At 46.9% G+C, this 57,671-nt stretch carries 48 protein-coding genes and 1 riboswitch (2 of these 49 cut by a window edge); of the genes, 33 read left to right on the top strand and 15 right to left on the bottom strand.

What is annotated here, in order from left to right; genetic code table 11:
* The 3 genes from ASG93_RS09935 to ASG93_RS09925 all read left to right on the top strand — a co-directional run.
* Positions 1–2,107 carry the 3' portion of a trypsin-like peptidase domain-containing protein gene (locus ASG93_RS09935; protein ID WP_056831361.1) on the top strand. Its footprint begins 404 nt before the window's first position, so 2,107 of the gene's 2,511 nt are visible here — the last part of the coding sequence; the start codon falls outside the window, past its left edge; it ends in the stop codon at positions 2,105–2,107.
* Positions 2,108–2,204: 97 nt separating this feature from the next.
* Positions 2,205–2,672, top strand: a complete 468-nt coding sequence (locus ASG93_RS09930) for a VanZ family protein (protein ID WP_063891831.1) — start codon at positions 2,205–2,207, stop codon at positions 2,670–2,672.
* A 59-nt stretch (positions 2,673–2,731) separates the two neighbouring features.
* A complete protein-coding gene (locus tag ASG93_RS09925; RefSeq protein WP_047684987.1) occupies positions 2,732–2,986 on the top strand; it encodes a hypothetical protein in 255 nt (84 codons plus the stop codon).
* A 52-nt stretch (positions 2,987–3,038) separates the two neighbouring features.
* Here the strand turns inward: ASG93_RS09925 and ASG93_RS09920 are convergent, their stop codons facing one another.
* A complete protein-coding gene (locus ASG93_RS09920; RefSeq protein ID WP_056831359.1) occupies positions 3,039–3,812 on the bottom strand; it encodes a pirin family protein in 774 nt (257 codons plus the stop codon).
* Positions 3,813–3,975: 163 nt separating this feature from the next.
* Between ASG93_RS09920 and ASG93_RS09915 the strand changes: the two genes are divergently transcribed.
* The 3 genes from ASG93_RS09915 (at position 3,976) to ASG93_RS09905 (ending at position 5,893) form a co-directional block, all read left to right on the top strand.
* Positions 3,976–4,392, top strand: a complete 417-nt coding sequence (locus ASG93_RS09915; protein WP_056831357.1) for a BlaI/MecI/CopY family transcriptional regulator — start codon at positions 3,976–3,978, stop codon at positions 4,390–4,392.
* A gap of 2 nt (positions 4,393–4,394) precedes the next feature.
* The gene (locus tag ASG93_RS09910; protein WP_056831355.1) at positions 4,395–5,234 is read left to right on the top strand and encodes a M56 family metallopeptidase; all 840 of its coding nucleotides are present in this window, start codon (positions 4,395–4,397) and stop codon (positions 5,232–5,234) included.
* Positions 5,235–5,404: 170 nt separating this feature from the next.
* Complete coding sequence (locus ASG93_RS09905; protein ID WP_056831353.1) at positions 5,405–5,893, top strand: DUF2231 domain-containing protein; 489 nt, start codon at positions 5,405–5,407, stop codon at positions 5,891–5,893.
* Between the two features lie 461 nt (positions 5,894–6,354).
* Here ASG93_RS09905 and ASG93_RS34970 read toward each other — a convergent pair whose 3' ends face one another.
* Positions 6,355–6,531, bottom strand: a complete 177-nt coding sequence (locus ASG93_RS34970) for a hypothetical protein (protein WP_156410855.1) — start codon at positions 6,529–6,531, stop codon at positions 6,355–6,357.
* 751 nt (positions 6,532–7,282) lie between these two features.
* Here ASG93_RS34970 and ASG93_RS09900 point away from each other — a divergent pair.
* The 4 genes from ASG93_RS09900 (at position 7,283) to ASG93_RS09890 (ending at position 12,155) form a co-directional block, all read left to right on the top strand.
* Complete coding sequence (locus ASG93_RS09900) at positions 7,283–9,028, top strand: ABC transporter ATP-binding protein (RefSeq protein ID WP_056831351.1); 1,746 nt, start codon at positions 7,283–7,285, stop codon at positions 9,026–9,028.
* 37 nt (positions 9,029–9,065) lie between these two features.
* Positions 9,066–11,120 (top strand): ABC transporter ATP-binding protein, encoded by a 2,055-nt coding sequence (locus ASG93_RS09895; RefSeq protein WP_056831349.1) that lies wholly within the window; start codon positions 9,066–9,068, stop codon positions 11,118–11,120.
* 356 nt (positions 11,121–11,476) lie between these two features.
* Positions 11,477–11,563 (top strand): putative holin-like toxin, encoded by an 87-nt coding sequence (locus tag ASG93_RS34965; RefSeq protein ID WP_156389939.1) that lies wholly within the window; start codon positions 11,477–11,479, stop codon positions 11,561–11,563.
* Positions 11,564–11,849: 286 nt separating this feature from the next.
* Positions 11,850–12,155 carry a hypothetical protein gene (locus ASG93_RS09890; protein WP_056831348.1) on the top strand — a complete coding sequence of 102 codons (306 nt, stop codon included), beginning with the start codon at positions 11,850–11,852 and terminating at the stop codon, positions 12,153–12,155.
* Positions 12,156–12,641: 486 nt separating this feature from the next.
* Here the strand turns inward: ASG93_RS09890 and ASG93_RS09885 are convergent, their stop codons facing one another.
* On the bottom strand, positions 12,642–13,265 hold the full coding sequence (locus ASG93_RS09885) for an NAD(P)-dependent oxidoreductase (protein WP_056831346.1): 624 nt from the start codon (positions 13,263–13,265) through the stop codon (positions 12,642–12,644).
* 218 nt (positions 13,266–13,483) lie between these two features.
* Between ASG93_RS09885 and rluF the strand changes: the two genes are divergently transcribed.
* From rluF to ASG93_RS09845, 8 genes are all read left to right on the top strand, one after another.
* A complete protein-coding gene (rluF, locus tag ASG93_RS09880) occupies positions 13,484–14,194 on the top strand; it encodes a 23S rRNA pseudouridine(2604) synthase RluF (protein WP_056831340.1) in 711 nt (236 codons plus the stop codon).
* 251 nt (positions 14,195–14,445) lie between these two features.
* Positions 14,446–16,806 (top strand): S-layer homology domain-containing protein, encoded by a 2,361-nt coding sequence (locus tag ASG93_RS09875; protein ID WP_056831338.1) that lies wholly within the window; start codon positions 14,446–14,448, stop codon positions 16,804–16,806.
* Between the two features lie 226 nt (positions 16,807–17,032).
* Positions 17,033–18,289, top strand: coding sequence for a threonine ammonia-lyase IlvA (gene ilvA / locus ASG93_RS09870; protein ID WP_056831336.1), 1,257 nt, complete (start codon positions 17,033–17,035; stop codon positions 18,287–18,289).
* Positions 18,290–18,352: 63 nt separating this feature from the next.
* A riboswitch (cyclic di-GMP riboswitch) is annotated at positions 18,353–18,441 on the top strand.
* A gap of 86 nt (positions 18,442–18,527) precedes the next feature.
* The gene (locus ASG93_RS09865; RefSeq protein WP_056831334.1) at positions 18,528–20,066 is read left to right on the top strand and encodes a putative bifunctional diguanylate cyclase/phosphodiesterase; all 1,539 of its coding nucleotides are present in this window, start codon (positions 18,528–18,530) and stop codon (positions 20,064–20,066) included.
* A 256-nt stretch (positions 20,067–20,322) separates the two neighbouring features.
* Entirely contained in the window at positions 20,323–21,390 is a 1,068-nt protein-coding gene (locus ASG93_RS09860; protein WP_056831332.1) for a BMP family lipoprotein, read from the top strand.
* 129 nt (positions 21,391–21,519) lie between these two features.
* Positions 21,520–23,061, top strand: coding sequence for an ABC transporter ATP-binding protein (locus ASG93_RS09855; protein ID WP_056831330.1), 1,542 nt, complete (start codon positions 21,520–21,522; stop codon positions 23,059–23,061).
* Complete coding sequence (locus ASG93_RS09850) at positions 23,054–24,133, top strand: ABC transporter permease (RefSeq protein WP_056831329.1); 1,080 nt, start codon at positions 23,054–23,056, stop codon at positions 24,131–24,133. Before ASG93_RS09855 ends, ASG93_RS09850 begins: the two co-directional genes overlap by 8 nt.
* A gap of 1 nt (position 24,134) precedes the next feature.
* A complete protein-coding gene (locus ASG93_RS09845) occupies positions 24,135–25,118 on the top strand; it encodes an ABC transporter permease (RefSeq protein WP_056831328.1) in 984 nt (327 codons plus the stop codon).
* A 90-nt stretch (positions 25,119–25,208) separates the two neighbouring features.
* Here ASG93_RS09845 and ASG93_RS09840 read toward each other — a convergent pair whose 3' ends face one another.
* Positions 25,209–26,036, bottom strand: coding sequence for a MerR family transcriptional regulator (locus ASG93_RS09840; RefSeq protein WP_063891830.1), 828 nt, complete (start codon positions 26,034–26,036; stop codon positions 25,209–25,211).
* 135 nt (positions 26,037–26,171) lie between these two features.
* Here ASG93_RS09840 and ASG93_RS09835 point away from each other — a divergent pair, with 135 nt between their 5' ends.
* From ASG93_RS09835 to speE, 5 genes are read left to right on the top strand one after another with little or no spacing between them, the layout of a single operon-like run.
* Positions 26,172–27,551 carry an APC family permease gene (locus ASG93_RS09835; protein ID WP_056831327.1) on the top strand — a complete coding sequence of 460 codons (1,380 nt, stop codon included), beginning with the start codon at positions 26,172–26,174 and terminating at the stop codon, positions 27,549–27,551.
* A 38-nt stretch (positions 27,552–27,589) separates the two neighbouring features.
* Entirely contained in the window at positions 27,590–28,435 is an 846-nt protein-coding gene (locus ASG93_RS09830; RefSeq protein WP_056831325.1) for an ATP-binding cassette domain-containing protein, read from the top strand.
* Positions 28,432–29,181, top strand: a complete 750-nt coding sequence (locus ASG93_RS09825; RefSeq protein ID WP_056831316.1) for a hypothetical protein — start codon at positions 28,432–28,434, stop codon at positions 29,179–29,181. The genes ASG93_RS09830 and ASG93_RS09825 overlap by 4 nt, the downstream gene beginning before the upstream one ends.
* Positions 29,182–29,217: 36 nt before the next feature.
* Positions 29,218–30,369, top strand: a complete 1,152-nt coding sequence (gene speB, locus ASG93_RS09820; RefSeq protein ID WP_082614819.1) for an agmatinase — start codon at positions 29,218–29,220, stop codon at positions 30,367–30,369.
* Between the two features lie 29 nt (positions 30,370–30,398).
* Positions 30,399–31,232: a polyamine aminopropyltransferase gene (gene speE, locus ASG93_RS09815; RefSeq protein ID WP_056831314.1), complete on the top strand. Its 834-nt coding sequence runs from the start codon at positions 30,399–30,401 to the stop codon at positions 31,230–31,232.
* A 245-nt stretch (positions 31,233–31,477) separates the two neighbouring features.
* Here the strand turns inward: speE and ASG93_RS09810 are convergent, their stop codons facing one another.
* Together ASG93_RS09810 and ASG93_RS09805 are read right to left on the bottom strand one after the other, a co-directional pair.
* Complete coding sequence (locus ASG93_RS09810; protein ID WP_056831312.1) at positions 31,478–32,242, bottom strand: SDR family oxidoreductase; 765 nt, start codon at positions 32,240–32,242, stop codon at positions 31,478–31,480.
* Between the two features lie 448 nt (positions 32,243–32,690).
* On the bottom strand, positions 32,691–33,548 hold the full coding sequence (locus tag ASG93_RS09805; protein ID WP_082614829.1) for an AraC family transcriptional regulator: 858 nt from the start codon (positions 33,546–33,548) through the stop codon (positions 32,691–32,693).
* 231 nt (positions 33,549–33,779) lie between these two features.
* On the opposite strand from ASG93_RS09805, the gene ASG93_RS09800 reads away from it, so the two are divergent.
* The 7 genes from ASG93_RS09800 (at position 33,780) to ASG93_RS09770 (ending at position 41,204) form a co-directional block, all read left to right on the top strand.
* Positions 33,780–34,961, top strand: coding sequence for a galactokinase (locus ASG93_RS09800; RefSeq protein ID WP_056831310.1), 1,182 nt, complete (start codon positions 33,780–33,782; stop codon positions 34,959–34,961).
* 1 nt (position 34,962) lies between these two features.
* The gene (galE, locus tag ASG93_RS09795; protein ID WP_056831308.1) at positions 34,963–35,949 is read left to right on the top strand and encodes a UDP-glucose 4-epimerase GalE; all 987 of its coding nucleotides are present in this window, start codon (positions 34,963–34,965) and stop codon (positions 35,947–35,949) included.
* Between the two features lie 115 nt (positions 35,950–36,064).
* Entirely contained in the window at positions 36,065–37,645 is a 1,581-nt protein-coding gene (locus tag ASG93_RS09790; protein WP_056831306.1) for a UDP-glucose--hexose-1-phosphate uridylyltransferase, read from the top strand.
* Positions 37,646–37,899: 254 nt separating this feature from the next.
* A complete protein-coding gene (locus tag ASG93_RS09785) occupies positions 37,900–38,889 on the top strand; it encodes an acryloyl-CoA reductase (protein WP_056831304.1) in 990 nt (329 codons plus the stop codon).
* A 21-nt stretch (positions 38,890–38,910) separates the two neighbouring features.
* Positions 38,911–39,768: a carbon-nitrogen hydrolase family protein gene (locus ASG93_RS09780; RefSeq protein ID WP_056831302.1), complete on the top strand. Its 858-nt coding sequence runs from the start codon at positions 38,911–38,913 to the stop codon at positions 39,766–39,768.
* A 32-nt stretch (positions 39,769–39,800) separates the two neighbouring features.
* Entirely contained in the window at positions 39,801–40,511 is a 711-nt protein-coding gene (locus ASG93_RS09775; protein WP_056831300.1) for a GNAT family N-acetyltransferase, read from the top strand.
* Positions 40,512–40,532: 21 nt separating this feature from the next.
* Positions 40,533–41,204 carry a hypothetical protein gene (locus tag ASG93_RS09770; protein WP_056831298.1) on the top strand — a complete coding sequence of 224 codons (672 nt, stop codon included), beginning with the start codon at positions 40,533–40,535 and terminating at the stop codon, positions 41,202–41,204.
* A 188-nt stretch (positions 41,205–41,392) separates the two neighbouring features.
* On the opposite strand, the gene ASG93_RS09765 is transcribed toward ASG93_RS09770, so the two are convergent.
* Positions 41,393–41,842: an SRPBCC domain-containing protein gene (locus tag ASG93_RS09765; protein ID WP_056831296.1), complete on the bottom strand. Its 450-nt coding sequence runs from the start codon at positions 41,840–41,842 to the stop codon at positions 41,393–41,395.
* Between the two features lie 89 nt (positions 41,843–41,931).
* Here ASG93_RS09765 and ASG93_RS09760 point away from each other — a divergent pair, with 89 nt between their 5' ends.
* A complete protein-coding gene (locus ASG93_RS09760; protein ID WP_235550799.1) occupies positions 41,932–42,735 on the top strand; it encodes a helix-turn-helix domain-containing protein in 804 nt (267 codons plus the stop codon).
* A gap of 63 nt (positions 42,736–42,798) precedes the next feature.
* Here ASG93_RS09760 and ASG93_RS09755 read toward each other — a convergent pair whose 3' ends face one another.
* The 4 genes from ASG93_RS09755 to sigY form a co-directional block, all read right to left on the bottom strand.
* Complete coding sequence (locus ASG93_RS09755; protein ID WP_056831292.1) at positions 42,799–44,553, bottom strand: methyl-accepting chemotaxis protein; 1,755 nt, start codon at positions 44,551–44,553, stop codon at positions 42,799–42,801.
* A gap of 120 nt (positions 44,554–44,673) precedes the next feature.
* On the bottom strand, positions 44,674–44,901 hold the full coding sequence (locus ASG93_RS09750) for a hypothetical protein (protein WP_056831290.1): 228 nt from the start codon (positions 44,899–44,901) through the stop codon (positions 44,674–44,676).
* Entirely contained in the window at positions 44,888–45,307 is a 420-nt protein-coding gene (locus ASG93_RS09745; protein WP_056831288.1) for a YxlC family protein, read from the bottom strand. The genes ASG93_RS09750 and ASG93_RS09745 overlap by 14 nt, the downstream gene beginning before the upstream one ends.
* Complete coding sequence (sigY, locus tag ASG93_RS09740; protein ID WP_235550798.1) at positions 45,308–45,829, bottom strand: RNA polymerase sigma factor SigY; 522 nt, start codon at positions 45,827–45,829, stop codon at positions 45,308–45,310. It abuts the gene before it with no gap.
* Between the two features lie 169 nt (positions 45,830–45,998).
* Here sigY and ASG93_RS09735 point away from each other — a divergent pair, with 169 nt between their 5' ends.
* Complete coding sequence (locus tag ASG93_RS09735) at positions 45,999–46,883, top strand: GNAT family N-acetyltransferase (protein WP_235550797.1); 885 nt, start codon at positions 45,999–46,001, stop codon at positions 46,881–46,883.
* 413 nt (positions 46,884–47,296) lie between these two features.
* Here the strand turns inward: ASG93_RS09735 and pyrH are convergent, their stop codons facing one another.
* The 3 genes from pyrH to ASG93_RS09720 all read right to left on the bottom strand — a co-directional run bounded on the left by pyrH (position 47,297) and on the right by ASG93_RS09720 (position 52,587).
* Positions 47,297–48,031 (bottom strand): UMP kinase, encoded by a 735-nt coding sequence (gene pyrH / locus ASG93_RS09730; RefSeq protein WP_056831284.1) that lies wholly within the window; start codon positions 48,029–48,031, stop codon positions 47,297–47,299.
* Positions 48,032–48,203: 172 nt separating this feature from the next.
* On the bottom strand, positions 48,204–49,529 hold the full coding sequence (locus ASG93_RS09725) for an MFS transporter (RefSeq protein WP_268796002.1): 1,326 nt from the start codon (positions 49,527–49,529) through the stop codon (positions 48,204–48,206).
* 175 nt (positions 49,530–49,704) lie between these two features.
* A complete protein-coding gene (locus ASG93_RS09720) occupies positions 49,705–52,587 on the bottom strand; it encodes an ATP-binding protein (RefSeq protein ID WP_056831280.1) in 2,883 nt (960 codons plus the stop codon).
* Positions 52,588–52,802: 215 nt separating this feature from the next.
* On the opposite strand from ASG93_RS09720, the gene ASG93_RS09715 reads away from it, so the two are divergent.
* Positions 52,803–53,990 carry an EAL domain-containing protein gene (locus ASG93_RS09715; protein WP_056831278.1) on the top strand — a complete coding sequence of 396 codons (1,188 nt, stop codon included), beginning with the start codon at positions 52,803–52,805 and terminating at the stop codon, positions 53,988–53,990.
* A 1,415-nt stretch (positions 53,991–55,405) separates the two neighbouring features.
* Here the strand turns inward: ASG93_RS09715 and ASG93_RS09700 are convergent.
* Positions 55,406–57,671, bottom strand: partial view of a DEAD/DEAH box helicase gene (locus ASG93_RS09700; protein ID WP_056831275.1) — the 3' portion only. The gene runs 602 nt beyond the window's last position; 2,266 of the gene's 2,868 nt are visible here — the last part of the coding sequence; its start codon lies beyond the right edge, outside the window — the gene reads right to left on this strand; it ends in the stop codon at positions 55,406–55,408.

Genomic DNA, 57,671 nt, shown 5'->3' with positions numbered 1-57,671 from the left:
GAAATTCGCCTCTTCCTCCGATATTAAAGTGGGCGAAACCGTTGCGGCAATCGGGACTCCGATTTCTTTTGCCCTAAGAAATTCCGTCACTGTTGGGATTGTCAGCGGGCTTGACCGCTCTGTGAACTCGCAATATCAGCTTATTCAAACGGATGCGGCCATTAATCCTGGTAACAGCGGGGGCGCTTTGATCAACATGAACGGCGAAGTCATTGGTATTAATACGATGAAATATGCGGATATCGGCGTCGAAAATCTTGGGTTCGCGATTCCAGTGGATACCGTCAAATATGTATTAAAGCATTTTCAGCTTTATGGCAAAGTAAAACGCCCTTATCTCGGTCTGGAGCTGGAAGAAAGTTGGGAAGCGGTTGTTGGTTTACCGAGTTCTACGGGCTTAAGAGTTGCATACGTAGATCCCGATTCACCAGCGGCAGGGGCTGGCATTCAGCAAGATGATCTACTCGTATCGATCGGTGCAAGTAAAGTGAAGACGCTGGTGGATTACAATGAGGCGATTAAGAAGTATTTGCCGAGTGACACGATTGATATAACCATTCAATCTAATAATGCTACCAAATCGAAGTCGGTTACACTCGGAGAAACGCAGCAACAGGCAACGAAAAGTACGCAGGACGCTGAGGGTTCTTACTTGGATGCGGACCGCGGCAAAACGAAAATCGGCGACAGCCACTACGGATGGTCCATGAAATACCCCGCGGGCTTAGTGAAAGGTCATCAGTCCGATGATGGCGACTCCGTCAGTTTCGTGGATGCCAAGGGGGATTTCTCCCTAATGATTAAAGTAGAAAGCAATGTAAGCGACGAGTTGTCACCTTCAGCGCTTCTGAACAGTTTGGCAGGCAATGATGAGAACGATTATTCCGGCGCGGATTCGACCATTTTGGAACGTCAGTATGTGAAGCGTGAAGGTAATCCCTATGCTAAAATTGTTGGTCGTTCTGGGAATGAAGGCTATATCCAGACGCGTGGATACCTTCACGATGGCAGTTTATATACCGTGCATTTATTCGTATCGAAAGAGCATTACAATAACAATTTTAAGCAAAATAGCTACAACGATCTGTTGGATAGCTTTAAGCTTTCCTTTAATGATAAGGATGAGTCGCTTAAAGACATTTCAGTCTACTCTGGTGGCAATACATCTTACACGAACGAGTATGGCTTATCCTTTGATCTGCCCTCCAATTGGCAGCAAAGCGGGTATGAGAGCAGTTCCACCTTCTTTAATGATGACTATTCCCAGACGCTTCATGTCGGCGTAACCTCAGTCTCATCCGGTGATACACTAGGAGCGTGGGTGGATCGTCAGCGTAAGCAGTTTGAAGATTCCTATGTACCCAAATACCGCAATATGGAAGAAGCTGAAGAGCTAACTTTAGCCGGATCACCTGCTCTGAAGGTAACTTATGCAAGTACGTTAGGCAGTAAGTGGAACGCAGGCTTCTCCCTCTTTTTTATGAAGGATAAGTATAAATACGAGGTGGATGTGAACTATCCGAAAGAGGAAGACGGGGCAGCGATTGAAGATCTTCTAAAAACATTAACTGCTACGATCAAGGTGGACAAAGACAGCATGGATCAAGAGCTTGGCTTCATTCAGGATCTGGATGAACTCATGGATCCCAATCATACAGTTGCTTACAAAAACGAGAAATTCAAATACGCGCTGCAAATTCCAGAGATCTGGACCGGCAGCAAGGCGTACGATAATAAAGATCAAGTGAATAAGACGTTCCTTTTCACAGGCGGGTACTTGAGCGTTGGAGCAGAAACGAAAACGACTTACGAAGAGATGGTTAAAAAGGAAGATGCCGCTCAGAAGAAGAGTCATGATAACGATAATGATTATACGTTCACAGATGCGGAAATCTCGCTTTTTGGTGATGTGAAAGCCAAGAAGTATGAGGTCAGCTATGCAAGCGCCAAGATTCCGTACAAGGAAACGATCTACATTTTCAATCGAAATAATATTTCTTACACAGCTACCCTACGTATGGATGACGCTGTCCGCACTGAAGCCAATCTGGCTCGACTCAATAAAGCTTTTGAGTCGTTCAAATTTTTGGACGGCGTGAAAAAATAAAGCTGAACTAATTGAGGAACCTCTCATCGGTCATCAGGGCTGAAGGGAGGTTTCTTGTTTTAAACCTTTGATGACTTCACTAAAGGGGATACGAATCATGAAAATTAAGGTTGTTCGATCGCTCATCTGGCTGCTGTTCATAGGCTTTACGAGTTGTTTGTTGTATTGGATGTTTCTAGGCTTCGGGCGGCATATGCACACTACAGGTCAACTTGCTTACAACGTCGTTCCTTTTCGAACGATTGGTATGTATGTGCTGCATGCCGATTCGTTTTCTAGCCGGACTTGGATCATTAATTTGTTTGGCAACATTGGTGTTTTCACTCCTTATGGTTTTTTGTTGCCTTATTTATTTCGCTCCGCAATGCGTTACGGTACATTCCTTCTGTACTTCGGATGTCCTCTTATAGGCTTGGAATTGCTGCAAATGCTGCTGCGAGTAGGCAGCTGCGATGTCGATGACGTGATACTGAATGTGCTTGGCGCTAGTATATCCTTTGTTCTTTTCGCGGCTGTTGGACGAAGCCTTGCAGGTAGAGAATCAAATAGAAGGTATAAAATGTGAGCAAATGCCTCAACATAGCGGGTGTAACGAATTAACCCCAGAGGAGGAGTTTAATCACCATGACACAGCCTGATTCAAGTCTACAATCACAGAATCCGATATCCTCAGCGCAAAACTCGGTAGAAAATGTCCATGCAGCCGTTTCTCGTGCGATGTCTCATCCAACACCTCAGACGAAGGAAGAGGCTCAGAATTCAATTACTCATGCGGAAAGAGCGCTGGAGCAGGCATCGAATCATTCTGATTCGCCAGCTTTGCAGCAAGCTGTTCAATCATTGAACGATGAGAAAGCTAGGCTCCAGAATATCCAATAATGCCAAAAGCCCCGTTTCCTGCAAAGGATCGGGGCTTTTGCGTTTCTACTGCTTAATTTTTATGATATAACGGATAGCCGGGATCCTCCGGCACCTCAATAGCAATGATGCGCAGGCCTTGATCGCTATCAGCTTTCAGATGAAGAACTTCACCTTCCTCGGAAGCTTGGACGATTGCGAAGTCTTTGTGGGACCATGTTTGAAGCTCCTCCGCGGCGATCTCACTTGTACCTTGCCCTCGAATAACGAGAAAGGCTAGCGGGCGGCTTGGTGTAAGTGTATAGCTGAACTCAGAATCAGGCTCAAGGCTCCAATCGTACATGTTAACGTCCGTATCCAGCTTAATGGGAGAATCCCCGCCGATTACGGTTTTCAGCTTTGCTCCACCGTTATGGCGGGTTGGGAATTTCTCATGCTCGTATTGATGGTAAGCGGCAGGCTTTTTCACGGTCTGACTAAGGTGCGGCTCGAACCAGATTTGCATCCCCTCGCTGCCCGCTCTGCGGAACGCCTCCGCGTGATAGACACCGGAACCGGCTTGAATGACTTGCGCACCGCCATTTGTCACTGTTTCCAAGGAACCTAGGGAATCTTGGTGCTCTACGAGACCATCGATGACGTAAGTGACAATTTCGAACGCTTTATGAGGATGCATACCGATCTCAGACACCTCGGAAGCTTTGCCCCATGCCCAGTAGAATAAGGAACCGACGCGGTCAACGGCCGTTTTCTCACCCGGAAAGCTGATGGCTCGTTGTTCCAGGAATTTGCCTCCGTCAAATGCGCCAACGCCCTGTTGCTCAGCTGGAAATACTTGGATGTTCATTGTAACAGCTCCTTTGCTATAAAATATTTAATTACTTACTATATGTAAGTATTATAAATCTTTTTTATCCGGCTGTCAAAACCTTATAGCTTACCAAACTTGGGTAGATCTTGACTTCGCATCTACCCCGAACTACAATTTCTATGTAAGGAGTGTGCCTATAATGAAAATGCAAAACTTTAAATATAAAGGAAGCGGACTTAATCGCTTTTTCGGCCCCTTAGAAGCAAAAATTATGGAAATTCTCTGGACCAACTCCCTTGAAATGACGATTAAAGATGTCCAACAGAAGTTAGATCAAGCTAAAATCATTAATTTTAATACCGTCATGACTGTTATGAATCGCTTGGTAGACAAAGGAATTTTGCAAAAAAAATCCGTTGTAAGATCGTTTAAGTACAAACCTGTTGTTTCAAGAGATGAGTTCATGGAAGCCCAATCCAAAGAGCTTACTTTTGATCTTATCGAAGAATTCGGTTCTTTGGCGGTCACCCATATGGTGGATGCGCTTGATAAAGTAGACCCCGATCTGCTCGACCAGCTGGAGCAAAAAATTAAAGACATCAAAAAGGATCGATAACGATGATGGAAAAACGGTTTAAATGGTTGTATACTGCGTCACTCGCCATATCGGGGGCAATTTTAGGACAAATGTTACTCTATGTACTCCAGTTTATTTTTAAATGGAAATCGTTGTATAATATATTTGATTTATGTGTCATTTTATTCAAAGATCTTCATGTACCTGCACCCATTGCGTGGCATGTAGTGAACGCTCTTATTCTCTATTCGTTTGGTGCAATTCTGTGGATATCGGTTCGGCATTTCCTTGGCTCCTTCAAAGCGATGAAGCTCGTTGAGATGTATCAAGACCCTCATCTATCAGAGCAATACCGCGAACAATTTCAGCTTAGTGAAGATCAGTTCCAGATCATTTCTTACAAAGCTCCCATCGCGATGACGATAGGGCTGTGGAAGCCGCGGATGATCCTATCATCCGGACTTATGGACATGCTGGAACCTAACGAGCTGCTCGCTGTTATCGAGCATGAGAAGTGCCATATGAGGCACAGAGATCCACTCGCGATCTTCCTGCTTTCGATGATATCCAAATCGATGTGGTACATTCCAATATTCGCTTGGATGGCTGATAAATACCCCATCATGATTGAACTTAGGGCAGACAAATATGCCATTACACAAATGAAACAGTCCACACATTTAGGCAGTGCTCTCCTCAAACTACTCAAACAAGCACCAACACCACATGTATCCTTATCTCACGCCTCATTCGCCGAAACATCAATGAATGTACGCATCATGCATATTCTCGATCCACAGATGAAAATCTCGTTTAAATGGCCCCTTGCGCGGCTGATCATTTCGCTCTTAACAATTATTTTACTTGTGGGACTTATCTAAGATTGGATACCCTGAAACGAATGGTTCACATTTAGCAGTCGGAGCCCATGTCAGGAAAGTTGACGGGCTTCGACAAAAACTGCAGAAAAGTCTTGACTTTTCGGATATCCAAAACTACACTTTGTAGTGTGGAAAATTATGTAGCTTTTTAAAATGGGGGAGAGAGATTAATGGATTATATTTTGAAAAATTTGCACTACATCGCAACACATGTACCGATCGCGCTTCTTGTTTTTAGCTTTATTTTTGACTTAATCGCCATAATCGCGAAAAAACGTGAATGGCACTCCGCTGGTATGCTTTGCCTAGTTGTGGGCGCGCTCGGGGCTATCGCAAGTGTCCTAACAGGCCCATCCCCATGGCGTAATCCACTAGTGGTTCCGCATGAGTTTTATGCGAAATTAACGATGTCTTTGTCTATCATGTTAGCGGTTGTGCGTGTTGGCTTACTGATCTGGAAAAAGAAAGAAATAGGTCGTAACCCTATCTACTTGATTGGTTCGCTCGCGGCAGTTATCCTCGTTGGCTACACAGGACACCTTGGCGGTCAAATGGTACATAAACCGGTTCCAGCTAAGACGGCTGTTCCCGCTGCATCACCAGGAGCATCTCCAGCAGCATCCACTGCACCAGCAGCTACAGCAGCACCAGCGAAATAATGAAAAAGGGTTATCCAAAGGCTTGCAGCCTTGGATAGCCCTTTTTTGTGACCACATAAGTATAAGTTTTCGGTTTACGAAAATCGCTTTCATATTGGCGATAAAACCTAATACAGGGATCTTTGGTCGTAGACTCTCGGGGGCTCGAATGCAGCTAAAGTGGCGCGAGACGTCTGAAAAAGACCTCTCAGCTGCTGAGAGAAGGCGTGTAAGCAGGTTTTACGTCCTGAGAAGGCAGAAAAGGCTGTCTCGAGGCCCGAATGGAGCGAACAGTAGCGTGAGACGTCTGAATAGGACCTCTCAGCTGCTGAAAGAAGACGAGTAAGTAGCGTGAGACGTCTGAATAGGACCTCTCAGCTGCTGAAAGAAGACGAGTAAGCAGGTTTGCGTCCTGAGAAGGCAGAAAAGGCGGTCTCGRRGCCCGAATGAAGTGAAAGGTTCTTCCCAATTATAGGCCAAAGCTACTTGTCCCGAACCAACTCCAGCTCCTCCAGCGTATAACGATGCTCCCACAAAAATATCATATCGTATTTTGTCGAGTCTCTTTCGACAAAGCGGGCGATGCCTGCGATGACGCCCCCAATAACAACTCCAAAAGCGACAATCCAACCCATCAGAGCAAACACTTGATCGACCATGCACATCCACTCCCCTTAAAGCTTTCCGTAGGAAAGCTATCTTCGTAGATAAGACTTCCATGCCGCGTTGCTGCACCACTGATGAATGAAAATTTTTAATTTTCAGGGCAGAAAGTATAAATTTTATACTTTTGCTTCGCACTCTACCTTGATAAACGCGCTCGTCCCTGAAAGACGACGGAGTCGTTTATCCTTGGTAAGCGTTGGCCCTATGCGCTATGAACCTATATACTATGGATATGCTGCCATATTTTGAAACATGTGTGACAATTCAAAGGGGTTAAAAGGCGAGTAAATTCATCCGAAATAACGAGGTAAGATAGTTTATTTATAGTCTTTTTCTCCGATTGACACAGACTCGTCAAGGATGGTAAGATCACCTCTGTAAGCAAGAACATACAACTTTTGGAAAAGAAATTACGTTCGATGCAAGTTTTCTTACAACAACACTAAAGGAGGGTTTCAAATGATTGATATGGTTATGGATCCAATTACCCATCGCAGATTTACAGATAAAAACCATACAATTTCATATTTGGTAACCCGAATGTTAGCCGGAAGCGCGTGATTTGTGCTTGTTCGGCTACCTGCCGCCTCTTCACATACGCTATTTAAAAGCGCGGGTTACGAAGAAGTTCGTAACGAGCGCTTTTCTGTTTCATAGAAGGCATATCGCTGCGTGCGGTGTGCCTTTTTTGTGTGGATTTAGGTCATTTTGGACAGCGCCATTTGAGAGGAGTGACATCATTACATGTTTACGGTATTAAAAAAGTTAGCTTGGTTTTTCCGCATGAATTGGATTCGTTACACGATCGCCATTGGACTGCTTATTATTGTTGGAATCATTGATGTAATTCCTCCGAAATTGATTGGCTACGCGATTGACGGTATACACATGGGAACTTTGACGGGGAGCAAATTGATCCAATTGCTCGCATTTTGGGGGGCGTTAATTGTAGCTGGGTACGGGTTATCCTACGTCTGGCTGTATCAGCTATTTGGCGGCGCTTTCGTGCTGGAACGTATTCTTAGATCTCGGTTAATGAGACAGCTGCTGCGGATGACGCCTACCTTCTATGAGCGCAACCGCACGGGAGACCTGATGGCGAGAGCAACGAATGACCTGCAAGCGGTGTCGACGACAGCGGGCTTTGGGATTTTGACCTTCGTAGACTCGACGTTATTTATGCTTACCATCTTAAGCATGATGGGATTCTTCATTAGCTGGAAGCTGACTCTCGCTTCGATTATCCCGCTGCCCATTATGGCCGTTGCGATTACGATCTATGGGGGGCGTATCCACGAGAGATTCTTGCTCGCTCAGAATGCCTTTGGAGAAATGAACGATCGGGTGTTGGAGACGATAGCCGGTGTTCGCGTTATCCGCGCTTTTGTACAAGAGAAAGCCAGTGAACAAAGCTTCAAAACAATGACAGACGATGTATATCGCAAAAATATCGCGGTAGCCGTGATCGACGCCCTTTTTGAACCAACGGTCAAAATCCTAGTGGGCATTTCCTATTTAATCGGATTATGTTACGGCGGATATTTGGTGTTTCATAGTGAATTGACGCTCGGAGAGCTCGTGTCCTTCAATACATTCCTTGGCATGCTGATCTGGCCGATGTTCGCCATTGGCGAGTTAATGAACATTATGCAGCGCGGGAACGCCTCCCTCGATCGGGTGAATGAAACGCTTGGTTACAAGCCGGATGTAAAAGAGGATCCAAATGCGACGACGCTGCTGCTGCCGAACTCGATAAATTTTAAAGGAGTAACGTTCCGCTATCCTTCCTCTTCTATTGATAACTTGGTGAATATTAATTTCCACCTGCAGCGTGGGCAGACGCTCGGTATTGTAGGACGTACCGGAAGCGGAAAAACAACGCTGCTTAAACAGCTGCTAAGAGAGTATCCAATAGGTCAAGGTGCGATTGTTATTTCGGAAATGCCGATCGAGAAGTTAACCATCGACACGCTGCATGGCTGGATTGGTTACGTACCGCAAGAGCCGGTTCTTTTCTCCAAAACGGTGAAAGAGAACATCATGCTCGGACGCGGCCAAGGAACGGAGGAGGAGCTGTTACAGGCGCTAGAGCTTGCCGCGTTCCGCAAGGATGTGGAGTTCTTACCAGATGGCCTTCAAACGTTGGTAGGTGAAAAAGGCGTCGCCTTATCCGGCGGTCAGAAGCAGCGCGTTTCGATAGCGCGGGCGCTTTATGTAAACCCCGAAATTCTCATGCTGGATGACGCGCTTTCTGCGGTGGATGCCAAAACAGAGGCTGAAATCATTCGCGGTATCCGGTCGGAACGAGCCGGCAAAACGACACTCATCACGACGCACCGACTCTCTGCTGTTCAGCATGCGGATTGGATTCTTGTGCTAGATGAAGGTTATATCGTGGAAGAAGGCACGCATGAGCAGCTTGTCGCGCTCGGCGGGTGGTATAAAGAGCAGTATGACCGTCAGCAGTTAGAAGAACAGACGAAGGTTTAGTCAATAGATATCCGATGAAAAGAAGGTGAGAACCCTCATGAAACAAACAGGTAAGCGATTATTTCAATACGCGGCGCTATTCAAAAAGCCCCTGCTTATTGCGCTGTTATTCTTATCGGTTGCGGTGGCAACAGAGCTGGCAGGACCTTTTATTGCGAGACAGATGATTGATACACACATTCTCGGTATCGAGAAGCCGTGGTACGAGACAACGTCTGCGACGCAGACGGGCAAGGCTGTCCCCGCGAATGGGATTTTTTATAAGCGAAGCGACAACTTCGCGGTAGGCGAGCCGAAAGGGAAGGAAGTTCGCATTTTGCAGGTGGGCAGCCAGTTCGTATGGGTGGATCAGCCGATCGTCTTTGATGGCGCACGCAAGCTAGCAGACAATGGTAAGCTGACAATTACACAAGGGACGGAAGAAGCGGAGTATGCGGTTAGGAAGCTGAGTATTCAAGAGCTCTATACGTTCTATAAACCGGAATTTAACAGTCTAATGAAGCTTGCAGGGTTTTATTTACTCTTAATCATTATTGGTGCAGGTTTTACCTATGGACAAAAATATTTACTACAATCAGCGGCTAATCGGATTATACAGCGCATGAGAAGTGATGTTTTTGCACAAATTCAGCGACTGCCTATCAACTATTTTGATAATCAGCCTGCGGGTAAAATTGTATCGAGGATTACGAATGATACGGAGTCTGTCAGGGACCTGTATGTACAGGTGCTTGCGAACTTTTTTACAGGTACGATCTATATTGTGGGCATCATCGCGGCTTTATTCGTTCTAGATTACAGATTGGCTTTATTCACACTTCCGGTTATTCCGCTGCTTTATGTTTGGATCATTGTTTACCGTAAATATGCGTCCTTCTATAATCATGAAATTCGGGAGCGGATCGGCTCGATCAATGGGATGATCAATGAGGCGATTCAAGGCATGACGATCATTCAAGCTTTTCGGCGGCAAAAGGAAACGATTCATGAATTCGAACAATTGAACGATGAATATACGAAATATCAGAATAAACTGCTTAGCTTGAACTCGCTGACCTCTCATAACCTGATGAATGTGGTTCGGAACTTATTCTTCTTCGGTCTGATCTGGTATGTCGGGGGCAGTTCAATCAACTCATTGATCACTGTCGGTGTGCTGTACGCTTTCGTCGATTATCTAAATCGGATGTTTCATCCGATGGTCGGGATCGTGAATCAGCTGCCGAATTTGGAGCGTGCTCTAGTATCCGCTGACCGTGTATTCGAGCTGCTGGATGAGCAGGGTATCGACGTGGCCGCTGAGAAAGCGGATCGCTATCTAGGCAATGTGAAGTTCGAACATGTTCGCTTCGCCTACAAAGAAGGGGAGGATGTGCTCAAGGACATCTCCTTCGAGGCCAAACAGGGACAGACGGTGGCGCTTGTCGGCCATACCGGATCGGGCAAAAGCTCGATCTTGAATCTGCTCTTCCGCTTCTACGATGTGAACGAAGGCCGGATCACGGTGGACGGCCGCGATGTGCGGGAGATACCCAAACAGCTGCTGCGTCAGCATATGGGCATCGTGCTGCAAGATCCGTTCCTGTTCACAGGGACGATTGCGTCCAATGTCAGTCTGGACGATCCGTCCATCACCCGTGAACGGGTGGAGGCTGCGCTGCGCGAGGTAGGCGCAGATGAGATGTTCAAGAGCCTGCCGCACGGCATCGATGAGCCCGTGATCGAGAAGGGCAGCACGCTGTCTGCCGGGCAGCGGCAGCTGATCTCTTTTGCCCGGGCGCTGGCGTTCGACCCGGCGATTCTGATCCTCGATGAGGCGACGGCCTCCATCGACACGGAGACCGAGGCCATCATTCAGGCCGCGCTCGAAGTGCTTTCGAAGGGGCGGACCACCTTCATCATTGCCCACCGCCTGTCGACGATTAAGAGCGCCGACCAGATTCTTGTGCTCGACCACGGCGAGATCGTCGAGCGTGGCAACCACGAGGAGCTGATGAGGCTCCTCGGCCGGTACTACCAGATGTACCAGCTGCAGCAGGGACATCCGGAAACAGCCTCGGCCGCTGAGAGCGAAGTGCGCAGCGTATTGTAGGGCAGGTAGCCAGCCGTCGGACTTATTGTCCGGAGGCTGGCTTTGGCTTTTCTGAGTTGATAAGAATGTATAAGTTGTATACTTTTGCTCCGCATAAACCTTGATAAACGCACTCGTCCTGAAGGACGACGGAGTCGTTTATCTTAGGAAACGGTATATGAAATGTTGCTGTCACCGTATCATTGATGCTTCAGATTAGTTTCGTATTTCTAGCATTTGATCAGCAATAGGTTCACTTCCCTTTAGGAAATTGAGGTAAGGAAAAAGCCTACCAAATGGTAGACTTTGTATGATATATTAAGTTGGTACAGGACAACCTCGGGTGAGCATTCTCCTCCAGAAAGGAGGGTGATGCCATGGAAACTTTCCAAACGATTGTAATCATGCTTGCGTTCGGTAGCTTTATACTGGCGCTATTGACATACATCGATAAACGGAAGTAACCCACTCATAGGTTGAAGGCCTAGTGGGTTACTGCTCTGCGTTACTACCCGGAGGGTATTCACACCCAAGTCTGTGCAGGAGATGGTGTTGGCCGCACCGTCTCTTTGTTATTATAATCATACTACGTATGCTTTAGACACGCAATATAAAAGGGAAACAGCCTATTGCAGCATCTGAACCAGAATGAACTCCACTGCGGACAAGGCTCTTTAACCGCACTAAAGACTATCTGTCGGTCCTATGCTACAATAAGTAATATTTCCCTATTTGAAATGGAGGAGCATCATGCGTCCAGAAACGATTCGATTGTTAAACTTGCTTCAGCTTTTGTCCGAAATCGCTATTGCTGTCGGATACTTGCTTGGTCTTATTCCGTTTGTATATTTGTGGTCGTGCTCTTGGGTGATCCCACTCGTGTTTGTCAACCTGGTCTTTGCCATACTTACAAGCAATGGGACCACGACCAAGACGGTCATCAATATTGTTATGGCTTTCTTGAGTTTTATCCCTGTTGCAGGGTACCTTTTCCGTGTGATAGGGATCGTTGTTTCATGGATCAACATCCAGGCATTGGCGAAGGGAAGAAGATGAGGTTACTAGTTGCTCGTATAAAAAAAGACGGGTGGAGGCCAGTTTAGTTGGCTTCCATCCGTCTTTTTTTTACAAAATTTTTGGTAAGGGGAGGGTGAGGTGACGAAGTTAAAAAGGTAAGGCAAGTTGTACTGCGTACAACAATTTCCTTGATTTCTGCTTGGAAATCCTAGATTGTTGTACATTCTACAACAATCTAGTCTGTTTATAGGCTATACAGCTACTTTAGGCTGAAATTGTTGTAGTTTTTGATAGTTTTTGCAACAATCGCGCTGACAACAGTGAATTAGCTTTTATAAAGTTGTACAAAGTACAACAATCACACGGATGGGTTAGCGATTGTTTCAGCATTACGTCTCTTGGGCGTAGATTGCTTTGCCTCAGCCATAAATCACTCTCAACCAAGGACGCGTAAGCCGAGTGTTATATTTTGTTTGCTCTGTTCTGCTCTGTTCTGTTCTGTTCTACTCTACTCTACTCTACTAGCTAATAAGCAATCCCCACACGCACCCCTACATACTCGCCATCGAGAGCGGCTCGGTACGTGAAAGCCGCGGTGTCGCCAACGGAGATGGACATCCCGCCTTCGGGCAAATAGTCCCGCTGGGCGCGGTACTGCCCCAGTGGCTCGCCGTCGGGTAAATAAGTTGGACAGACGACTGTCCAACTTAAGCCCGAGGCGGCGAGCTGCTCCCACGCTTTGCGATGCTCCTCAGCGGCGCGCGTCCTAGAGCGCCGGGAGTCCGGCGCCTCATAGCGCAGCAAGCCGGGATGCTCTCTGCTTTGCAGAATGCCGGCTGTACCGACAGTGACGATTCGGCTCACGCCGTGTGTCTTCATAGCCTCTATGAGTAGAGGCGTGAACTCGGTCAGCACCGTGCCGCCATCGGTGCCGAGGCAGCTTATGACCAGCTCCGCCCCGCGGAGGGCAGCATGTAGATCATCTCTGTTACGAGCGTCGCCTTCCAACAAGGCTAAGCCTTCGGAGTGAATTCCCGTCAGCTTCTCCGGGCTTCGAACGAGCGCTGTGACTTCGTGGCCGTCCGCTAGTGCTTTTTCCAATATTCTTCTTCCTACTCTACCTGTGGCTCCTAGTATGAGAATATGCATGATTGGGGCCTCCCTGTTTCGTTAATGGTTATCATTATTATACCGCTTATCACACTCGTGGAGGAACTTAGTCGAGCTTGTGCTCACATTCTCTTGATACTCTATTTTCTGCAAACATGTCGCCAACATCGATCCCTTTGAACGCTACTTGAACCGAGTGGATGAATCCAGCATAATAGGAGGTACTTGATTACGGCAAAGAAGGGGATTTCCCAAGCATGAGAATTAATAAATTTATTAGCGAAACCGGTGTTTGCTCCAGACGGGAAGCGGACAAGTGGGTAGAGGCGAAGCGCGTTACGATTAATGGTGAGGTTGCTGGACTGGGGAGTGTCGTTGGCCCTGGGGATGAGGTTCGGATCGATGGTCGACCGATTGGCGAGAAGAAGGAACATGTTTATATTGCACTCAACAAGCCTGTAGGGATCACAAGTACAACAGAAGCGCATATCAAAGGCAACATTGTTGATTTCGTCGGGCATTCGGAGCGTATTTTTCCGATCGGCAGACTGGATAAAGATTCTGAAGGGCTCATCCTTTTGACCAATAACGGAGATATTGTGAATCAGATTCTGCGAGCGGAGAACAACCATGATAAAGAATACATCGTGACGGTCAATCGACCGATTACACCGATGTTTTTGCAAGGAATGGCGAGCGGGGTCCGAATTCTGGGCACGATGACGAAGCCTTGTGAGATTTACCAAGTTGGCGACCGCGTTTTCCGAATCATTCTCACGCAAGGGCTTAACCGGCAAATTCGTCGGATGTGCGAAGCGTTCGGGTATCGGGTAGTGCGTTTGCAGAGGGTTCGGATCATGCATATCCATCTGGGCAATTTGAAAGTGGGCAAATGGCGGAATTTGACGCAAGGTGAAATGCAGGATTTAATGCATACACTTAGCAAGGAGAACTCCCAATCAAGATAATATTTGCAATAAAAATTACACATGTATGTTCATTCGATCAAGGGTGCGCAAACATGTGTTTTTTGTTGAGTCGTCTAGAGTTTTAGCTATAAACCGTTTCGATCTAGCGACATTTCGTGTATATAAAAATATGTAGCATTTATTGAGTGTTCTAAAGCAACTTTTTTCCAGTTATATACGTCGAGGATTATTATGGAAGATCTATGTCTCTAAAGCTTTTGAAACGCAAAATGTTGAGGAGGAAGATGACTTTGAAATTAATCAAACAAGCAGGAACGCTGGTACTCGCTTCGACTCTGCTGCTTACTGCTGCGCCAGGGGTTTGGGCGGCTGAAGCTGGTGTAGGAAGCACGTCCATTGCACCCCCTGTATCACCCGGTAAGGATGATAAGCAGCTGGATGCCAAAATTACCAAAGAACAAGCCATTGAACGAGTGAAAACCTACATAACGCTGCCGGAAGGCTATACGTTTCAATCCATTAGTCTGAATGCTTATTACAGTATGAATGGCCGGAATTTCCCGACGTGGAACATTAATTATACCAAAATGGTAAAAGATCGAAATTACGGTTCTTTAAACGTATCGATTAACGGCTTGGACGGAACGCTGACCTCCTTTTCCATGAATGACAATGACCCTGACCACAAACCAAGCTATCCGCCGAAAGTGGATTTCAAAGCTGCCAAGGAAGTCGCTTCTGCCTTTATAAGCAAAGTGAATCCAGATAAGCAGAAGGAGCTAGTATATAATGATACAGAGGAGAATGCATTTCGTACGCCGCTGAATGGTAATTACCAGTACAATATTCGGTTCGATCGATCTGTTGGCGGTGTGCCTTTTGCTCCGAATGGTATCAGTGTGGTCGTCAATGGGGAAGGACAGGTTACGAATTATAACTACAATTGGGATGATAATGTCACGTTTCAGCAGAATGTAACGCCGATTTCCAAGGAGAAAGCTGCGCAAAAGTTCCGTGATAAGGCGAATCTTACTCTGCTTTATCAGATTCCATACGGTGCCAAAGGCAAGAAAATACCGATTATTTCCTACATGCTTGGCGGCTTCTCTCTGAATGCAGAAACCGGCGAGATTTGGAATCCAGTTCAAGGGATGGAAGATGCTGAGGGGAACAAGCCGTTAACCGATAAGCCACTGGCTGCTAAGCCAGCTGCTACTTTGGACCTGACAAAGGAAGAGGCTATTAAGAAGGTGACAACGGCCTTCAATCTTTCCTCCGACTACAAAATCCAAGAAGCATCCTATAATGAATCGACCAACCCTGAAACAGGGGAAACCAATTCGAACTGGAATTTAAGTTGGAATGAGGCGTCTGAGAAGGATTCCAAAGTTAAAATCGTCGGTAAAGGCGCATGGGCTAGCGTGAACAGCAAGACAGGAGAGATTACAAATTACAGCAGCTACATCCCTTACGGTCCTGACGCCGATAAAGATATAGAGGGTAAAATTGCTCTGGAAGATGCGATAACAACCGGTGTTGATTTTGTGAAAAAGCAGCTTCCTGCTTATACCGATCAGTTGTCGCTTCGTGTGCAATCGGCTAAAAATTATTCGGAAGATCAGCTGAAGCATATGCGCAATTGGGATATTAGTTTTAAGCGCGTGATTGATGGCGTAAATGCTGGGAATGAAGAAGTGACGGTAAGCATCGATCGTGTGACTGGTCAAATTACCGGTTATCACTTCTCTATCAGCAATATGCCATACCCACAGCAAAAGCCGCAGGTACTGGCCATCGATAAAGCCAAGGATCTTTGGCTTGCGCAGTTCGACATCAAGTTAAATTATGTGGCCCAAGGCAGCGGGTTCATCGGTGGAATTCCACTAGAGAAATATAGAGTGATGGTGGCAGCTGGGGATGTTCCGCAATCCATGGATCTGAAGACAGACGGGAAACTAGAAGCTAAGCTTGTTTATTCACTCGTTCCCAAATTCAACCGTGAACCTTTCCTCTTGGATGCACAAAACGGTCAATGGCGGAATAGTGAAACGGGTGAAGTAATTTCCTTGGATAAAGTGACAGTAAGCGACATTGACAATCACTGGGCGAAAAATGAGCTTCAGCTTATGCTGGATTATCAAGCGCTGGATGTGAAGGATGGCAAAGTGAATCCGGATCAAACCATTCAACGTGGCGAGTTGGTCAAAATGCTCGTTATTGCCATGAATGGCGGCAACGGTGGTATTTATTACGGGGCAGAACGGAAGGCATCTTTCGCCGATGTGAGCAAATCTTCTCCTTATTTTGCCTATGTCGAAAATGCCGTTGATCGCGGTTTGCTTGATGCAGGTACTGATTTCAACCCGGAAGCTGCGATGAATCGGGAAGAAATGGCACAGCTGATCGTGAAGGCGCTTGGCTATAAAAGCCTGACGAAGTTCGACGGCATCTTCAATAGCAATTTCGCAGATGCTATTAAACTTAAGCATGTTGGTGACGCAGCGATTGTGGTGGGGCTGAATATTATGTCTCTGGACGATGGACAATTCGCACCTCAGCAAGAAGTGACGAAAGCACAGGCGGCTAGCGCCTTCTACCGCTTTTTGCAAAGACGTTCTGAGCTTCAGGAGCAGTCTCGTTACTATTACTAAATATGTGGTTGAGGGGAGTTAAATAACTTCTCTCATAACCAATAAAAGAAGCCTCTAAATCCACAGTTGGTGGGTTTGAGGCTTCTTGTGGTTGAGCGGTCTAAAGATATTATCGTACTCTCTCTGATAGCGCTGCCAATATTATTTTCGTACAGGCGGACAGAGTTGTGCTACAATAATCTTTAAAACTTTAATAGCACAATGTGGAGAAAGGAAGTATGAGAAAATGGTTGTTTCCAGTAAAGTAGGTTTGGAAGATATTATTAGGGCCAATCATGTGCTCAGCAGGGTGATCGAACCATCGCCTTTGCAACGCAATGAGCTGCTCTCTAACTTGTATGAATGCAACGTTTATCTTAAACGTGAAGATATGCAAATTGTTCGTTCTTTCAAAATTCGCGGAGCGTATAATGTGATCCAAAGCTTAACACCGGAGGAACGCGAAGCGGGTGTCGTGTGTGCGAGCGCCGGCAATCATGCGCAGGGCGTGGCATATTCCTGCAAACAGCTTGGTATTGAGGGCAAAATATTCATGCCGACAACAACGCCTAGACAAAAGATTTCCCAAGTTAAGCTATTTGGCGGATCCTTTGTTGAAGTTATTCTCACAGGTGATTCATTCGATGATTCCTCTAACCAAGCCAAGGCCTACTGCACAAAGGAGAATAAGGTGTTCATACATCCTTTCGATGATATTCGTACGATTGCCGGGCAAGGTACGGTTGGCCTTGAGATTATGAATCAAATGCCCGAATCTCCAGACTTTATCTTCGCAACGATTGGCGGAGGCGGTCTTGCAGCGGGAGTTGCGACCTATGTGGACAGTGTTTCTCCACGAACGCGCATCATCGGTGTTGAGCCGGAGGGCGCGGCAAGCATGACGGAAGCGCTGAAGCAGGGGAAGGTCGTGACCTTATCCACGATTGAGAAGTTCGTAGACGGAGCAGCCGTGAAGCGAGTGGGTGAGCTTACCTTTGAGATTTGCAAAGAGAAGCTTGAGGATATCGTCATTGTTCCTTCCGGCAAGGAATGTACAACTATTTTGGAGCTGTACAACAATAACGCGATTGTCATTGAGCCTGCTGGCGCACTCCCGGTCGCAGCACTCGATGCTTATCGGGAGCAGATTCGCGGTAAGAATGTCATCTGTATTATCAGCGGCGGCAACAATGACATTGACCGTATGCAGCAGATTAAAGAAAGATCGCTCGTGTACGAAGGCTTGAAGCACTACTTTATTCTTAATTTCCCGCAGCGTGCGGGTGCCTTGCGCGAATTTCTGGAAGAAGTCTTAGGACCCACAGACGATATTACACGATTTGAGTATACGAAAAAAAATAATAGGGACGATGCTCCGGCGCTGGTCGGCATTGAGCTCAAAAATAAAGATGATTATGAGGGGCTTATTGAGCGCCTATCCCAGAAGGATTATGGCTATATCGAAATAAATAAGGATCCCAAGCTCTTTAACTTGCTTATTTAAGGAAAAATAGCCAAATGTGGAATGGATATGATATAGTTAATTAGTCCCACTTATTGCTCTTAATATCGTAAAAGGCAAACTTATCGAAAGGTAAGGACGCAAAGCTGCAGATCTAAGGTTGCTCTCGCAACAATGATGGCTGGGCTGCCGACAGGTTGCAGTTTACCTAAACAGGTACACCTACGGCTATTCCGATGAGGAATAGCCTTTTTTTAATATCAGATAAGGAGGTTTAAGAATGAGAGGCATACTTTCTAAGTGGATACATCATATGAAAGCACAAACGCTGGCCTATTTGGGCGTACTGGGCTTCTTTTTGTTGACCTTGAATCTACTTGCTGCTTCTTCTTTCTCCTTCTCGCCTTACGTTTACATTAGTATGCTTTTTCAGGCACTAATCTGTCTATTTTTTGCGAAAAGTATCCGTCACTTGCTTCTTACTAGTAAAGAGCAGGAAGAAAAGAGCAAACAACTAGCCTTTCTGGCTTATCATGATACATTGACGGGATTACCCAATCGACGATTGTTTAATGACCGATTGGAGCGTACACTTCTGCACGCGAAGCGTAATGAACAACTGGCGGCTGTTATGTTCTTGGACATGGACAGATTCAAGGATGTCAATGATTCATTAGGCCATGCCAATGGAGACCGTTTAATTCGCCTTGCAGCAGAACGTTTGCTGGGCTGCCTGCGGGGATCGGATACGGTGTACCGCCAGGGTGGCGACGAGTTTACTATTTTACTAGAATCTTTTGCAAAGCCTGATGATGCAAGAGTTGTAGCTTCTCGCATTCAAATGGCTCTGGAAGAGCCTTTTATCCTAGATGGGATGCCTGTAACCATAACGGCTAGTATAGGGATAGCTCTGTATCCGTTAGATGGTCAGCTGCCTGAGCAGCTCATGGCGTTTGCAGATGAAGCGATGTATGCGGCCAAAAACCGGGGACATAACCAGTTCCAATTCTATGCCTCTGACATCGATGCCATGGTGAAGAGTAAAGCTCACATAGAGAAAGAGCTCCGATTGGCCATAGATAACAATCAATTTGAAATCCTCTATCAGCCTCAATATGAAATAACAAACCGGAAATTAATCGGAATGGAAGCGATCATTCATTGGAGTAAGGGAGACAACCTCCTCGCAACTAGTATGGATTGGAAGAAAGCTGCCGAGGAAATGGGTTTCATGATACCCATTGGGAAATGGGCTGTAAGAACGGCGTGCAGACAGATGAGAATCTGGCAGGACGAGGGTTATACACCGTTAAGAATGACCCTAGCAGTAACAGCTTCGCAGTTTAAAGATGAGCATTTTATTGAAGAAATTGCCGTTGTTTTGAAAGATACAGGTATGGATCCGATGTTGGTGGAACTGGACCTTACGGAAAGTATCACATCTTCTAATGTACAAGAGGCTAGCGAGAAATTGATTATGCTGAAGAAATTCGGTGTGCGTATCGTGATGGATGACTTGTGTACAGGCCTATTTACACGAAGCGGGCTCGAAGGGATGCCGTTAGATAGCGTTAAATTGGACAGCACATTAATTCGGGATTTGGTAGATGACGATGAGAATCAGCTGCTGGCTGCTGCCATTATTCGCATGGCTCACCGGCTAGGTCTGAATTTGATTGCAAAGGGTGTTGAAACGGAAGAACAACTAGAGCACTTGAGACTTTTGCAGTGTACGGAAGTGCAAGGAATGCTGTTCAGCAGCCCGTTAGGACCCGAACAATTCATGAGACTTATGAACGATAAAATTAACAAAGGGTAATCTAGATTTTATTGACCAACGGTAGTATAATAAATAATTGGGGCTTGGAACCTATATTGTAGGGGCTTACAAAAAGACCATGTCAACTTGTGTGACATAACGAATTATGGTATTTTGCTGGAGTATCGCTTTGATCTTGAGTTTCAAAATGATACACTCATCTATAGCCAGTCTTACATAATTTAACTAATTTTGGTCAACCTACAAAGTAAGAGTTCATGGTTTTAAATTAAATGATCTTATGGGGGTAATAATGATGAAGAAAATGCTTTCAACAGCTCTTATGGCTGTAACGGTTTCTGCATTAGCTCTTTCCGGCTGTGCCAAAAAAGAAGAAACAAAACCGGCGGCTTCAGGGACTCCAACTACGACTGCTGCAGCTTCAGCGGCGCCAGGCAATGCCAGCGGTAAAGACTTCAAAATCGGAATGGTTACCGATATTGGTGGCGTCAACGATAAATCTTTTAACCAAAGTGCATGGGAAGGTTTGAAGGCGCTTGAGAAACAAACAGGCGTTAAAGTGAAAAACCTTGAAAGTAAAGGCGATGCAGATTATACGCCTAACCTAAACCAATTCGTTAAAGACGGTTACAACCTGACTTGGGGTATCGGCTTCTTGATGGGCGATTCACTAAAAACAGTAGCCACTCAAAACCCAAATGCTAAATTAGCGATCATTGATAATGTCGTTGAAGCTCCAAACGTAGAATCCGTAACATTCTCTGAGCAAGAAGGTTCTTACCTTGTAGGGGTAGTTGCAGGTCTAACAACAAAATCAAACAAAATCGGTTTCGTTGGCGGTATCGACATCCCGGTTATCAAACGTTTTGAAGCTGGTTTCGTTGCTGGCGTTAAAGCGGTTAATCCAAATGCTAAAGTTCAAATTAACTATACAGGCGCTTTTGATAAGCCTGACCTTGGTAAAGCAGCAGCAGCTACGATCTATAACGATGGCGCTGATGTTATTTTCCACGCAGCTGGTTCCACAGGTAATGGTGTATTCAACGAAGCGAAAGACCGCGCTAAAAACGGTAAAAAGGTTTGGGTTATCGGCGTAGATAAAGACCAATCCCTTGAGTTCGGCGATGAAGTTACACTGACTTCCATGTTGAAACGTGTTGACACTGCCGTTGTTCGTGTTTCCAAAGACATTATCGACAACAAATTCCAAGGTGGGAAAGTGGTTACACTTGGTCTGAAAGACGACGGTGTAGGCCTTCCTGAAACTTCCAAGAAAAATGTGACTGCGGAAATTTTGAAAAAAGTGGATGAGTACAAAGCAAAAATTATTAGCGGCGAAATCAAAGTTCCTGAAAAACCTTAATTTTGGTATAAAAGGCGTTAAGGTTACGAACGATAGGTTTGCTTCTGTTCAAACAAGGCTAGTTATAATAACTAGCCTTGTTCTTTAGTTTTAGAGGTAATTAAAAAAATTGATCCTTAGGGTGATCTGATGAGTGAAGTAGTCCCTGTTGTTGAACTTAGCAACATTACGAAGCGATTTCCAGGCATAGTTGCGAATGATGCCATTAGTTTAAAGCTGATGAAGGGCGAAATTCATGCCTTGCTTGGCGAAAATGGCGCGGGTAAATCAACACTAATGAACATTGTGTTCGGACTTTATCAGCCGGATGAAGGTAACATTAAAGTGCAAGGCAAAGAAGTATTTATTGATAGCCCGAATCGTGCTATCGAGCTCGGCATTGGTATGGTGCATCAGCACTTCAAGCTGGTTCAGCCATTTACCGTAACAGAAAACATTATTTTGGGCATGGAGCCCAAAAAAGGATCGAAAATCGATTACAAAACAGCGCAAGACAAAGTACGCAAGTTATCGGAGCAATATGGTTTGCGTGTGGATCCCAAAGCGAGAATTGAAGATATCTCCGTCGGCATGCAGCAGCGTGTGGAAATATTGAAAACGCTGTATCGCGGCGCCGATATTCTTATTTTTGATGAACCTACAGCTGTACTAACGCCGCAAGAGATTAGTGAATTGATGGTCATTATGCGCAATCTCGTTAAAGAGGGCAAATCCATCATTCTCATTACACATAAGCTGAAAGAAATTATGGAGATCGCCGATACCGTGACGATCATTCGTCGGGGGAAAGTGATTGATTCGCTCGAAATTTCGAAGTCGAATCCACAGATTCTAGCGGAGAAGATGGTCGGGCGCGACGTCTCCTTCAAAGTGAACAAGCAGGACGTGAAGCTTGGAGAACCCGTTCTTCAGGTGCAAGAACTAGTTGCGCGTAACCAACAGGGTTTGCCTGCTCTGAAGGGGCTTAACTTTGAGGTGAAAGCCGGAGAAATTCTGGGCATCGCCGGTGTAGATGGCAACGGACAGAGTGAATTAATCGAGGCCTTAACCGGGCTGCGTTCCATTGATAGCGGTCGTGTGCTGCTGATGGGAAGCGACATTACCAACCATACGCCGAGAGAAATCTCCGAGGCTGGCTTGTCGCATATTCCTGAGGACAGGCACAAGCACGGGCTCGTGCTCGATTTTACAATGAGCGAGAACATGGTGCTGGAAACATATTTTCATCCTGCGTATAACAAAGCTGGCTTCTTGAATTATGAAGCTATCGATCGTCATGCGGAAGCGTTGATTAAGCAGTTCGACGTTAGAACGCCAAGTATCTACAATAAAGCGCGTTCTTTGTCGGGTGGTAATCAGCAAAAGGCGATTATTGCCAGGGAAATATATAAAAATCCCAATCTTCTCATTGCCGCGCAACCGACACGGGGATTGGATGTCGGTGCGATCGAGTTCGTGCATCGTCAATTGATCGAGCAGCGGAACAAAGGCAAAGCGGTACTATTGATTTCTTTTGAGCTGGATGAAATTATGAATGTGTCGGATCGCATTGCTGTCATCTATGAAGGGCAGATTGTGGGAGAAGTGCTGCCGCAGGAGACGAACGATCAAGAGATTGGACTTCTCATGGCTGGCAGTAAGCGCACAGAGAAAGGAGCTGCTCATGAATAAGGTTGCTCGCATTTTTACAAGTGAATCAGCGGTGAATCCGATCGTGGCGATTATACTTGGGCTGTTATTCGGAGCACTCGTGATGCTGGCAGGCGGTTATAATCCGATTGCCGCCTATGGGGCGCTATTTTCTCGTATTTTCGGTAATGCGTATGATATAGGTGAAGCCATTCGTGCGATTACCCCGCTTATTTTAACGGGATTATCCGTCGCATTCGCTTTTCGTACAGGCTTGTTTAATATCGGTGCCGAAGGGCAATTCGTTATGGGTATGACGGGGGCTACATTTATTGGTGTCAAAGTGACAGGTCTTCCATGGATCATTCATGCTCCGTTAGCTGTTATCGTTGGTGCACTTATTGCTGGCCTGTGGGGAGCTATTGCTGGCTATTTGAAAGCAAAGCGTGGCGTTAATGAAGTTATTACAACGATTATGTTGAACTGGATCGCTTTGTTCCTGTCGAATTATATCATTAATCAATTTCTTCTAGAGCCGAAGCAACAGCGCTCATATATGATTCAAGAATCAGCATCTCTGAGCATCACATGGCTATCGGCTATGCTTGAGAATGCGAGGATGCACTGGGGTACACTCATTGCGATACTCGCAGCGGTTGTATTCTATATCATCTTATGGAAAACGAAGCAAGGCTACGAGCTGCGAGCAGTTGGTCATAACATCGATGCCGCGAAATATGCCGGAATGAACGTGAACAAGAACATTATCAAAGCGATGTTTATCTCAGGCGTTTTTGCCGGGCTAGCGGGCGTGTTTGAAGTCCTTGGTGTATTCCACTATCAAGTTGTTTCAGCTGGCTTCCCAGGGTACGGGTTTGATGGGATTGCAGTATCCCTGCTAGGTGCTAATAATCCGATAGGGATTGTGCTTGGAGCTGCACTGTTCGGCGGATTGTCCTACGGTTCTGCTGGCATGAGTTTCGGTGCCGATGTGCCGCCTGAGATTATCCGTATTGTCATCGGTTCGGTCATCTTCTTCGTCGCAACCCAAGGTATCGTTAAATGGGTGCTCATCCCGTTCTATAGTAAACGCAAGAAAGAGAGGGCTACGTAACATGGACCTGCTCACCATGCTTAACGCGTTTTTCACGAAATTTAGTGAACTTATCAACACGACGCTCGTCTATTCGACAGCGCTCATCTTTGGAGCCTTGGGTGGGATTTACTCGGAGCGCTCCGGAGTCGTCAATATCGGGATTGAGGGCCTCATGGTTTCCGGGGCATTCGCTTCTGCCGTCGGCGCGTATTATGCAGAAGAGGCGAATATGGGTGTCTGGTCCCCATGGATCGGGTTACTGACTGCCATGTTATTTGCGCTCATTTTCGCTTTGATTCATGCGGTAGCGACGATTTCGTTCAAAGCCAATCAAGTCATCAGCGGTGTTGTGATTAACTTCTTGGCAGCAGGCGTAACGTTATATTTGGTCAAAGTGCTGTTCAATGGTGCTGGTCAAACAGAAACGTTAAATGATGTGTTTTCCAAATGGGAAATTCCGATTTTGTCCAAAATACCGTATATCGGCTATGCTCTCTTCAATGCCTATCCGACAACTTACATTGCCTTGATTCTCGTCGCGGTTACCTACTATGTGCTGTTCAAGACACCATTCGGTTTGCGTCTTCGTTCCGTTGGGGAGCACCCGAGTGCCGCGGATACCGTAGGGGTTAAAGTGAAGCGAATTCGTTACATCGCCGTGTTGATTAGTGGTCTCTTAAGCGGACTTGGCGGGGCGACCATTACGCTCACGACAACAAGTGCCTTTTCACATAACACGATCTCAGGTCAAGGGTTTATTGCAATGGCCGCGATGATTTTCGGTAAATGGCATCCAGTTGGCGCGCTGGGCGCAGCAGTCTTCTTCGGGATGGCGCAGGCGCTCAACAACTTCATGCGGTTGTTCGAATTCTCAAATTATATTCCGCAGGAATTCCTCTACATGCTGCCTTATGTACTGACTATTTTAGTGCTGGCAGGCGCAGTAGGTCGGGCTAAAGCACCCTCAGCTCTTGGTGAACCTTACGATCCGGGTAAGCGTTAAAATAAAACATGCACAGCTTTGGGAGAATTCCCGCGGCGGTGCATGTTTTTTTGTTGTATAGGAACTTATGCAAGATGCTGAATGATTCGCTTATTTTTGAACGGGAACTTGAATTTCAAACATGACTTCATTGGGATTATCCGTAATCGTAATATCGACTTGCATAATTTGGAGACCGTCGCCTGTCATACGATAGCCCGTTTCATGAAGATAATCAGATACTTTATTCAAGCTTTCGCTGCGATTCCTTAATAATTCTCCGTTGTAGCGAATACAGGCAAATAATCCGGCTGGAATGATTCTCAGGCACTGCTTTTGTATGTTTTCCTTTTCTTTTGCCACGACAAATATAACGGAGGGTTCTTCAAACCGTTTAGCCCGAATATCCGTCTCATCGATAATAATACCCAGTCGATTACTGGCAAGAATCGGTGCCTTCTCCGTAAGCATATTTTCTAGTCTGACCACACCGTAGCAAAGCTCCAAATTGTTATTGATTTTTTCGTTCAAAGTAATTATCTTCCTGCTTTTTATTTCGCGAAAGATAACCGAATGAAGTGCTCCTTCTTGCGCAGCCTCTTCAAGGTAAACGATTTTTTCTCTTATGTTTTCTTCCAGCTCGGCTAATTCATTCAATTTCAAAACAAGCTCCGCATGCTTGGCTTTTAGAATATCCGATGATTTCTTTAAGTTTCGTTCATTAAAATACAGCTTGATTTCGTCCAGGCTCATCCCGATCTGGCGCAGCTCTTTGATAGTCCCTAATATTTCATACTGAAAAATGGAATAATATCGATATCCTGTGTGGGGATCCACGAGTTGAGGCTTGAATAAGTCGATGCGATCGTAATGCCGCAAGGTCTCCGTGGTCATCCCGCGCAGCTTGGCCATCTCGCTAATCGTTAATTTTTCTTTCAATTGGGCCACCCCGCCATTTGAAATGCATGCCAAGTGTACTATAACATTTATGTTGACCTTTGTGTAACACAAAGCTTTACAATAAAAACTATAATTGAATAAGGTTGAATTATCAATCTAAAGGGGCTGAGCAGTATGAAGGGGAACATGCTTGTTAGATCGCTCACGTTAGGACAAGTCGTTTTTTTAGGCCTTGCATGGAACAATCCTATGGTATTTTTTGCTACGTACGGCATTGCGACAGACACTTCACAAGGTTTACTTGCTTCTGCTTATGTAATCGCTTTCTTGGCCATTCTCTTTACCGCATTCAGCTATGGAAAGATGGCCAAAGCATTTCCGATTTCAGGTTCAGCTTACACGTATACACAGAAGTCCATGAACCCTGGATTGGGATTTATTGTCGGGTGGACGATATTGCTGGATTATCTGCTGACCCCTTTGATTACTTGCTTGATGTCCACTGTTTTTCTATCTGCTCAATTTCCGGAAGTCCCTGCTTTTGTTTGGATACTGATCTTGAATGTCGGAATGACGGTTATCAGTATTCTAGGCATTAATTTGTCGGCATCTGTCAGTAAAATTTTTGTCGTCGTTCAAATTATTTTTATTGCGGTATTCAGCGTATTAACGATTAAAAGCTTATGGGGAGGTATGGGGACCAGCACTCTCATCTCGGCGGTACCATTTATCAATCCGCAAGTATCCTTGCCTGTCGTACTAGCCGGAGCTTCACTCCTATGCTTTAGTTTTCTCGGTTTTGATTCAGTCACAACATTATCGGAGGAAACGATCAAGCCTGAAAAAAACATTCCTAAAGCGATCATGCTCATCATGCTGATTATTGGTGTCATGTACATTGGTGCAGCTTATCTGTCTGAATTGATCCACCAAGGCATTGTATTTAAAGATACGGACTCTGCGGCCCTTGAATTAGTAAAGGTTGTTGGCGGGAATTTGTTTAGCTCCATATTTATCACGGTCATGATCGTAGCCAATTTTACTTCGGGTGTAGCGGCGGTCAGCAGCGTATCTCGCGTGATGTATGTGATGGGGAGGGATTCCGTGCTGCCCAAAAAAATATTTGCCTATATTCACCCGCGTTATAAAACGCCATTCAACAGCATTATTGTTGTAGGGTTAATCTCTTTGTTAGCGATCGTGATGAGCCTTGATACGGCAATTACCTTCATTAATTTCGGCGCGCTTATTGCTTTTACATTCGTTAATCTGTCTGTTATTGCCCATTACTATGTGAGGCAACGCAGACGTTCTTTCAAAGAAACGACACAATATCTCATTCTGCCGCTGATTGGCGCCGGATTTATTATGTGGTTATGGTCCTATTTGGCTTTGAACGCCTTGATACTCGGCTGCAGTTGGGTTGCATGCGGATTGATCTACCTGATTTTCCTGACAAAATTCTTCCGTAACAAACTTCCCGAATTTAATTTTGATGAAACGGTTATACCCATTGACCATTCGTCAAATAAGGAAAGCGCTATATCTACTTAATAACAAATATTTTAGCGGGATGGTGGTGCTGATTTTACATGTATGCCATGGAGATCAATAATTTGTCTTACGTTTATCCAAACGGGGAAAAAGCATTAACCGAAATATCCGGCGAAATCCCAATCAATAGTAAAGTTATCATTCTGGGAAGCAGCGGGTCGGGTAAATCAACACTTGCTCGTCATCTGAGCGGATTGACCATTCCGCAGATGGGATCAGTCAGCGTATTAGGACAAGAAATAAATTCAAAATCAAAACGCTTCCTCCATCAACGATTAGGATTCGTTCCGCAAGATTTTCAATCTTCCTTTTTCATTCGCACAGTTTGGGAATATGTAACATCGGAGCTGATCAAAAAGTCACTGCCGAAAGCTGATATGATCAAACTTGCAGAGACGGCACTGGGGATTGTTGGCATGTTGGACTATAAAGACCATAGTCTTAGTTACCTGAGTACTACTCATAAAAGAAAGATTGCTTTAGCAAAAGCCTTAGCCAATCAAGTGGAGATTCTGGTCATGGATGAACCGGTCAGCGGATTGGATCCGAGCGGCTATTCGGACATCGTTTCGCTCCTGAATGGCTTACATTTCATGGGGAAAACCATTATTGTGCTGACGCATGATGTTGATTTTGCCGCCTCCTGGAGTGAACGGCTATTCCTATTAAGCGAAGGCAGTTTCATAGCTGCCGGTTCTCCCGCTTTGACGATTGATGAGACGCTTATGCGCAAAGCACGTTTACGGGTGCCGGTGATTTCGCTTCCCTTTTCACGGCTCCCTGAACTCAAACTGGAGAACATTCCGCGAACGGTTGATGAAGCTGTAAGGGTACTCTGGGAAATTGGAGTTAATCAAACTAGTATCAGGGAGGCCTGGAAATGAGCAACGAGGTAATTGGCCTGATCTTCCTGGCCTTGTTATTCGGATTTCGACACGGTATTGATTGGGATCATATAGCCGCTATTACGGATCTGGTCGGGGGAGAGAGGGATAAGAAAAAAGGGCTGATTCTATCCTTTTGGTATGCATTTGGGCACGAAGTCGTGATCGTGGTCCTTGGCGGTATGGCGGTCTTAGTAGGTCTATCGATTCCAGATTGGGTTGATGCCGTGATGGAACGAGTTGTCGGTTTAACGCTTATTCTATTGGCCATATTTATGCTTAGTTTCCTATATCGCAACAGAAAACAAAAAGAATTCATCATGGTCAGCAGATGGAGAATACTGTTTATCGGATTTTATAATGTTTTCGCCAGAATAACCGGCCGATTCCTTGGCAATCATCGCATGTTCGATTCGACGATCCGATTGGATGTTTCTCGTACTGGCGCATTCGCGATAGGGATTGCCCATGGGATCGGTGCGGAAACCCCTACACAGTTATTACTGTTTGCGACAGTTGCCGGCATCGGGTCTCCTTATTATGGTTTCTTAACCGTATTTGCATTCGCAACCGGATTGTTTGTTTCGCATACGTTACTAGCTCTTGTAAGTCTTATGGGATTCAAACGGAGTTTGAAAAACAAATGGGTTTTTCAAGGCGTTGCGATTGCGACATCCGTGTACAGTTTAGGAATAGGAAGTCTCTGTATTCTTGGGAAATCTTCGATTCTCCCATCCATTTTATAAAAAGCATTTTATCTGAACTAACAGGAGGAATTAAGAATGGGTTTCTTTGATAATCATGGATTGAATTACCGACCAAATAAGGGCAATGATAGTGCAAGAGATGAGGATTTATTGGGTGTTATAGCTGCGGAAAAAGAAAAAGACGTGCCTAAAGTTAAGGCGGAAGAAGAAATTAAGCGCGGATTGGAGTTTGGACTAGAAGCTGCCGAATCCATTGGGGATCGGACCATCTCTTGCTTCTCCAGAGGTTCGCTGCCGCCGTATGCAGGCATCAATACATTTCTGAAAGTTCCTTATTTAGAAGATGTTCGCGATGTTGGCAAATACGATGTTGCGTTTATGGGCGTGCCTTTTGATATCGGGACCACTTACCGCTCAGGAACGCGGTTCGGTCCGCAAGCGATTCGCCGCATTTCAAGTCTTTTCACTTCATTTTCTTTCGAACTTGGTGTTGATCTCAAAGAATCCTTAAACATGGTGGACATCGGCGATGTTTTCACTATTGCCAATATCGAAAAAAGCTTCGACCAAATCACTAAAGCGGTTTCTCATGTCATTAGTTCGGGAACGATGCCAATTATCTTCGGCGGGGACCATGCGATTGGTTATCCTTGCTTGCGGGCCGTGGCCGAAAATGTGGAAGGCAAGGTTGGCATTATCCATATGGACCGTCATATCGACATGGGTGAAAAAGATATGGACGAACGGATGCACGGCACACCATGGTTCCATGCAACTAATATCCCGAATGCGCCTGCGTCGAACTTGGTTCAAGTTGGCCAAGGAGGCTGGATTAGTCCTCGCGAAGGATATGCCAATGCTAGAGAGCGAAAAACGAACATTTTAACAATGGCTGATGTTGAAAAAATGGGAATTGAAAAAGCAGCGGAAATCGCTCTGGAAACCGCATGGAAAGGGGCAAAAGCCGTCTATTTAAGCTTTGACATTGACAGCCTCGATCCCGGTTTTGCCCCAGGTACGGGAACGCCGGAACCAGGCGGGTTTTTGCCTCGTGAAGCGTTGAAGTTCTTGCAGCTAATTGCGAAGGAAGGGGTTTGTGCCATGGAAGTTGTGGAAGTCTCCCCGCCTTATGATGTCAGCGATCAAACCTCTTTGATAGCGGCCCGCGCTGTTCTGGATGTACTGGGTACGATGGTTGCCAATGGCAAGATCGGCAGAATGTTTTAATAAGATAAGAAGAATGGAGCATTATGAACATGGAATTATGGTTTAACGAAAAGCAAACAGAGACATTTGGAATTACAGCACGTATTCGCGAGACACTGGTTGTTGAGAAAACGGAATTTCAAGACTTAGCGATTGTTGACACATTCGAATTCGGCCGGATGCTGCTGCTGGATGGCATGGTCATGACGACGATTAAAGATGAATTTACTTACCACGAGATGATGGCGCATCCTGTACTATCTACACATCCCAATCCTAAACGTGTTCTTATCGTCGGAGGCGGAGACGGGGGAGTTGTTCGGGAAACGTTAAAGCATCCCAAGGTGGAAAAGGTTGTACTCGTAGATATTGATGGGAAAGTCATTGAGTATTCCAAAAAGTACCTTCCTGAAATTTCATGCGGCTACAGTAATCCGCGGGTAGAAGTGATTGTAGGCGACGGGTTCATGCACATCCATGAAAATAAAAACCAATACGATGTCGTCATGGTAGATTCGACGGAGCCTGTCGGTCCTGCTGTTCCCCTATTTGAACGAGGTTTCTTTCAAGGGATTTATGAAGCGTTAAAGGAAGATGGCATGTTTGTAGCGCAGACAGATAACCCTTGGTTCAAAGCGGAACTCATTCAAAAAGTGAACAAGGACATCAAACAAATTTTCCCGATTACTCGTCTGTATACTGCCAATGTTCCGACATATCCGAGCGGATTATGGACATTCCAAATGGGATCTAAGAAGTATGACCCACTTACCGTGGAGATAGATGCCGAATTTATCAATGAAATGGATACAAAGTACTACACGGCTTCGATTCATAAGGCTTGCTTTGTATTGCCAAGGTTTGTGGAAGAGTTAGTTAAGTAAATGAGTGATGCTGAATCAACGCTTGAGTTCGATGATCTCGGCGGATAAGGAACATGCTGCTCCTCATGTGAGCAGCATGTTTTTTTCTACGAGTATGCCAGGAATGGGATATCTCGCCTATTTACGGATCCTAGTGGAATGATCGTAGGTGTTTCACAAGCGGATTCCGAATACGAAGTAATGGCATGAAACCAATATGGTTTAAAAAGCTTGGCGCATCCGTCAAGCTTTTTAGCCGTTCCATTTTATAAATGGGATCCGCCGCTTGCATCTATCAACTGCCCCGTTATCCAGCGGCTGTCCGAAGAGGCAAGAAAGGCTGCGATATCGGCCACATCTTCAGGCTGCCCCCATCTGTTAAAAGGGGAGAGGCCGGCGGCGAATTTCTGCCCACCCGGATCCTGCAGTGTTCCGGCATTCATATCGGTATCGATGATTCCCGGCAAGATGGCGTTCACCGTAACGCTGCGATTCCCAAGATGCTGAGCTAAGACGAAGGTGAGTGTGTTGAGCGCACCTTTCGAAATGCTGTAGCCCAGAAGATTAGGGAAAGCTAAACGGGTAACAGCCGAGGAGATATTGATGATGCGGCCCTCGTCTCTCAGACGTGGCAATGCTTGTTGGATAAGGAACAGCGGTGCTTTGACATGGAGGCTCATGATTTCATCAAAAGATTGTTCCGTCGTCTCCTCGATGGTTCCGCTTTGCCCGATTCCAGCGTTATTAACAAGAATATCAAACTGATTACCGCCAGTGTGCTTCTCGAGAGCATCGTCCAAGCCCACATATAAATCACGAACGCCGTTTACGACATTCAAGTCCGCACCGAGTGTAAAGGCGGATCCGCCTTTATGCTGAATCTCGCGAACCACTTCCTCTGCAGCATCATAATTCTTTCCGTAATGTACGGCGACAATGGCGCCATCCTGCGCTAGACGCAGAGCAATCCCTCGTCCAATTCCCCGACTTGCACCTGTTACTAAAGCGATTTTTCCTTTCAGCTTGCTCATATCCTCATCTCCTTCCATGTTTTCATGTTTAGTTTTATCACAGAGTGACATTCGAAATGTTGCTTTCTCATTCCGAATTCCTGCCTTGTGAGAAGGAGATCGACCATCCTTTTGATTTCTTGCTTTCTCATTCGCAAATGCGATAAAAAGGCGCCATTCGAGGTATACTTTTACGAGCGATATGGGGAGATTTAGGTTTGGAGTTGAGGAGTACAGATAATATCAGTACCCCCTTATGAACATGCTGCAGGAATTGCTTGAAGGATTTTATCCAATGCTTACAGAGTGGCGAAACGTTGGCTTGAGCAGGTAGAAGAGGTTTTTAGCAAGAAATTATGATTCTATTGGAATTTTCCAATGGAATCGACTCTCAAACCTTGGAATTCGTATTTTTATTGGAGATAATCCAATTAACTTTGATCCAGCGATACCTTATGGTAGATTAGTATCAAAGCGATTTGATTTGATTGCGATACTCGCTTGGCGAGACGCCGTACCAACGTCGGAATTGCTTAGAGAAGTACAGCGGATCGTAGAACCCGACGGATGATGCAATCTGTTCGATGGTAAGCTCCAACCGTTCTCGAAGCAGCAGACGAGCTTTATCCACACGCAGTTTTAGAAGAAACGTGACGGGTGTTACTTTGGTATGACGCTTGAACATACGCGATAAATACGCGCGGTTATAGCCCAAACTCTCGGCCATCAGCTCAATGGTGATAGGCTCAGCGTATTGGGTGGACAGGTAGTGAATCGCTTGCTGCACGATGCGGTCACTCTCGGCTTCCGTAACCACGCCGGCTAATGTGGAAGCTGATAATGTTTCACAGTATTCACCGAGTAACAAATGCAGGTATCCGATGGATTTCAGCTGTGCGTTCGTCTTTTTGGATCTTAAAGCTTGCTGAATATGGCGAAAAAGGACAGGGATGTGGCGGTTACGCTTGGTATGAATAATGGGCTGCAGGGGATTAACTCCTGTTGAGGCGACTAACGCCGCGGCCTGCATACCTGTAAAAGCGATCCAGCAATAATGCCACGGATCTATCTCGTTGGAGACGTAGCTAATGAGCTGTTCAGGCTCTATGACGAAGCTGTCTCCGGCACCAAGCTCGTGCTCTTCGCCTTGTGAAGAGAATATCCCTTTCCCCGATATCACATAGTGGATCAGATAGTAATCGTATACTTTGGGGCCTAACCGATGCTCAGGCTTCGTCTGGCTCTCACCCGCAAACAGCACGGTTAATTCACTCTCCTGGGAAGGCAGTGGATTCGAAACAACGTAATAGCTCTCTGACTTTGTCATGCCTGCTTTCATCTCCGATCGACGCATCATCATGTACCTTCACTTTATCATAAATCTAACAATAGAAGCGAATGCGGGATCACATTTTTCCATGTGGAAATAACATGCCTCCATAGCCAATCCCACGTTCTTCTCGTATACTGAAGTTACAAAGATACCAAGTATAAACGACTCCATCATCCTCAGATGACGAGCGAAATCACTTCAAAAACCACTAAAGGCGGTGCCAGAATGGCAGATTTGCAAGCTCTAAAAAACACGTTTATTGAAATTTACGGGAATTCTACAACGGCAATTTCAGCTTTTCATGCTCCAGGTCGTGTTAATTTGATCGGTGAGCACACGGATTACAATGGCGGTTATGTTTTCCCGGCAGCGTTAACGTTCGGAACAACTTTGATCATTCGTCCAAGACAAGATCGTGTAATTGGATTTGCATCGACAAACCTGGCACTTCGCAAACAAATTTCCATAGATGACTTGTCCTACCAAGAAGAGGACGACTGGATCAATTATCCGAAAGGGATCTTCGTTCACTTGGCGAAAGAAGGTTTTCCTGTTACGCGGGGCTACGATCTTTTGTTCCACGGTGAAATCCCGAATGGTGCCGGCCTCTCGTCATCGGCTTCCATCGAAGTTGTAACAGCCTTCGGTTTATTAACACTTGAGAAATATCCGATCGATAAGGTGAAAATCGCACTGCTAGCACAAAAAACGGAAAACCAATTCGTTGGTGTTAACTCTGGCATCATGGATCAATTCGCGGTAGCCAATGGCAAGAAAGACCACGCCATCCTGCTCATGTGCGACACGCTTGAGTATCGCCATGTGCCTTTTCAAAGCGGCAGCTATAAGCTGGTTATTGGGAATACGAACAAACGCAGAGGTCTGATTGACTCCGCCTACAATGAGAGAAGAAGCCAATGTGAGCAGGCTGTGACCTATTTGCAAAAGCAGTTTCCTTCGATCACTTTGCTCGGTCAACTGAACCTTGCGCAATTTAATGAATTCAAACATCTAATTCCAGACGAAACTATCCGCCAACGAGCGCAGCATGTTATTGAAGAAATTGACCGTGTTCTGAAATCCATTGAGGTGCTGGAAGCAAACGATCTTGAATCTTTCGGTAAGCTGATGATCGGGTCGCATGAGTCGCTTCGTGATCTTTATGAAGTAACAGGGGTAGAGTTGGATACGATGGTTGCGGCAGCACTGAAGGTTCCGGGTGTGCTTGGGTCACGTATGACAGGCGCAGGCTTCGGCGGATGCACGGTTTCCTTAGTTCATGAGGACAGTGTACAGACGTTTATCGATCAAGTGGGCAAGGAATATACGGAAAAAACAGGCCTGACACCAAGCTTCTATGTTTGTAATATCGGCAATGGTGTCGAGCAAGTCGGGGAGGCATTATAAAATGGCCATTCTAGTAACAGGCGGAGCAGGCTATATCGGATCTCATGCGGTAGCGGAGCTGGTTGCCAAAGGTGAAGAAGTCGTTATCGTTGATAATTTGCAGCAAGGGCACAGAAACGCAGTGCTTGGGGGCAAACTGTACGTAGGGGATTTGCGCGACGGCGAGTTTCTGGATACGGTTTTCACAGAGAACAGTATAGATGCTATTATCCATTTTGCAGCGAATTCGTTAGTTGGCGAGAGCATGACCAATCCTGCGAAATACTATCACAATAACGTGTACGGAACGCTTTGCTTGCTTGAGAAAATGACGCAATACGGCGTAAAGAAAATCGTCTTCTCCTCAACGGCTGCCACGTATGGTGAGCCTGAAAATATTCCAATCCTAGAAAGCGACCGTACCTTGCCGACCAATACGTATGGCGAGACGAAGCTGGCTATGGAAAAAATGATGAAATGGTTCGACATTGCGCATGGCATCAAATATGTGTCCCTTCGCTATTTTAATGCAGCTGGGGCTCATGCCGGTGGCAAAATCGGGGAGGATCATAGCCCAGAGACGCATCTGATTCCTATCATTCTGGGGGTGGCTCTTGGTCAAAGGCCGCATATTTCCATCTTCGGAGAAGACTATGCAACAGAAGATGGTTCATGTGTACGCGACTATATTCATGTTAGCGATTTGGCAAGCGCCCATGTTCTTGCGGTTGAGAAGCTGCGTGGCGGAGCAGAAAGCAATATTTACAACCTAGGCAATGGCACAGGGTTCTCGGTCAAAGAAGTCATCGAAATTGCCCGTAAAGTAACCGGTCATGCGATACCTGCCGTCATCGAACCGCGTAGAGCTGGCGATCCAGCAACGTTAATTGCCTCCTCTGAGCGTGCAAGAGCTGAGCTTGGTTGGAAACCGACACGTGATTCCTTGGAATCCATCATCGAGAGCGCGTGGAACTGGCACCAAAATCATCCGAACGGGTACGAAGAGTAGAGTAGGCAGAACAGTGTAGAACAGTGCAGAACAGTGCAGAACAGCGTAAAAACAGGGTACAACAGTGCAGAACGGATCTGAAAAGAGGCTTGTTTTGTAGAAAGGAACGTGGCACATGGAACGGACAGTTAAAGCGGCGCCGCAATATGCAGCGTTAACCATAGAAAGGCTCCTGCAGTTCGCCAAGCAAAATGGGCTGATTGAACACCTTGATGTCTATACATCACGAAATGCTTTACTTGATTTATTCGGTCTTGCTGAACCTTATCAAGGCGAAGTGCCGACAGAGAAATTAAACAGTCCAGTTGCTCTGCTGGAAGAGCTGCTTGATGCGGCTTTTGAGGCGGGTATCTTGGAAGAGAATACGACAACGTACCGTGATTTGCTGGATGCGCGGATTATGGGGCTTTTGATGCCTCGTCCTTCCGAGGTTGTACATCAATTCTGGAACACAGCCAAAACAACGAGTGTTGAGGCGGCGACGGATTACTTCTACAAGCAATCCATAGATTCCAATTATATTCGAATGGATCGTATTCAGAAAAATGCCTACTGGTTAGCAGAAACAACGTATGGCAATCTCGAAATCACGATCAACCTTTCTAAACCGGAGAAAGATCCGAAGGAAATTGCCCTGCTCAAAACACTGCCGCAAAGCAGCTATCCCTTATGCTTACTGTGCGTAGACAACTTAGGATACGCAGGCCGAGTGAATCACCCGGCGAGGCAAAATCTGCGTGTCATTCCGTTGGAATTAGATGGCGAGAAGTGGTACTTCCAGTATTCGCCGTATGTGTATTACAACGAGCACAGTATCATTTTCCACGAGAAACATATCCCGATGAAAACGACAGCGAGTACGTTCTACCGCTTACTGGACTTCATTGATCAGTTTCCTCATTATTTCATCGGATCGAACGCGGATCTGCCGATCGTCGGTGGTTCTATTCTGAACCACGACCATTTCCAAGGCGGACGCCATAAATTCCCGATGGAAAAAGCGCCAAGTGAGAAAGCATTCTCACATGCTGAGTTTGCCGGCGTGAAGGCCGCCATCGTCAAGTGGCCGATGTCGGTGCTTCGCCTGAGCGGGCACAACAAGCAGCAGCTTTATAAGCTGGCGAGCAAGCTGCTCGAAGACTGGCGCGCCTACAGTGATGCGGAAGCAGACGTCCTCGCCTTCAGCGAGAAGGACGGACAGCGGGTCCCGCATAACACGATCACCCCGATCGCCCGCAACAATGCACGCGGCGAGTACGAGCTTGATCTGGTGCTGCGCAACAACCGCACCAGTGAAGAGCATCCGGATGGGATTTTCCATCCGCACCAGCACTTGCACCACATCAAGAAGGAGAACATCGGCTTGATTGAGGTTATGGGGCTGGCGGTGCTGCCAGGCCGCCTGCAAGAGGAGCTGGCGGATATCGCCAAGCTGCTCACCGGCGAAGCCGCATTCGGCCGCGAGATCCGCGAAGAGGCCGGCCATCCGCTGCATAAGCATGCGGAATGGATCGAAGCGCTGCTCGCGAAGCACGGCGCTGCGCTGCCGCAGGACGCAGCGAGTGCGGTGCTGCAGGCCGAAGTCGGCAGCAAGTTCATGGACGTGCTGCTGGACGCAGGCGTGTTCAAGCGTGATGAAGCCGGGCAAGCGGCTTTTGGACGGTTTTTGGCGGCTGCGGGCTTTGCGCAGCAGTAATTGCAGTTGGAACTCCCCGGTCAAAAGGATCGGGGAGTTATTTTATTTGGGAGATAAGAAAGTATAAGTTTTATACTTTTGCTTCGCATCTACCTTGAAAAACGCGCTCGTCCCTGAAGGACGACGGAGTCGTTTATCCTTGGGAGGATGGAGTGCGTAATCAGCTTTTGAAACCTGAGCGTGATAATAGTAAACTAAAACAGTTGGTAATTATTTGATATGATCTGGTTTTACAATGAGGAGGAGAAAACAGGATGGAAAGCTTTGGGGCTTTGATAGTGGAACGATCAGAGGAGCAGTTTACCGCCAATGTGAAAGATCTGAGGCTGGAGGATTTACCGCCAGGTGAAGTGACGATCCGTGTTTTATTTTCAGGAATAAATTATAAAGATGCGTTGGCTCTTAGTCCGACCGGACGCGTTGTGCGTGCCTATCCGATGGTACCGGGGATTGATTTGGCCGGAACCGTCGTAGCTTCGTCAGATGCTCGGTTTCGCGAAGGCGATGAAGTTTTGGTGACGAGCTACGAGCTGGGTACAGGGCATTACGGCGGATTCAGCGCCTATGCGCGTGTCTCGGCTGACTGGGTCGTGCCTCTCCCGCAGGGATTAACCCATCGCGAGGCGATGATATTGGGTACGGCGGGATTTACCGCTGCGCTCTCCATACAACGCATGGAGGAGAATGGACTAATCAAAGAGCAGGGGCCCGTGCTCGTTCGCGGTGCAACCGGCGGAGTGGGCAGCAGCAGCGTTTCCATGCTGGCAGTGCTTGGTTATGAGGTGGAAGCAAGCACAGGGAAGTCTGCGGATCATCAGTATCTACTCGATCTTGGGGCGAAGCGGGTATTAACTCGAGAGGAGATTGCTCCCCCTGTCAACAAGCCGCTGAATAAGGAATATTGGGCGGGCTCTGTTGATCCTGTTGGGGGCGAATCCCTAGCCCATGTGCTGAGCCAGATCAAGTATGGCGGTTCCGTTGCCCTGAGCGGTTTGACAGGTGGCGGTGAGTTCGCCGCATCGGTGTTTCCTTTTATCCTGCGAGGTGTGAACTTGTTGGGTATTGATTCGGCTGCTTGCCGGATGGAGGTTAGAAAGCCTCTATGGGAGCGTATTGCGAAGGAACTAAAGCCAAAAGGCTTGGAACAGACTGTCTATCAAGAGGTTACGCTCGATGGAGTTGCCGAGGCTGCTAAGCAGGTTTTGGAAGGGAAAGTAAGAGGAAGAGTGCTTGTCCGATTGTAAAAGGGGAAGGAGAGATTGACGTTGAAAATGCGCGTTTCTGCGGTGCAATATCATTTGCATACGATACATAGTTTCGAAGAGTTTGCTGCGCAGGTGGAGCATTATGTGAAGGTGGCTCAGGAGTTTGAGGCAGAATTTGTGCTGTTTCCTGAATTATTTACGACCCAGTTAATGTCCATTGGAGATGCGAACGGTAAGGCGCTGCCTATTGAGGCGTTGCCATCGTATACGGATGCTTATCGAACGCTCTTTCAGGGGTTGGCGAAGCAAACAGGGATGCATTTGATCGGTGGTACTCATATTACTTCTGAGGAGGGCAAGCTGTATAACACGGCTCATTTATTTTATCCGGACGGGCGGATTGGAGAGCAGAAGAAGCTGCATATCACCCCGACCGAAGTGAAGGAATGGAATATGGGTGCTGGGGATTCTTTGCAGGTTTTTGATACGGATAAAGGCCGCATTGCGATTCTGGTCTGTTATGATGTGGAGTTTCCGGAAATCGTCCGGATGGCGAGAGCTCGCGGAGCAGATGTGCTGTTCGCCCCATCGTGTACGGATGATCGACACGGATTCCATCGGGTACGTTATACGTGCCATGCTAGAACGATTGAGAATCAAATCTACGTGGTCACGACGGGGACTGTCGGGGCACTGCCAACGGTTGATTTCATGAGGGGGAATTTCGGACAGGCTGCGGTGATCACGCCGAATGATGTGCCTTTTCCGCCTAAGGGAATTTTGGTAGAAGGCGAGATCAACGGTGACATGGTTGTCACGGCTGATTTGGATCTGGAGCTGCTGAACCTCGTTCGGGAAAAAGGCTCCGTCACTACGTGGCGTGACCGCAGAACAGATTTGTACACCGATTGGTCCTAACGAAGTGAGATCAAGGGGGCTTACAGGGCACTATGGATTTAGAAGCTGCCAAGAAACTTACAGAGCAGGAGAAGTTGTACTTTAAAAAAATATACGTCTTCGACGGGGATAAACCGATCGAGGTTATGATTCGCAATTATGGAAAAGCCGATTTTGACGCTCTCATTCGCGTTCAGCAGGAAAGCTTTCCTCCGCCTTTTCCCTCCGAGCTATGGTGGAATGAGGAGCAGCTAACGGAGCATATCACCCGATTTCCCGAAGGGGCGCTTTGTGTAGAGGTGGCCGGCCGTGTTATTGGGTCCATAACTGGGCTTCGCGTAGAGTATGAGGAGCAGCATGCAGCTGACCATAGTTGGTCATCTTTGACGGACGATGGGTACATCCGAACGCATCGTCCAGATGGCGGCACCCTCTACATTGTGGACATATGCATTATGCCGGCCTACCGTAAATTTGGTCTCGGCAAGTTGATGATGCAGTCTATGTACGAAGTGGTCGTGCACCTCGGTTTAAGAAGGCTGCTTGGAGGCGGGCGGATGCCAGGCTATCACAAACATGCTGCTACCATGAGTACAGATGACTATGTGAGGGCTGTCATGACAGGTGCGCTGAAGGACCCGGTTATTACGTTTTTGCTGCGCTGCGGCCGAACACCTGTGAAGGTTGTCCCCGACTATTTGCAGGATGAGGAATCGCTTAACCATGCGCTTTTGATGGAGTGGCGGAATCCATTTCGAATCTGACGAAGGAGTGAAGATTGTATTATGGAGTATATACGGATTACAAGCATAGATAATCCCTTGTTTCGGAGCATGCATGATCTGATGAAAGAGGTATTTCCGCCAGAAGAGGTGCTCGAATACGCATTGTGGAAAGAACCTCTCGAGGACCCCGGTATTCGGGTATTCGTAGCCGTTCATGAAGGTAAAGTCGTAGGTACAACGGAATATCGTTTCTACGATGACTTCCAAGTAGCGATGACAGACTTCACCATTATTGGTCAAGCAGGGCTTGGTATCGGTCGGTTCCTGGCGCGGAAACGCTGGAAGGACCTGGAAGGATTGGCAGCGGAATCAGGTAAGCCGATGCTCGGGATGTTCGCTGAGATTTATGATCCCTACCGGACCCGAGATCATGCTTTCGGCGGCGTGAGGCCGATGGATCCTTATGTGCGACGCGAGGTATTGTCGCATCTGGGTTATAAGCGGATTGACTTCCCATACGTTCATCCCTCTTGGGAGAACAATGGTGAAGCGGTTGAGGAACTCGATCTCTGTTTCTTGCCGACAGATGAGGATCAAGCGGAGTTGGACGCTGGGATCGTTGTGAAGTTCTTGAAACGCTATTATTCTGTTTTGGCGAATAAGCCAAGGGCGTGGCATGACATGGTGGAGGGACTCGAGGGGAAAGTGACGTTGGCGCTTAAACCTCTTTAGAAGAGGAATGGATAGGAGATTCTAGACTAAAGGCTTCTATATTTATTGGGATTTACTGAAAATGTAAAATGGGGCTGTCCCGTAGGCTAGGACCTCCCCCTATTGGTGGAAGTCCTCATGGATATGTGTAACCATCTTTAAGGTAGATACCCCTCAAGCTCTAAAACCTCATTTGGACAGCCCCATCCCTACCAACCAAAATCCAAAGTCTTGCCAGTCTCCGCCAGTGTCTTGATATTGCTCAGAATCATCCACCAACTAGCCTTGGTAGTCTCGAAGCTTGGGTGGTTGGGTGTCCAATTATCATTGACCAACGTTAGTTTTGTGCAGCTCCCAACCGTCTCAAGTGACAACGTCATTCTAGATTCAAAGTCCGCATGATTCGGGTTGTAAGATGGACCGGCATGTTCGGTGCAACTAATGATCTTCTCCGGCTCGTAAGCTAAAATTTTACCGTATACATGAACGGTTTCCTCACCGTCATTACCAGGCCCCACGTAGGCATAATCGGATCCGATCTCAAAAGTAGACTGAAGCACACTGCCAAAAAGAATCTTACGCGTCCCCTCCGGAGTCACGAGAATATCCCACACTTCCTTAGGTCCTGCTCCAATGTAAAATTCATATTTTAATTCCATATATTTCCACTCCTTCGGTATGTGATATGATTAAGTATAGATGATTCTACAACCTATGTATTGTAAAAACGCGACAAGGAGTGAGCGAAGTGATTCCCAAAGCCTCCAAGCCCAGCCTAGGCATTATGAATCTGCAGCAAGGTGAGCAGAAATTCCAGCTTTCGCGGCATAACCCCTCCGAAGATCTAGCCTATTTCATCCGACATTACTGGATAGTTAGGTGGGATTTAACCGATCAGGAGCCTTATTTGCAGCATGTTATCCCGAATCCCTGCGTTAATCTCCTCGTTGAACCAGGTCGAACGGCCATCTACGGCCCAGGGAAAGAGAAGTATGGGCATTATCTGCAAGGCCAAGGATGCGTGTTCGGCGTCAAATTCAAGCCTGGCGGATTTTACCCTTTTTTGAAACAGCCGATTTCCGGTTTGCTGAACAATCCGATGAGCGTCCAGAGTGTTTTTGACATCGATCCACGTCAACTTGAAACAGATGTTTTTGCTCAAAAGGAAGAACATCTTACGGTTTCACATATCGAGCAGCTGATCCGTCCCAAGCTTCCCGAACAGGATGAACAGGTCGCTTTTATTAATCAGATCATCGATCATATCAATCAGAAGCCTGATCTCACCAAAGTCGATACCCTCTGCGATGACTTCAATGTGAATAAAAGAACGCTGCAGCGCCTGTTCGACCACTACGTCGGAGTTAGCCCCAAATGGGTAATCAAGCTGGCCCGAATCCAGAATGCAGCTGAGACGACGGATCTAAACCAGAGGCATAACTGGTCCAAGCTCTCGATGGATCTCGGTTACCATGACCAGTCGCATTTCATCAAGGACTTCAAGTCCATTATCGGCCAGACTCCTGATGAATATGCTCGCCTGACGGTATGATAAAGAGACCGGCACCTTGCTGCCGGTCTCTTTCATTTGAAGAGTGATACTTAATCCTGCTCCTTACAATTTAAACCGGTGAGCCATGAACTGCATTTCCGATGACATGATTTCCAATGATTCCGAAGAGGATGTCAACTCCTCCATTGCTGCGAGCTGCTCTTCCGTAGACGAGGAAATCAGATGCGCCAAATCATTGGTCTGGTTCGCCATTCGTTCGATCTCCTGCAAAGAAGCGGCGATTTCCTGCGAGCTGGCAGACATCTCTTCGGCAGCTGCCGAAGCTTCCTGCACTTGATTCACAACGCTCCGTGTTGCGTCGAGAATACGAACAAAAGCCTGTCCCGTATGTTGGATCGCGCTCACACCCGCAGAAACCTCTTGTTCGCCTTTTTCCATCGCCTCACCAGCATGCTTCATATCTAGTTGGATGTCTTGGATCAGCTCAGCAATTTCAGCAGCTGATGCCGAAGAACGCTCGGCCAGCTTTTTGACCTCACCCGCTACGACCGCAAATCCTTTACCTTCATCTCCAGCGCGCGCAGCTTCAATGGATGCATTCAAAGCGAGTAGATTGGTTTGAGTGGAGATATCCGTGATTACCTGGACGATGTCCCCAATATGCTGAGAACGTTCCGTAAGCTTCTCAACAATCTTCGCGAGATCGCCCACTGTAAGACTTACAGCATTCATTTGCAAGGTTGACTCCTTAATCAGGCGGTTACCTTGCTCCGCTTCCTGCAGCGTCATCTCTGATGCTTCGTATGCGGCAGACGAGGTGGTCGCGATCCGCTGAATGCCAACAGCCATTTCTTCCATCGCCGTCGAGCTTTCATTGACACTACGGGCCTGCGTTTCGTTGCTTATGACCATATCTTCAATAGAGGTCGAAATTTGATTACTCGCTTTTGTCGTTTCCCCAATGGACTGGTTGAGTTCATGAGAAGAGTCCGTTAACTTATCTGAATTGGTTAAGAGCCCTGAAACAATTTGGCGTAAATGGTCGTGCATCGATTGAAATGAAACCGCGAGTTCACCTATTTCGTCGTTATTGCTTACTTTTATCTGGGCTGAACGAAGATCTCCCATAGCAAACTGTTCCGCCTGCTGGGCAAGCTGTTTAATCGGTCTGGAAATATGGAAGGCAAATAACGTCATCACCACGCCTCCGATTACCCAGCAGCAAATTAACGTAATGAGGATCGTGTTCAAAATATGAACTTGTCCCGCATTGTAGTCCTGCATATAGGAGCCTGCCGAAATGATCCAACCCCAATCCGAATTCGCGGCCTCGGAATATGCAATTTTTCTCCCTTCTTTTGTAGAGTTGGGAAGCGGCCAATTATAGATCGTGAAATCTCCGCCGCTCTTTCCTTTTTGAATCATATCCTTGATGTAAAAAAAGCCGTCTTTCGTCTGTTTATCTATTATGTTTTGGCCCTCCAAAGATGGGTGTGCCAGCAAGTCGCCGTTCGCATTCAGAATGAAGAAGTAACCGTTGGCACCGAGATTAATTTTAGCATTGATCGAACGCTTTCCATCCTTCTTAGCTCCAAGCAATATTTCCTTCACTCTTTCTTGAGCATCTTCTTTCGACATCGTTCCCTGTTTCGAAGCTTTTTCAAAAGCCTCCGTCAGCTCCAAAGCCATCTTGACTGAATTTTTCAAATTGCTTTGAATCAATTTATCAGTTTCTTGGGTTGAAACATTATAGGTAATGGCACCTAACACTAATATGGGTGTTAACAGCAAAAGCAGAGAAACCAACATTAGTTTTTTGCGTATGGTTAATCGCCATATTTTTTTATTTTTCGACATCCTTACCCCTCCTCAGGTCTATGACTATAGTCCTAATTGTAAGATAAGTGTGAATTTTTTGCCATCGGTTTCCTTGCCAATATGATGTAACTTCATGAACTCTTTGTGAAATTTTACCTATTATTTTTTACGTGACCAGATACGGTGTATTTTACGGACAGCGAATAGATAGACGATGAAGGGGGTCGGCACCTGAATGATCCCCCAGATCCCCCAGAACCATGGGTATTTCGCGCTGCGTTTGCGTGCATCCGTGAACAGCCATGTGCTTTGCGCGAGTAGAAGAAGGGGGATAGCGATCCATGCCCAGAGGGGGAGTTGGTCCCATTTTGGATCATTTATTTTCATAGTGGTGTTCCTCCTCTTTGCGAACGAGAAGCCAGACCAAAGGCGCTACAACAGCTAGAGCTTGAAAAGTAATGAAAACAACTGGCTGTGCATGCATCATTGCATATAAGAGCGAGAGCAGCAGCAAGGCGGTTATCCACAATACGAGCAAGTCTCTCCAGAGCTTTGAACGCTGTTTGTTTTGTGTTTCAATAATTTGCTGATCGAACCAAGAGGGGCTAGGTGTGAAAGCTGGGAAGAGTTCATCGAGCCTTTGAAGCCCTTCTTGCAGCTGTTGTGCTGCCATCTCATCCGTACTCTCTAGCCTTCGATAGACGTCACTGCCTTGATCACTCTGGCCCTTATCCTGATTCTTGCTCCCGTCGTTTTTAGAAACTTCTCTTTTCTTCGGGTCTTCCGTTTCCATCTACGTCAGCTCCTTTCGTAATTGTTTCAGTGCGTGATGCACTCTAGATTTGGCTGTGCCCTCTGCAATGGAGAGCATCTGCCCAATTTCCTCATACGTGTAGTTATAGTAATGTTTGAGAATAACCGGGATACGGCTCTCCTGCGGCAGCTCTGCCAGGGCATTCAGCACATCAGGCCATGCCTCATGTTGATGTCCGGCCTGCCACTGCATCTGACGTAAGGATTGCTGCTGCTCTTGCTCCTGCCAACGCTTCTCGCGTTTGCGCCGTCTTCCTTGATCAATGAACAAGTGAGTGGCGATGGTTACGAGCCAAGATGAGAATTTGGACTTCCCGTTGTACAGCTTTATTTTTTCGATACATCGGATCATGGTTTCTTGCGTAATATCCTCAGCCATCGGTGGATTAAGCGTTATTTTCAACAAATACTTGTAAACAAAAGCATAGTGCTGCTGCAGCAGCAAGGACAGAGCGGCGTTGTCCCCGCGTATGGCCTGACGAATTAATTCGTTCTCTTCCAAGTGAGTGAACATCCTCTCTGCCTGAATTCATAGATAGTACGAACAGCTCCACTACATCGTTCATTGTACACGAAAATATATATAAAATTATTTATTAGCTTACCACGCCAATGTTCAGACATGTATAATGACATCAGGTAAGCACATTAGAATGATGGAGGATAACCTATTGAAACAAGGCATATTACCAAGAGCAGGACTGTCACCGCAAGAGCTGGAGGAAGTTCGGATGCTTTGGGAGGTTTGTAATAGCCATGACCATATCGAGATTAAACTGAATTGGAGCACACTGTCGAACCGTCCGTCTGGCGTGACGAATGACTTTTTATTTTACCAAAATGACCGTATTGTCGGATTTTTGGCCATATATAGCTTTATGTCGACGGAAGTAGAAATTAGTGGGATGGTGCATCCAGAGGCGCGGCGCCAAGGTATTTTTAACCAATTGGTTCAAAATGTGATAGCCGAATGTCGGCGCAGGGAAGTTCCGAAGCTGATTTTCATTAATGAGCGCGGGTCGGAGAGCGGCAAAGCTTTCCTGACGAATCTTGGTGCAACATACAATTTTTCTGAATATGTCATGGAGCTTCAAGAGCAAGCGGATGTGACTTCGCAAGATCTAGATGATAGAGTTGCCATTCGTTTGGCGGATGCGCAGGATACGGAGCTGCTGGTTAAGCTCAATATGTCAGGGTTCGGCATGTCGGAGAGCGACACGAGAGAGTATGTTACCCAAACCATTAACGGCGATAAAGAGCGGACCTGGATTGCAGAGCTTGGCGAGCAGAGAGAGCCTATTGGGAAGATTGGAGCCATGGTCGAGGCGGAAGAGAGTGGATTCATCTATGGTTTTTGTGTAGTGCCGGCGTATCGTGGCAAAGGCTATGGGCGGCGCATTTTGAGCCAAACGATAACCGAAATAAAGCAACAGGATCGCGCTAGTTTCATTAAGCTTGAAGTCTCTGTTGAGAACGAGAAAGCGCTAGGCCTATACGAATCATGCGGCTTTCAAACGAAGAATGCGAATGACTATTACGTGCTTTTACTCAGCTAAAAATGTCCCCGAAAAAAGAAAATGATAGAGTGGCAACAATGAACTATGCCAGGGAGAAGCAGCCAAAAGAAGCACCCGATAGAAGAAGGACACTTTGAAAAAAATGACCTTCTTCTATCGGGTCTTTTTGCATTTTTAGTCAATAAATAAGATAGGTTGGGGACTACACATGCGAAATAGTGGGAGTGAGGGGGTGTGAATTCATCTTCTCGGCTGAACCAATTCAGGCCATTTTTCAACAAATAGGCTCAAAATGTTGTACGAAATGCAACTTCAACTCACAAAATAGCCTTTAGGCATGTAAATTGTTGTAGAAACTACAACATTGGTAACAGCTATAGCTGATCTACCTTCACCAAGCTGCCGAACGAATCTAAAATCGAATTCTGGAGCGTGCTTTTCAGTATGCTTTTCTAATGAAAAATAAGCTCGGATGAATCACTGATGATCGTGCCTGTATTCTGGCCTTCACAAATCTCTTTCATAGAGCCCGGCTTATCGAAGTTGAAAACATGCATGGGGATTTGATAATCTCGCGCCAGTATGAAGGCGGACTGATCCATGACCTTGAGATCATTTTGGATAACGTCGTTATAGTGAAGTGATTTGTACTGAAGTGCTTCCTTATGGTGCTTCGGATCTTTGTCGAAAACACCGTCAACCCCCTGCTTCGCGACGAGAATCGCTTCACAGTTGACTTCAATGGCTCTTTGGACCGATGGATAATCGGTGGTGACGAAAGGCTGTCCATTGCCGCCTGCAAAAATAACGATGTACCCTTTTTCCAAGTGATGAATGGCCCTCAGTCGGATGAAAGGCTCCGCTACAGAAGAGAGAGGAATTGCTGTCATGACGCGCACTTCAGCTTTGCTCTTCGCTTTAAGAACACCGCGCAGCATCAAGCTGTTGATGACGGTAGCCAGCGTCCCGATATTATCAGCCTCTGCCTTCTCGATTCCCCAGCTCTCGCCCATATTCCCGCGAAAAATATTGCCTCCGCCTATCACGATGCACACTTCCACACCTAGATTGACAACGGTCATAATCTCATTGGCAATGTGATTAAGCTGCGTCGGATCGAAGCCAAACTCGTTATCTCCAGCTACAGCCCCGCCGCTAAGTTTAATTAAGACCCTCTTGTACCGCATATCCATCTCTCCTCTCAGATGAGAAAATTTGTACCCATAAAAAAACACTAAAGCAATGAATGCTTTAGTGTTCCATGAATGAGAAATAGGAAAAGACCGCGTTTCTAATATCAACTGGACCCTTCATACGCCTCACACCTTCCGTCTATTATTAAAAGTTATTGTACACGAATCAAGAGGAGGAATGCAATTTCTGCGGCACACGCATATGAACGAGCAGACCAATCACGACAAGGACCAAGAGAGAGCCTAAGGCTACGCGGCTTGCTAGGTTGCCAGATGACGCTAGCGCCCAGGTAATCGATCCATAAAGAGCGGGACCAACGATCGAGGACACTTTACCCGAGAAGGCGAACAATCCGAAGAATTGACCGCGTTTCTCTTCCGGCGTTAGCTCGACAATCAGTGTCCGGGATGTGACCCACATAGCACCCATCGATACACCATACAAGCTGCCGGCAACCCAGAATATACTCTGACTAGTCGCAAATGCTGCTAAGGAGATCGCAATAATAAGGATGAAGGCGACGATGGTCACCGCTCTTTGGGGGCCGATACTTCTGGTCACATAGCCGAAAAGGAACGAACCGATGATGCTCGATACCGTTGAAACGAGGTAGAGCAGAATGAATTGCCCCGTGGTGAAGCCCATAACCGTATTCGCATAAATGGCCATCACCGCAATCGCCGTGGCAATCGCATCGTTAAAGAAGAAGTAGGCGATCATGAACAAGAAGGCAGCGCGGAACTTTCTTGCTTCTTTAAACGTATCCCAAATCTCACGGTACCCGCTGAGGAGCGACTTTTTCTCACTGACGGGCTTTTGGGGCTTCTCTTTGTAAAAAAACATAATAGGTAGAGAGAAGATCAGAAACATGAGTGCACTAGGGATAAACGTATTTTCAAAATGATTGCCATTGATCAGTGGGAACACGACAAGTCCAATTAATGTGCCGACATAACCAACCGCTACGCCAACTCCGGAAATGATGGGAATCTCACGAGCATTACCAAGATCCGAAATCATTGAATCGTAGAAGATTAAGCTTGAATTGTAAAAGAATTTGGCGACCATAAAAAAGAAAATTACGCCTAGTAAGGAGGTGTTGAGTCCCATCCACTGCTGGTCTATGTGCCAAAGAGCTGAAGTGCCCATGAGCAGAGTTGCCACGATAGCAATAAGCGTGAAGGGGACGAGGTAAGCCTTCTTTTTGCCCGTCCGGTCAATCCATACCCCGAATAAGGGAGACAACAACACGAGGAAAAAGCTGGATATCGCATTGGAGTAAGTAATGAAAGTACTGGCAATCTGATTCAATTCCTCGCTCTTGCCTAGCGTTTCTTTTAAATAAAATGGATAAAACACAGTCACGATATTGGAGGAAAAAATCGTATTTGCGAAATCGTACATCGCCCAAGCGAATATCGGTAATGAGAACAACAGGGTCCAGACTTTACGTGCTTGCACCTGGTTGGAAGCGGATTCAAGCTTTGCCACTAGGGTCACACCTTTCCTTCGCATCAAATGGTATTTCTCTAGTATATTGGCTACAAGACCGGGAAATCCCTCTGTCTTTACAATAAAAAAACTCTCCCTTTAATTTAAATTAGAAGGAGAGTGAGTAAGCCGCTATGTTGAATGGAATGTCTGATCGAAGGCTCACTAAGATGCGTTATGCATCTGATTGCGGTTTTTTGATTTCGACTTCGATCATATCCATGCTCTCCTTCATTCCAAGCACATCGATGCCGTTGCGCTGTAAGGTGGTCGAGAGCTTCTCTTTATTTTGGGCAGGGAACACGTACGCATTATTTTGCTTATTATCGAGGAGACGTTTTGCCACCTGGACGAGACGTTCCATGGTGAACGGCTTTTTGAGATATTTCTCAATCTCTTTCTCGTGATAATCATGAGGCGGATCAAGCGCAGTTGAAACGATAACAGGGGTCTGATAGTGCACCGGATGACGGTATAAATCAGCGATGAAATCCCAACCTGTCTTGGCGCCTTCCAGATGAATATCGACGATGAACAGAATCGGTCCCTCGCCTTTACAGCGATTAAGCGCGATAATGCCCTCTTCGGCAGAACGAAGCTGCATGGAGGGGAGCCCCAACTTGTTCAGCGCAACTTGAATTAATTTGGCCAGATTATCGTCATCTTCGAAAATAACAATTTGACCATCCATATTTGAAATCTCATATTGATCGAATTCGATTCGGAATGTCGTACCTTGTCTCATTTCGGATGTGTAAGAGATATGTCCGCCATGTCCTTCTACAATCTCTTTCACAATAGCGAGACCTAAGCCCGTACCGCCAATTTGACGTCTGTCCGAGTTATCGACACGAAAGAACTTGGTGAACATTTGGTCACGGGCTTCCTCTGGGATGCCGAGACCGTAATCTTGAATCGCTATGTTGATCTTACCTTGGTCGACAGTAAGGTGGATATCAATGTGATCTGCTTCAGGCGAGTACTTAATCGCATTGCTGATCAGGTTGTCGAATACTTGACGAATACGATCTGCATCGGCTCTCACATATAGTTCTGCTTCTTGCTGATGAATGAGAATACGATGACTATGCTTATCCTGCCACTGTTCGGCGATCTCTTGCAAAGTAGGCAGCAGATTGACTGGGGAGAAATGATACAGTTGTCGGCCTGATTCCATCCGCTGTAAATCAAGGAAATCGTTAATTAAATTCGATAAGCGATGCGCTTCTTTATTAATGGTTTCCATATATTTCTTTTGCTTCTCTTGTGAAAGCTCGCGATGCAGCAAGATCTCGATAAAACCAAGCACACTGGCAAGGGGAGTTCGCAGCTCATGAGAGACAATACTAATGAATTCATTCTTCATTTCATCAATACGCTCTTCTTCGGTACGATCACGAAATACGAATAAGTAGCCTTGCTGTTCGGTATCTTCACCGACCACGGTTGCATATAGCTCCGCGTGTTGGACCTGATCCTCGAGCTCGAAACTAAAACGTTGTGTGAGATTTGACAGTGAGCCGTCAATCAACGCTTCAATGGAGGAAGCGACGCCTATAAAGCTCGGAGAATCGGCAGCTATTTCGTGACAGCTATCGACCAGGTTCTCACCTATGCGTTCATTTAAACTGAAATACCGACTCATTCGATGATTGGAGAACAGGATGGTACCTTGCGAATCACACATCATCATGCCCTCATGTGCGGATTCCAAAATATTTTGAATCAGATCGCGCTGCCCTTCGATGAGCTGCTTCTCTGTTATTAATTGATCATTGAGCTCTGCTAAGCTGGCCGCTTGCCTCAGCCTCTCGTCGTTCATCACCTGCGCGTAGAAGGCGAGTCCGAACTGACGAACTAATCCTTTGGTCAATCGTTCGTTATTTTCTTGAAAAATAGAGCTTTGATAGTTCGTAAGCAGCAAGAAGCCAATGACCTTCTGTTTATCGTCCATGAGAGGGACATATTGATCGACAGCTCGTGTCATTCCCCCATGAACACCTTGTTCATGACCTGATATATCTCGTGTATGAACAATAGGCGTTCCTTCATCGAAAACACGCATAGCCGGCCCAAAAAGCTCTCGCTGATTCAAATTAATATGTTCTTTCGGATAACCAATGGAATGAATAACTTCATAAGAAGTAGAGTCCTCTGCGTGACGTTCCATGACGACCAAAGCCGCATCCTGGGACAACGAATTGAGCAGGGCAGGCAGCGTATGTTTCAAGAAATCTTTCAACTTCACATAGCCTGTAAGCTTCTCCTGATAGGACGAGATGAGTTCCAAATCCATTTCTCGTTCGGATAGCTTCGCGAGTGTGATCTGCTGCTCCTCCTGCTGGGCCATAATCTCCTCATTCTGCGTTTCCAAGCTTTCTGCCATATAGCGATACGTTTCCTCGCTTCTACGAATCTCTTCTTCAGCATGATAGGCTCGATAGGAAATGAAAATGGACATCCCACCTGCAATTAAGGCAATAATACTGCCGACCATTGTAATCGTTCGTGAGGTTTTACCTGCATGAAGGGAAGCCGTATAGGCATCTGACGTGATTTGATCTATGGTCTTCTCGATACTTACATGAACAACTCGGTAGCGATCCATCATCGTTTTGCCGGACGCAATGCGAGCTTTCGATTCTTCTGTTTTTCCTGCACGAACCAACTCCAAATGTGTGTCGAAAAACTTCTGTAAATTATTAATAGCTGGTATGGCTTGCGTGTCCATAATAAGCTGCAAAGTGGGATACTTTTTATCGTATTGGCTGATCGTGTTCAGATCAAGTTCCAGCTGCTTTTTACCAGACGTATAAGGCTCGAGGTACTGCTCATTACCTGATATTTCAAAACCGCGAATACCCGTTTCTTGGTTAATTAAATCTGTAAGCAGGCTGTTCGTTGTGTTGGAAATCGGAATGGAATCGTGCACGATCGCATCACTTTCATTTTCCATATTACGAGAAGCAATAAAGTTGGAGACACTCACAAATACGAGTAAAACGACGATTAAAATAACATATAGCATGGAGATCCGAGATCTCATGAATGACTTCATAGCAAATGGTCACCTAGATTCTAATAGGATGAAAGGATGTAATAAAAATTCGACATGACGCAACAAATTCCTTTTAAAAACGACCATGTTATGTTTTCTTCCATGAATGCATTGCAAGATGTGGAAATGTCGTTTAAAATATGATTCATTACACGATGGAACTAAATGGAACGAAAGATTTAAGATCATCGAAGTTTGCTTGAGGAGGGCGCACAGTGCAGGCTATAGACAGCAGGATTCCGCCACTACATGAAGTACGTCCATTCTTCCAACCCATACTTTCACTTCAGAGCCAAGAAATCATCGGCTACGAAACACTGGGAAGACGGATTCGGGAGAGTAGTGTCGAAAGTTTGGGGCCTTTTTTCAAAAATCCTGACATTCCCGAAGACATGCAGCTTCAGATTGATCGGCATTTGAGAGAGCGGGCGATTGAACGGCTGGCTGAGACTCAAGATGAGAGTTCCTTATTCATCAACTTAAAGCCTTCATGGATCTATCAGACCTATAAGCGCACAGGTGTGCTGCCGACTATCGAACTATTAAGGAAATATCAAATAGATCCAGCGCGTATCGTGATCGAAATTACCGAAGAAGAATTCACAGGGAAGCTTCACGAACTGACGCAAATTGTAGAAGTATATCGAGAATTCGGCTGTACCATTGCCATTGACGATGTGGGCAGCGGGTTTAGCAATTTCGACCGAATCGCCAGTCTACAACCGAAGATATTGAAGATCGATCTTAATATTTTGAAAAAAAGCGCCACCCACGCCGGCTACAAGGCGCTGATGCAATCCTTTTCCATCCTAGCGGCTCAAATGGGGGCCTCCCTGCTCGTCGAAGGAGTAGAAACGAAGCAAGAATTGCGCAGTGCTCTTCAAGTCGGAGCAAGATATGTGCAAGGCTATCTCTTCTCCAAAGCTGAACCGCAATTACAGCGCCGAGATGCCTTCAAGTCTATGCTGAAAGAGGAAATGAAACACTTTGGTCAAGATGAACTTGGGCGCTATAGCCGACTTTTGACCATTCATCAAAGTCTAGATTTGCTTATCTATTCTTCGGTCTGTATAGCAACAGCTGAAGATGCAGATCGTGTCATCGAAAATATCATTAGCAACGTGTCGGAAAATTGTATACGTATGTACATATGTCGTGAGGACGGCTACCAAATCTCGTCCAACTACAGCCGCAAAGACGAAGCATGGAGCAAAGATGAGAGCTATCGCGGGGCAAACTGGACATGGAGACCCTATTTCATCTCCAACATCATGATGATGAACCTGCAAAAACAAGGGATCCTATCCCAAGCTTACACAGACTTGGACACCTCGCATGAGATTCAGACTTATTCCTGTGCGTTGGGAGAGGGCTTTTATTTGTTTGGGGATTTGATGATTTGATTTGAGAGATTGATAGGAGATATATAAGAGATTGAGAGATTGATAGGAGATATATAAGAGATTGAGAGATTGATAGGAGATATATAAGAGATTGAGAGAGCGTGTTTGAGAGAGTACGTGGCGTGGAGCTTGAATGAGAAAGTGCGTGAAAGAGAGTGTTGTATGAGATAGTGTTTGACAGAGATCGCGTATGTGATAGTGCGTGTAAGAGAGTGTGTATGAGATAGTGTGTGAATGCGAAGTGCGTAAGAGATAGTGCGTGAATGCGAGTGTTTTGTGAGAGGTTACCTCGGGTGGCCTTTTTTGCGTTGGAGCAAAATCTTAACCGAACAGATATCTGAGCGCCTAGACTCATACTCAGAGCCGGAGCCAGGGCTAGGGCCAGGCCAGGGCTAGAGCCAGAGCCGGAGTCAGAGCCAGAGCCAGGGCCAGAGCCAGGGCCAGAGCCAGGGCCAGAGCCAGGGCCAGAGCCGGAGCCGGAGCCGGAGCCAGGGCTAGGGCCAGGGCCAGRGCCAGAGCCAGAGCCAGAGCCAGGGCCAGACCCGGAGCCRGAGCCAGRGCCAGGGCCAGGGCCAGGGCCAGAGCCAGAGCCAGAGCCAGAGCCAGAGCCAGGGCCAGAGCCGGAGCCGGAGCCGGAGCCAGGGCTAGGGCCAGGGCCAGGGCCAGAGCCAGAGCCAGAGCCAGCCAGAGCCAAAGCCAGAGCCAGAGCCAGGGCCAGGGCCAGACCCGGAGCCGGAGCCAGCCAGAGCCAAAGCCAGAGCCAGAGCCAGGGCCAGGGCCAGCCAGAGCCAGAGCCAGAGCCAGGGCCAGAGCCAGAGCCAGAGCCAGAGCCAGAGCCAAACCCAAACCCAAACCCAAACCCAAACCCAAAGAAATAGCTACTCCAAGTAATCTAGAAACTCCGCGAACGAGCTAATATTGGCCGAATTGACGGCAACAGGATGCGATTAGAAACAAATACATGCAAAAAGTACATCAAATTATGATCAAATTTTCATTTTCGGATGAGATGATGCATTTTGTGCATCAAATATCCTCATTCCGACTCAAAATGGGCGGTATGTGTTGATTTTGCTGTAGTTTTTGCAGCAAAACTTTTGAAAATCGGTTATCTGCTGAAAAGAGATGCACTATTTGCATCAAAGTGGGCGAAGTAGCTTTGGTGATTAGTGGTTAAATTCATTCGTCGAATATAGGCAAAAGGAAATCCTGCATAAAACTATGCAGGATTCTAACAAACATATTATGAGGCGCCGTGGCGTGCCTAAACCTAAACTCTGGTCCAAGGCTGAAGCCCCGAGGTCCAAGAGCCCAAATCCAAGCCAAAGTCCAAGTCCTCGCCCAAAGCCCGAAGGCCCGCGAACCGCGAACCGCAAACCGTGAACCCCGAACCCCGAACCCCGAACCCCACATTCTTAAGCCTCGACCCACTCGCGGCGCAACGAGAACAGATCGCGAAGCTCGTCGGTCGACAGCTCGGTGATCCAGTTCTCACCGGAGCCGACGATTTGTTGGCTAAGGCCCAGCTTGCGCTCGATCATCTCATCGATGCGCTCCTCAAGCGTGCCCAGCGTCACGAACTTGTGCACCTGCACATGACGCGTCTGGCCGATACGGAAGGCGCGATCCGTCGCTTGATTCTCGACGGCGGGGTTCCACCAGCGATCGTAGTGGAACACATGATTCGCCGCCGTCAGGTTGAGCCCGATGCCGCCGGCCTTCAGCGAAAGAATGAACACATTCCGCTGTTCGTCGACCGGCTGGCTGACGTCTTGGAAGTGCGCGATCATCTCATCGCGCCCATTCTTCGGCGTTCCGCCGTGCAGGAACAGCACTTTCTCGCCAAGCTCCTGCTGCAGCACATGCTGGAGCAGGTTGCCCGTCTCCACAAACTGCGTGAAAATCAAGCATTTGTCGCCCTCTTGTCGCAGCTCCTGCACCATCTCAAGGAGGCGCTCCAGCTTGTTAGAGCGTCCGCTCCACGGTGCGTGGATGCCTTCTTTGAGCAGCAAAGCAGGGTGATTGCAAACCTGCTTCAGCTTCGTCAGCGCGGCGAGAATGAGACCTCGCCGCTCCATAGCGGAGAGCTTATCCAGACGATCGAACATGTCTTGGATGTAGTTCTCATACAGCGAGCCCTGCTCGGCGGTAAGCGAGATGAACGTCTTCGACTCGTTCTTCTCCGGCAAATCCAGCTGAATCGCGGGATCTTTCTTCTCACGGCGCAGCAGGAAAGGGCGGATCAGCTTCTGTACCTTGCCGATCGTCTCGCTATCGCGCGTCTTCTCAATGGCATTCACATAGCGGTGTGTGAATTCGCGAACCGTGCCCAGATAGCCCGGGTTCGCAAAATCAAAGATCGACCACAGCTCCGTGAGTCGATTCTCAATCGGTGTTCCCGTTAACGCAATGCGATGGTAACCATCGAGTCGGCGAATAGCGGAGGCTTGCTTCGTATAAGCATTTTTTATATTTTGGGCTTCGTCCAAACAGATGGAGTTCCAGGCAATTGAGCCTAGCTCAACCTCATCCAGATGGGAAAGCGTATAGGATGTCAAAACTAAGTCAACCTTGCCCACGACTTGTTCATTAAAAGCAGGTCCCTTTAAACGTTGAGGGCCATAGTGAAGATGAACCTTCAGAGACGGAGCAAAACGCTTAAGCTCCATTTGCCAGTTCCCAAGCACGGACGTCGGACATACCAGGAGGGAAGGCGTTTCGGGCTGCTCGTTTTCTTTCACAGTGAGCAGATACGTGATCCACTGGATCGTTTTCCCGAGACCCATATCATCGGCCAAACAGCCGCCTAGGCCGAAACGGCGCAGGAACAACAGCCAAGAGATACCGTCCACTTGATAGTGGCGCAGCGACCCTTGAAAGCTAGGCGGCGGCTGTATCGTCGGAATCGACTCCGCCTGCGTGAGCTGATCGACCATGTGGCGAAGCTGTTCGTTCAGCTCGACCTCCATCTCGATGTAGCGCATCGCTTCGGGGTCATCCTCAGCCGGCAGCAGCCCGCCGGCATCGCCTGCGAAGTGAAGCTCCAGCACATCGCGGAAGGAGAGGCCCTGCTTCTTCTGCACCTGCTTCATAATCTGCTCGACCTGTGCCATGAACAGCGGGTCGAGCTGAATCCAATTGCCGCGAATCTGGATCAGCTTGCGCTTCTCCTCCAGAAGCTGCCGGAATTCCTCTTCCGTCAGCTCCAAATCCCCAACAGCCAGCTTCCAGTCGAACTGCATCAGCTGGGTCAGCCCGAACATCGTCTCCCGTCCAGAACCGACGGAAGACTTGATCTTCGCGCGCAGCTTCGGCTTCATCTTGCGGATGCGCTCCCACCAGGCCGGCAGGAATACACTCGTCCCGGCCTCAACAAGCCGCACGCTTCCCTCTGCGAGGAAGCGCCAAGCCTCTTCCTCCGTCAACGTCTGACGGAGACCAGCACCCTCGCCCGCATCCAGCCACGGCAGGATGCGTACCCACTTCGCCGCGTCACGCTCTACGCGGCCAAGCTCCGGCAGCCACGCCTCCGGCAGCGGCAGCTCGCCCACGACCGGCTCGCCGCTGGGCGTCACCGTGCGCAGCACCTCCGGCGCAAGCCGGTCCTGCAGCAGCAATCGCAGCTGCCAGCCGGCGGCGTGCGCCAGGTCCGGCTCCACGAGCTGCAGACAGGTACGCATA

The organism is Paenibacillus sp. Soil787 (genome assembly GCF_001429545.1).
Lineage (GTDB): Bacteria > Bacillota > Bacilli > Paenibacillales > NBRC-103111 > Paenibacillus_E.
This window is presented reverse-complemented; position numbering and strand designations above follow the sequence as displayed.

Excerpts from the sequence above, each read along its gene's own strand:
- ASG93_RS09865 (WP_056831334.1), top strand. The coding sequence starts at position 18,528 with ATGAGAGGCATACTTTCTAAGTGGATACATCATATGAAAGCACAAACG.
- ASG93_RS09905 (WP_056831353.1), top strand. The coding sequence starts at position 5,405 with ATGGATTATATTTTGAAAAATTTGCACTACATCGCAACACATGTACCG.
- ASG93_RS09885 (WP_056831346.1), bottom strand. The coding sequence starts at position 13,265 with ATGCATATTCTCATACTAGGAGCCACAGGTAGAGTAGGAAGAAGAATA.
- ASG93_RS09895 (WP_056831349.1), top strand. The coding sequence starts at position 9,066 with ATGAAACAAACAGGTAAGCGATTATTTCAATACGCGGCGCTATTCAAA.
- speE (WP_056831314.1), top strand. The coding sequence starts at position 30,399 with ATGGAATTATGGTTTAACGAAAAGCAAACAGAGACATTTGGAATTACA.
- ASG93_RS09930 (WP_063891831.1), top strand. The coding sequence starts at position 2,205 with ATGAAAATTAAGGTTGTTCGATCGCTCATCTGGCTGCTGTTCATAGGC.
- ASG93_RS09800 (WP_056831310.1), top strand. The coding sequence starts at position 33,780 with ATGGCAGATTTGCAAGCTCTAAAAAACACGTTTATTGAAATTTACGGG.
- ASG93_RS09845 (WP_056831328.1), top strand. The coding sequence starts at position 24,135 with ATGGACCTGCTCACCATGCTTAACGCGTTTTTCACGAAATTTAGTGAA.
- ASG93_RS34970 (WP_156410855.1), bottom strand. The coding sequence starts at position 6,531 with ATGGTCGATCAAGTGTTTGCTCTGATGGGTTGGATTGTCGCTTTTGGA.
- ASG93_RS34965 (WP_156389939.1), top strand. The coding sequence starts at position 11,477 with ATGGAAACTTTCCAAACGATTGTAATCATGCTTGCGTTCGGTAGCTTT.
- ASG93_RS09720 (WP_056831280.1), bottom strand. The coding sequence starts at position 52,587 with ATGAAGTCATTCATGAGATCTCGGATCTCCATGCTATATGTTATTTTA.
- ASG93_RS09920 (WP_056831359.1), bottom strand. The coding sequence starts at position 3,812 with ATGAACATCCAAGTATTTCCAGCTGAGCAACAGGGCGTTGGCGCATTT.
- ASG93_RS09775 (WP_056831300.1), top strand. The coding sequence starts at position 39,801 with ATGGATTTAGAAGCTGCCAAGAAACTTACAGAGCAGGAGAAGTTGTAC.
- ilvA (WP_056831336.1), top strand. The coding sequence starts at position 17,033 with ATGGTTGTTTCCAGTAAAGTAGGTTTGGAAGATATTATTAGGGCCAAT.
- ASG93_RS09910 (WP_056831355.1), top strand. The coding sequence starts at position 4,395 with ATGATGGAAAAACGGTTTAAATGGTTGTATACTGCGTCACTCGCCATA.
- ASG93_RS09860 (WP_056831332.1), top strand. The coding sequence starts at position 20,323 with ATGAAGAAAATGCTTTCAACAGCTCTTATGGCTGTAACGGTTTCTGCA.
- rluF (WP_056831340.1), top strand. The coding sequence starts at position 13,484 with ATGAGAATTAATAAATTTATTAGCGAAACCGGTGTTTGCTCCAGACGG.
- ASG93_RS09755 (WP_056831292.1), bottom strand. The coding sequence starts at position 44,553 with ATGTCGAAAAATAAAAAAATATGGCGATTAACCATACGCAAAAAACTA.
- ASG93_RS09835 (WP_056831327.1), top strand. The coding sequence starts at position 26,172 with ATGAAGGGGAACATGCTTGTTAGATCGCTCACGTTAGGACAAGTCGTT.
- ASG93_RS09915 (WP_056831357.1), top strand. The coding sequence starts at position 3,976 with ATGAAAATGCAAAACTTTAAATATAAAGGAAGCGGACTTAATCGCTTT.
- ASG93_RS09790 (WP_056831306.1), top strand. The coding sequence starts at position 36,065 with ATGGAACGGACAGTTAAAGCGGCGCCGCAATATGCAGCGTTAACCATA.
- speB (WP_082614819.1), top strand. The coding sequence starts at position 29,218 with ATGGGTTTCTTTGATAATCATGGATTGAATTACCGACCAAATAAGGGC.
- ASG93_RS09830 (WP_056831325.1), top strand. The coding sequence starts at position 27,590 with ATGTATGCCATGGAGATCAATAATTTGTCTTACGTTTATCCAAACGGG.
- ASG93_RS09770 (WP_056831298.1), top strand. The coding sequence starts at position 40,533 with ATGGAGTATATACGGATTACAAGCATAGATAATCCCTTGTTTCGGAGC.
- ASG93_RS09890 (WP_056831348.1), top strand. The coding sequence starts at position 11,850 with ATGCGTCCAGAAACGATTCGATTGTTAAACTTGCTTCAGCTTTTGTCC.
- ASG93_RS09805 (WP_082614829.1), bottom strand. The coding sequence starts at position 33,548 with ATGACAAAGTCAGAGAGCTATTACGTTGTTTCGAATCCACTGCCTTCC.
- ASG93_RS09745 (WP_056831288.1), bottom strand. The coding sequence starts at position 45,307 with ATGGAAACGGAAGACCCGAAGAAAAGAGAAGTTTCTAAAAACGACGGG.
- pyrH (WP_056831284.1), bottom strand. The coding sequence starts at position 48,031 with ATGCGGTACAAGAGGGTCTTAATTAAACTTAGCGGCGGGGCTGTAGCT.
- ASG93_RS09810 (WP_056831312.1), bottom strand. The coding sequence starts at position 32,242 with ATGAGCAAGCTGAAAGGAAAAATCGCTTTAGTAACAGGTGCAAGTCGG.
- ASG93_RS09785 (WP_056831304.1), top strand. The coding sequence starts at position 37,900 with ATGGAAAGCTTTGGGGCTTTGATAGTGGAACGATCAGAGGAGCAGTTT.
- galE (WP_056831308.1), top strand. The coding sequence starts at position 34,963 with ATGGCCATTCTAGTAACAGGCGGAGCAGGCTATATCGGATCTCATGCG.
- ASG93_RS09850 (WP_056831329.1), top strand. The coding sequence starts at position 23,054 with ATGAATAAGGTTGCTCGCATTTTTACAAGTGAATCAGCGGTGAATCCG.
- ASG93_RS09750 (WP_056831290.1), bottom strand. The coding sequence starts at position 44,901 with ATGAAAATAAATGATCCAAAATGGGACCAACTCCCCCTCTGGGCATGG.
- ASG93_RS09900 (WP_056831351.1), top strand. The coding sequence starts at position 7,283 with ATGTTTACGGTATTAAAAAAGTTAGCTTGGTTTTTCCGCATGAATTGG.
- ASG93_RS09765 (WP_056831296.1), bottom strand. The coding sequence starts at position 41,842 with ATGGAATTAAAATATGAATTTTACATTGGAGCAGGACCTAAGGAAGTG.
- ASG93_RS09825 (WP_056831316.1), top strand. The coding sequence starts at position 28,432 with ATGAGCAACGAGGTAATTGGCCTGATCTTCCTGGCCTTGTTATTCGGA.
- ASG93_RS09925 (WP_047684987.1), top strand. The coding sequence starts at position 2,732 with ATGACACAGCCTGATTCAAGTCTACAATCACAGAATCCGATATCCTCA.
- ASG93_RS09855 (WP_056831330.1), top strand. The coding sequence starts at position 21,520 with ATGAGTGAAGTAGTCCCTGTTGTTGAACTTAGCAACATTACGAAGCGA.